Below are 57,671 nucleotides of genomic sequence, written 5' to 3'. Positions count from 1 at the left end.
GGCCAGTCCATCTTGTTGAATAAAAAACATGCCGGCAAAGTCAAGTCTTACAAAGACCTTAACGATCCCAAGTATATCCTGACCTCCCGCCTGGGAACCACCGGCGAGCAGGCCATTAAAAAATACATGCCCAAAGCCACTTATAAATCATTTCAATCCGAAGCCGAAGCCGGTCTTGAAGTGATCAACGGCAAGGCCGACGCCCTCGTGTATGATCTGCCGTTTTGCGGCTTTTTATACGGCAGCCAGGGCAAGGGCAAGACGGTCTTTTTAGATGAACCGTTTACCTATGAGCCGCTGGCCTGGGCCATCAACAAAGGGGACCCGGATTTTCTCAACTGGCTGAATAACTTCTTACGCCAGACCAAAGGCGACGGCTTCTATGACAGGCTCTATCAGAAGTGGATTATCGGATCAGACTGGAAAAAAGAGCTGGAATAAGTCACCTGAATCGAACCGTCTGACTGCTGGTTGAATGCGAAGGCCGGCCGTTTCCTTAGAGGAGCTGGCCGGCCTTTTTACATGTGGGCCCTTAAAATAGAGCGCTTCAGATGCGCTCGGTTTCGATCGGGCAGGTCTTCATCGATAACCCATTAAACCACACATACATACCATGAAACCATCAAATAATCAGCGAAGCGCTGCACGGCCGCAATCCTATTACATCTGGGTGGGCGTCTTCTGTGTTTTTACCGTGGTTGTTATCGGTCTGTTTTACTATGCCACCCAGAAAATCGAATATGTTTGGCGCTGGAACCGCGTTCCCGTTTATTTTGCCTACAAGGATACGATCGACATTACCTCGGAGATCGATGGTGAGGTGGCCTCTATTACCAAAGAAGGCGACACGGCCATCATTACGGTCAAGGGTGTGGGGGAGTCAATATCAGTTGAAGCCCCGGCCGCCGGGGTTAACGTCGATGAAGGTGAGATTATCTCCATCGGCGATACGCTGGCATCCTACACCCAATGGAAGCCCGGTCTTCTGATCGTGGGTCTCTGGATTACGCTCAAGATCAGTGTCCTGGCAACCATTTTCGGGGTCATTATCGGAATCATCGGCGGTCTGACCCGTATTTCCGGCAACCCGGCGCTCAAGTGGACGACAATGGTCTACGTGGAAATCATCCGTGGCTCGCCCTTGCTGGTGCAGATCCTGATCTGGTATTTTATCCTTGGCACCGTCATCAATGAACTGCTGATGGCCTATGGGGTGGGCCATATTCCAGCCTGGTGGTACGGGGTGGCGTCTTTGGCCTGTTTTGCGGGGGCCTATGTCACCGAGATTGTGCGCGCCGGTATCCAATCCATTCATCGCGGTCAGATGGAAGCAGCGCGCTCGGTGGGCATGAGTTATGGCCAGGCCATGCGCTATATCATTATGCCCCAGGCCCTGCGTAGAATTCTACCGCCCCTGGCAGGCCAGTTTATCAGTCTCATTAAGGATTCTTCGCTGCTGGGAATCATTGCGATTCGCGAATTGACCAAGGCCTCCCGTGAGGCCGTGACAGCCAGTCTGCAGCCATTTGAAGTCTTTATGCTTTGCGCTGTATTGTATCTGGTCTTAACATTTACCCTGTCAATGCTTGTTCAGCATCTTGAAAGAAGGATGGCCATCTCGTGATTGAAGTCCAACATGTCAATAAAACCTTTCATGTGCCCCATGAGGTCAAAGCGCTGGTGGATGTGTCGACCAAAATCGAGGCCGGGGAGGTGGTGGTGGTCTGCGGGCCGTCCGGCTCCGGCAAAAGCACGCTTCTCAGATGCCTCAATCGCCTGGAAAAGGCCGACTCCGGCCACATTTTTATCGACGGCATCGACGTGCTGGATCCCAAGACAAACATCAACAAGCTGCGGGCCGAAGTGGGCATGGTATTCCAATCCTTTAACCTTTTCCCGCACAAATCGGTGTTTGACAATATCGCCTTGGCCCAGAAAGTGGTCCGCAAGCGTTCTAAAGCCGAAGCCAAAGAAAAAGCCGATTTTCTGCTCAAAAAGGTCGGGATCCATGACAAGTCCGGCGCTTTTCCGGACAATTTGTCCGGCGGCCAGCAGCAGCGGGTGGCCATTGCGCGTGCGCTGGCCATGGACCCCAAAGTCATGCTGTTTGACGAACCGACCTCGGCCCTGGATCCGGAGATGATCGGTGAAGTGCTGGATGTGATGAAAACCCTGGCCAAAGAGGGCATGACCATGGTGTGTGTGACCCATGAAATGGGATTTGCCCGCGAGGTGGCCGATAGCGTGATCTTTATGGATGAAGGTGCGATTGTCGAAATCGGCACCCCTGAGCACTTTTTCAAAAACCCCACCCACGAGCGCACCAAATTATTTTTAAGCCAGATTTTATAAATGCAAAGGGCAGAGCGCAAAGCGCAAAAAATGTAGAATGAAAACGCTATGCCCTATGCTCCTTGCCCTATGCTGACACACCACATCTTGTACCCAAACCACTAAAATTATACCTTAACTTGTGTTTTTTCTTTACAAGCGTTTTGTATCCTGATATGATTTGGCAGTGAAAATCAAAACCGTCTTTCCATCTTTTTGTAAGCCAAAATTTGCCTGAAAAAAATTGGCCGGCAAATTTGCGGCCTTTTTTTTACCTTTTTTGGGCAATGACAACATCTGCAAAAGGCGCAGCATTTAAATGACAGGCGACCGCCTGTGATCAAATAGACATTACAGCGGAAAACAGTTGCATATTTGGCGAAACGATCTGAGGAGATCTTGGATATATGAAATTAAAAAAGCTTGAAATTACGGGATTCAAATCCTTTTACGATAAAGCGGGAATCTCTTTTCCGCAGGGCGTCTCCGCGGTGGTCGGCCCCAACGGTTGCGGCAAAAGCAACATTATTGACGCGCTCAGATGGGTCATGGGAGAGCAAAGCGTCAAACAGCTGCGGGGCAAAAAAATGGAAGATGTCATCTTTTCGGGGGCCAACGGCAAGCCGCCGTTAAATATGGCTGAAGTCTCCTTGACCCTGGCAAATGACAACGGGGACAGCCCTGAAGAGCTAAAAGATTTTACGGAGATCAACCTGACCCGTCGCATTTATCGCTCCGGGGAGAGTGCTTATTTTCTGAACAAACAACCGTGCCGCCTAAAAGATATTCACAATGTCTTCTGGGGCAGCGGACTGGGATCAAAATCTTATGCGATCATACAGCAGGGCCGAATCGGCGCCATTACCGATGCCAGCCCGGAAGAACTTCGCTATTTCATCGAAGAGGCTGCCGGCGTTACCCGTTACAAAAACCGCAAGAACGAAGCCCTGCGCAAAATCGATGTTACCAAAAACAATCTGTTGCGCGTTACCGATATTATCCTGGAAATAAAACGCCTAATGGCGAGTCTGAAACGTCAGGCCCGCAAAGCCGAGATTTATAACAGTTACCGCATCCAAATTAAGGCTTTTGAAACATTTCTCGCCCTGCACTATTTTGAGGATTATGCCCGCCAGATCCAGGAAACCGACACCTTACTTAATGAACTGCAGGATTTGGACATCAGCCATACCACCGAACTTAAAAAGCTGGATGCCTCGGTTGAAGAAATTAAGCTCAAACGCTGGCAAAAAAATCAGGAGATATCCGAACAAAAATCGAATCAGTACGAAACCCAGCGTCATATCGACCGCACTGAAAATGACCGCGTTCACTTACGCAACGAAGTGAAAAGACTTGCCGAAGAATCCGAGGAGCTGTCAAAAGTGCGCGCCGATCTGGAAGAAAAAAATCAGGAAATGCTGGCTGAAATTGAACAGGTCAAAAAAGAAACAGATCAAGTCAATGAAGAAATCACTGCTAAAAAAAGCCAGATCAATGCCGAAAAATCTGCCAGTGAATCCATCGCAGAAAAGTTGGAAGCGCTCAATCAAGATGAAGAAGCCCAAAAATCCAGCTTAATGGACCTTATTGCCCGAGAAGCCCAATACAAAAACATCTATCAAACCACCATCAATAATAAAGAAAGCTTGCAAAAACGCCTGGCCCGGGTTGATGAAGATGAAACCCAAGCCCGCAAGCAAATCCAAGGGGTTCGCAAGCAGGAAGAAAACGCCCGCGAACGGCTGGCAGATATAAAAGACAAAATCCATGACCTAGAAGCACAAATCGCCTCAACCGGCAAGCAATTGACGCAAAAAAACAGCGCTCTGAGCGAACAGGTCAAAACGACCCAGACGCTTGAACTGGAGCGCAACACCGTCAAGTCAAATTTAAACACCCTCAAGAAAATGGCCGATGATTTTGAGTGGTACCGCGACGGTGTCAAAGCGATCATGAAGCCCCGCGGCGATGATGAACCCGCCGTCGGCTCCAATGTTACCCAAAAGATCGTTGGGCTTATGGCGGATATCATCGAAGCCAAACCGAGCTTTGAAGCCGCTGTGGAAGCGGTCCTGGGTGATGCACTCCAGTACATTATTGTTAAAGACCAGGATGCGGGCCTGGAGGCCATCGATTATTTGCAGACCCGACAAGCCGGCCGCAGCGGATTCATCCCGCTGTCCACCGTGAAAACAGTCAACAGCCTGCAAACGGATGCACCCGTTTCCGGCTCACTGCTGTTGGACCAGATTACTATAAAGCCCGGCTATGAGCCTATTGTCAGGGCTCTGCTGGGCCATGTTGTCTTTACAGATGACATGACTGAAGCCATCCAGATGTACAATCGCAACGGCACCCTGAAGACCATTGTCACCAAAAACGGTGACGTCATCTCGCCGCAGGGTTTTCTGGTAGGCGGCAGCAAAGATAAACTAAACGGCATTCTGGCCAAAAAGCAGGAGCTCAAAACCCTGAGTGGCCAGGCCATCAAACTCGACCAAAAATTGGAGAAAGCCCGCTCAGAGCAAAACCAATTGGAGTCGGAGGCACGGCAGCTTGAAATTCAACTACAACAATTAAGCGAGCAAAAAAATAACGCCGTCAAAACCGAAATCGAGGCCGAAAAAGAACTGGTGCGGGCTTCGGAAGAACTCAAAAATGCCGAGCGTCATCTTGAAATCGTCAGGTTGGAAAAAGAGCAGTTGCAGGGTGAAGCCAACGATATCGATGTTGAAATGACCAAATATAATTCGGCCCTGGCCGACTTGTCCGCTGAGGTACAGGCGGCCCAGCAGACGGTTTCCCAGATTTCATCTTCCATTGACACGGTCTCGTCTGATTTGGAACAGTATCAGCAAAAGGTTGTCGATCTGCAATTGCAGCTGACGGCGTTGAATGCCAAATTAGAGAATGCAAACAACAGCTCACGGCGATTAAACGAGTTTCATAATGACAGCCTGAACAGGCTTGAACAGCTTGCTCAGGAAATTGGTACCAAACAGCAAAAGAAAGAAAACGCCAAACAACAAATCGCCGACTATGATCAAAAGCTCTCTGGAATGTATAAGAACATGGAATCGCTCGATCAGTCGCTGAAGAGCAATGAGGCACATTACCGCGTTATCGATCAAGAGCTTCAAGAAAGTGACACGAAAATATCACAAATCAAAAGTGAACGAGAGCAGGTGCTGGAAAAAGTCAGGCTGTTGGAATTGGAGCAATCCGAGCGCAAAATTAAAAAAGAAAATGTGGCCAGCCGTCTGGAGGAAAAATACCGGGCTGCCTTTGCGACGATTAGAGCTGATTTCAAACAGAATTCAGATGCGCTTGACCTGACCGAGGGAAAAACCATCGAACAAATGGAAACGGAACTGGCAACTGTTCAAAATAAAATAGATAGAATCATCGATGTTAACTTAGGCGCTATTCGGGAATATGAACAGCTGAAAGATCGTTATGATTTTCTTAAAGAACAACGAGATGACCTCGAGCGCGCCATTGAAGATCTGCACAAGGTCATCAAAAAAATTAACCATATCACCCAAAAACGATTCCTGGAGACCTTTGCTCTCATCAATGAGAAATTGAAAGAGATCTTTCCCAAGCTATTTGGCGGCGGTCTGGCCAAACTTATCCTGAAAGAACCCCATTTGCCATTAGAAACCGGGGTCGAGTTGATGATCCATCCACCCGGCAAAAAGCTAACCCGCTTGAGTTTACTTTCCGGCGGTGAAAAGGCTATGGCCGCTATCGCGTTTATATTTTCGATCTTTATGATTAAACCGACGGCCTTCTGTCTCCTGGATGAAATTGATGCCCCGTTGGATGACGCCAATGTCTACCGGTTTAATGATTTGCTCAAGGTTATCGGAGAAAAATCTCAGATTGTTATGATTACGCATAATAAGCACAGTATGGAATTTGCCGATACGTTATTCGGCATCACCATGGAAGAAAAAGGCATATCAAAGATTGTCTCCGTTAATTTTGAGGCCGCGCAATCTGCCAACTAAGCTCAGAGGCTGACATCAGCTTTCTTTGAAATCAAACACAACAAAAATTGAGCCGCTCAAACTTTCAAAACAACATTTAACTTAACCACGAAGATCACGAAGGTTACAAAACAAGTATTCTCTATGATCTTAAGTTCAACTTCGTGCATCTTCGTGTTCTTCGTGCTGAGTGACAAAAGTTGATTACAAGGATCAGGAATGATTTTTGGTAAATCCAAGAAAAATACAACCGATAGCGAAAATGCTCCCCCGCAGCCATCTGAAAGTGGGCCTGAGGACCAAGATCTGCAAACCGAAGACGAGCCTTCGGTTGGTTATTTTCAGCGCTTAAAGCAGCGACTATCGAAGACGCGCAAGACGTTCTCCGGTGGTTTTGATAGAATTTTTTCGCAGAAACAAAAGATCGATGACGATCTATTGGAAGAGCTTGAGGAATTGTTAATTACATCAGATATCGGGGTTCAAACAGCGCTGACGCTCGTGGAAAAGATCGCGGCGTCAAAAATATCCGATACAGCTGAAATTAAAACCTTGCTCAAGACTGAAATTTTTTCAATTCTTGCACCCCAGGCACCCGACAACAAAAAGCCTTCGGCGCAGCCCCAAGTCATCATGGTGGTGGGTGTAAATGGGACCGGGAAAACCACCACAATTGGAAAACTGGCGGCCCACGCGAACCGCGCTGGAAAAAAGGTACTGATTGGCGCAGCGGACACCTTCAGAGCGGCGGCAATCGATCAACTCATCATCTGGGCTGATCGCGCCAAGGCGGATATTGTCAAGCATAAAGAAATGGCTGATCCGGCAGCGGTTGCATTTGATGCTGTCGAGGCGGCAAAGGCCCGTGGTGCCGATCTGGTTCTGATTGACACAGCCGGTCGATTGCATACCAAAGTCAATTTAATGGAAGAATTAAAAAAAATAAAAAGGGCGATATCAAAAACCATCCCGGATGCGCCCCATGAAGTGTTGCTGGTTTTAGATGCCACCACCGGTCAAAATGCGATATCACAGGCCGAATTATTTAATGACGCCCTTGGCGTTACGGGTTTGGCACTGACCAAGCTTGACGGCACGGCCAAGGGTGGCATTGTCATCAGCATATGTAATACCCTGAAAATACCTTTAAAATATATCGGCATCGGTGAGCAGGTGAATGATTTGCAGGAATTTGATGCTGCTAAATTTGTCGATGCCCTGATCTAAAGTTGTTTCATCGGAAGCAAAAAGATCGCCTGGCAAGTGCGGCCAAAAAACCAGAATTTTGAATTTTATTTTCCTGTAAATGCGGTTATGCAGCCGTTCAGCGGGGATTCTTTCAAAAAAAGTATTGTAAAAAGTCGATTTCTGTTGACATCGATTTTATCTTTCTATATGGAAACAGGCAAATAGGCGATCGGTTCGTATTAATCATAACCTAAGATCAACAAAACTAGAAGGGGGTAAAGCATTATGACAAAGGCAGAACTTGTAGAAAAAGCGGCTAAAGATGCAAAAATTTCAAAGGTTGCAGCAGCAGCCGCGCTTAACTCGTTTATGGACGGTGTAACCAAAGCACTGAAGAAGAAGAACGGCAAAGTGACCCTGGTCGGTTTCGGCACTTTTCAGAAAGTCCGCCGTAAAGCCCGTAAGGGACGCAATCCGCAAACCGGCGCGCCGATTAAAATTAAGGCCACCAACGTCGTCAAATTTCGACCCGGCAAAAAACTCAGAGACGCCGTTTAAGCATTTTCATTCTAAAAACAACGGGTGATTTATTGTTGTAATAAATCGCCCGTTCTGTTTCTAAACCCGCTGGCGCTAAAGCCCAGCAGGAGTTATTCGTTATTGGTTATTTGTTATTCGTTTATCGAAAACAACGCTTAAAAAGACTTAAAGCTGTCTTAAAAATAGTAGATTACGTCCAAGGGCAAGGCAAAAAACCGATTCAAAAGTGGAGCATACACGTTAGTATTCGAGCATTTTGAATCGGTTTTTAACACAGCCCTTGGGCGTTAGATGCATTTTTAAGACAGCTTTAATAGGTGATGTCAAAGCGTTTAAACTCTCCGGTATAATCCTGCCACTCTAAGTCTACATTTTCAACCACTGCCAGATTAGGGCCTTCCTGGCACCATTGGAGAACAGCATCCACATCCGGCTGTTGGCCTTCGAACACAGCTTCAACCGTGCCGTCGGGTCTGTTTCGAACCCAACCCAGGGCGCCAAATTGTTCGGCAGCACGCTGGGTTTCGACCCGGAAAAATACGCCCTGCACGCGTCCGGATATAATCACATGCGCACGCACCTGTTTTTCCATGTGAACCTCACAAATGTTTTGCTTGTAAGCTATGATGCCAGGAAGCTGGAAAGCTTAAGGCGATAATCAGATCAGCTTGCCAGCCTCCAAGCCTTTTAGGCATCAGGTTTATCCCAATAAATCTTTAAATTCTGTCTCATCAATTACAGTGACGCCCAGTTCCCTGGCTTTGGTGAGTTTTGACCCTGGGGCATCCCCTCCGACGACATAGTTCGTATTGCCGGATACAGATCCGCTGACTTTGCCGCCGGCGGCCTCGATCAACGCTTTGGCCTGGGAACGCGTAAAATTCTCAAGCTTGCCGGTTAGCACGAATACCTGGCCGTTGAGCTTACCGGTTTTTTGGGGACCTGTTACCTCCAATTTTATCCCGCTGGCCAACATCTGATCGATAATCCGCCGATTATGCTTCTGCTCAAAAAACCTGACGATACTTTCGGCCACAGTTGGACCGATACCGGCGACGGCTTCCAGTTCTTCTCGCGAACACCCCATTAATGCTTCCAGATCGATAAAATGGTCCGCCAATAAGGCTGCCACATGTTCACCGACGTGCCGTATCCCCAGGGCAAAAAGAAAACGGCTAAAGGGAATCGATTTGGCCTTTTCAATGGCATTTTTAAGATTCGCGGCGGATTTAGCCCCCATTCGCTCCAAATCACTCAGCACGGCTTGATCCAGTTTAAATATATCTGCATACGACGACAACAGTTCTTTATCAACGAGCTGTTCAACGAGTTTAGCACCCAGGCCGTCAATATCAAAGGCACCCTTGGCAGCGAAATGTTTGATCCGTTCTTTTACCTGGGCAGAGCAACTTGAGTTAATACAGCGCGTGGCCGCCTCGCCTTCGATGCGAATTACCTTCGAATCGCAGACCGGGCACACCCGGGGCATCTTAAATATGGTCTCGCTCCCATCACGCTTTGATGCCATTACTTTAACAATCTCCGGAATAACATCTCCGGCTCTTTGCACCAGTACATGATCGCCGATGCGCACGTCTTTTTTTTCGACTTCATCTTGATTATGCAGGGTCGCCCGACTGACCCGGACCCCACCGACATTGACCGGCTTTAAATGGGCAACGGGTGTGAGCACACCGGTTCGGCCAACTTGGACATCGATCGCTTCGATGGTTGTTGTCTCCTGAATGGCTTTGAATTTATAAGCAATGGCCCATCGCGGGCTTCGTGAGGTCGTCCCCAATTGTTCCTGGAGGTCAATACGGTCGACTTTGACCACAACGCCATCGATGTCGTACGCAAGCTGATGCCGTTTCTCACTTAGCTCCTGAAAATAATTTAAGACCGCATCAATGGTGAGGCCGGAACGAATAAGCGGATTGATTCTGAATCCCCATTGCTTCAAGGTCTCCAGAAGTGCCTTGTGTGTTTCAAAGACCGTATCTTCAACAACCCCGACCCCATAGAAAAATACCTCCAGCGGACGGGTTGCCGTAATTTTAGAATCCAATTGCCGCAAAGATCCCGCCGCCGCATTTCTGGGATTGGCAAACGGCGGCTGTTCCTGTTGAACGCGTTCCTGGTTTAGCTGTTTAAAGGCATCCAAGCCGATGAATACTTCTCCCCTGATTTCACACCGCGACGGAACGGGAGTTGATGGATGTGTCTGCATCACCAGTGGTACGGTCTGTATCGTTTTGACATTGGCCGTGATCATCTCGCCTGTCTGGCCGTCTCCTCGAGTGGCAGCGGTGACCAGTTTTCCGTTTTCATATATAAGTTCAACGGCAACTCCATCCATTTTCGGTTCCGCCGTATAGATGATGTTATCCGTATCACCCAGGTTTCTGCTAACCCTCTTGTCAAATTCCAGGATATCATCGTCATTGAAACCATTGTCCAGACTCAGCATTGGAATACTGTGAGCCACCGAATCAAATTTATCCAGCGGTGGTGCTCCGACACGCACTGTTGGAGAATCCGGGCGCTTCAACTGGGGGTATTTTTCTTCCAGCCGTATTAATTCCTGCAATAAACGATCATACTCGGCGTCCGAAATCTCGGGATCATCCAGCACATAATACCGATAGTTATGTCGGTGCAGAGCCGCCCTGAGATCCTGAATTTTCGCTATGATTTGAGGGCTTACATCTTCTGACATAAGTTTTTAATCACCTCGCAGACCGTCTGTCGACCGCGTTTGAATTCTTTTGTGTTGAAACCGGGACGCCATTTAAACGAAGCCAATTCATCCGAAACAACTGCTACAGCACCCAGATCAGCACCCCGATAGGCGGCCACAGTGAACAGGGCCGAAATTTCCATCTCAACTACCAGCACATGGCGGCGCTGATACGTTTCCACTTTGCGCCGCGTTTCACGGTAGATCGCATCTGTTGTCCAGATCGGCCCACTGTGGAACCTGATTTGCGCCTTGTTTAAATCAGCAACAAGACGGGCGGTCAGCCATTCAGAAGGAAATGATTGGTCATTCTCATCGGGTTGATAGTGTTTGGATGTACCTTCATCAATAATGGCCGAGGTCGCGACAACAATATCTCCAATGCTCACCTGCTGCGATATTGAACCGCACCAGCCCAAAAAAATGATCTTCTCAACGCCCCATGCGATCAAATTTTCAAGCACCATTACGGCGTAGGGTGCGCCAACCAATGGACCGCATAGGGATATTCCGTCAGCCGATCTGTTTGAAACATATAAACGACTCGTAAATAGTTTTTGGTAGTCGTCGGCAGCAAATCCCAATAATTTGCGCAGCAAGGAAGAATCGGTTTCCGTCCCGGCAACCACTGCCAATGGTCCCAACTCAGGAGAACGTTTTCCCTTTTTGGGAAAAATAATAGCCTCGTTTTGGCTAATTCCAGGCATCGATTGCATCTCGTCTAATAGATGATTCCAAACAACAAAGGATTTTCGGTCAGTTATTTTTTATTTGGTTTTGCCCCGATGGTCAAAGTGCCAAAACGAATAACCACTAGCGGATAACCAAAAACCATTACTGCGGTTTGTGCAAAGCAGTCAGCTCCTCTTTAACCTCATCAATGATATCGTATAGCCACATCAGATCCTCGATTGTCAGTCGTCCGGCTTTTACCGGAGCTCTTTCGCTACCGTCTTTTTTCAATAAAATCCGAGGTCCGATCTGAACTTTTGGCTCGCTATCGCCATATTGATTGATTGACACCACCAAACCGGTTTCATCGCATTTCCATCTTTTTAATGTCACGTCTTTTTCCGGATCGTACGGCATAACCACCTCCACTCAACAGGAACATGTTTAAAGTTTTACTGCAAGATTATAATAGTTGGTTGCTTTATGATGTATTTACCACAAAAACACGAAAGCATAAAAGCAAGAAATTTATGATGTTTTTTCCCGTGATGTTGCCTGCCCGGTTAAACCTTTTTATAGCGTTTAACCGGTGCTCTTTTTTGATTTCCTGGTTACTTTTTTCTTTTTGGGTTCAGTATTGTCCGATTTGAGCGTTTTCAAATCTAATGGGTCAAAAATCGCTTGTCAATCAGTCTTTTGCAAATAAAAATGACTTGACAACTTTAGGCATCCCAGATATCGAACCCGCACGGTTTAGTTCCAGAGGTCAGAAGATAGAGGTCAGATGACAGAGAACAGATAATTCCCGATCCTCTGAACCCTGCTTGCCGCTGCGACTTGTCATGGCGCAGCATATTAATGCGAAGACGGAAGCTTGCGAAAGCGAAACCGGAAATCCTTGAACCCTGAACCTTTAAACCCTTGAACCTTTGTAAAGATGCCAATACCCTCTCCCTTTCATGAACGCACGTTTGAATTGTGCACCAGCTACCGCTGGACCGATTGGGCCGGCTATTACGCTGTATCCTCCTATAGCTGGCCAAACGACAGCGAGTACTACAGTTTGCGGCATGCTGCCGCTGTTATCGATATTAGTCCGCTGTTCAAATACGAGGTTAGCGGACCGGATGCGGCTTTATTTTTGTCCCGCATCATGACCAAGAATATTGAAGACATCCCGATCGGTCGGGCGGTCTATTGCTGCTGGTGCGATGACTTTGGCAAAATCATCGATGATGGCACCGTCTTTCGATTGGACCCAGACCGTTTGCGGGTACACACTGCCGAGCCCATGCTCGCCTGGTTCGAACAGTTCAAACGTGGTCTGAATGTCACTGTCGAAGATATCACCACAAAAATTGCTGCATTGGCTATCCAGGGACCCACATCCCGCGATATTCTCAGCCAGATCAGCGATATGGATCTGGCAGCATTGGCCTATTACCATATCATGGCGACCCGAATCGACAAGCTGCCTGTGCTGATATCCCGTACCGGATATACCGGTGACCTGGGCTATGAGATCTGGCTGGATCATGCCGCCGCCCTGCCCCTCTGGGATGCGCTCATGTCCGCTGGCCAATCTTATTTGCTGCAACCCTTCGGTCTGAATGTTCTGGACATTGCCCGCATTGAAGCTGGCCTTATTTTAAACGGGATCGAATTTCACAATGCTGCCCATTGCCTGGTCGAATCACAAAAATCGACCCCTTTTGAGCTGGGTCTTGGCTGGACGGTAGACCTGGAGCGGGAGGCCTTTTGCGGTCAGGCGGCTTTGAAAGCCGAGTCTGCAGCAGGGCCTCAGCTGTCACTTGTCGGGCTGGAGCTGCACTGGGATGAACAGGAAGCCCTTTACGCCAAACATGGGCTGCCGGTACAGGTCCATCCCGGCGCCTGGCGCAGTGGCGTTCCGGTTTATGATAGTGACGGCAACCGACAAATCGGCAAAGCCACCAGTGGTGCCTGGTCACCAATGATCAAAAAAAACCTGGCGCTGGCATCGGTAGAATCCCAATACGCAAAGATCGGCACGGAGCTCAAAATTGAATATACCGTGGAATACCAGCGCGAAACCGTTACCGCAAAAGTGGCGCCCATGCCGTTTTATAACCCGGAACACAAAAAAGCCTGAATCGGAACGCTTATTTTTTAGGAAATATGGTATGCCTCAAGTCACCCAAATTGCAGTCCCGTTTAAATCTGACATCCCGACTGCCAGTTATGATGCTATTGTGGTCGGTGGCGGACATAACGGGCTCGTATGTGCGGCTTATCTGGCAAAAGCCGGTAAAACAGTACTCGTTCTGGAAAATAGGCATATTCTGGGAGGGGCCGCCGCCAGTGATGAGATCTTTCCGGGATTCACATTTTCAGTTTACTCTTACGTTGTCAGCCTCTTTCGTCCGCATATCGTGCGCGAACTCGACCTCACCCGGCACGGATACCAAGTCATCCCGCTGGAATGCACATTTACGCCCTTTCCCGACGGGGAATCGATGACCCGTTGCGGAGACCCTGAGGCCACCCGGCGCGAAATTGCACGCTTCAGCCGCAAAGATGCGGAAGTCGCACCTCGCTTTTCTTTGGCCATGACACAAATGGCCAGTTTTATAAAGCATTTGATTGACGAACCGGCTGCGGATCTGACCACATTGCGCATCGGTGAACTGACGAAATTGCTCGGGTTGGGACGACGCTTCAAGGCGCTCGGCGATGGTGATAAATATGTGTTTACCAAGCTGATGACCATGAGTGCGGTTGAGTTTTTGAAGCTGTGGTTTGAATCCGACCGCTTGATCGGTCCCATGTCGGTCAGCGGCATTATCGGAACCTTTTTGGGTGTAAGGTCTCCGGGCACCGCCTACGTGCTGCTGCACCATTACATGGGAGAAATTGATGGTGCTTTTCGTTCATGGGGGTTTTCCAAAGGGGGTACCGGTGGGGTCAGCCTGGCCTGTGCAAGGGCCGCCAGATCTTTTGGCGCTGACATTCGAACCGAAGCCGCCGTAGAAAAAATAATCTTACGGGCGGGAAAGGCTGCTGGAGTGGTGGTGCGGGGAGGTCATGAAATCAGGAGCAAGACCGTCATTTCCGCCGCCGATGCCCATCAAACGTTTTTTAAGCTGGTGGGCGAAAAGCACCTGGACGCTGATTTTGTGCAACAGCTTAAACGCTTCAAATACAGAGGCAGTTCGGCTAAAGTTAATTTGGCTGTGGACCGCCTGCCGAATTTCAGCAGCAAACCGGGCGACGGGCCGCATCTGCGGGGTGATATCACGATTGCACCGGGAGTCGATTACCTGGAAAAAGCCTATGATGATGCCAAATACGGCAATTTCTCGCAACGCCCCTTCCTGGACATCGTCATCCCATCGTTGACGGATCCAACCGTAGCGCCAGCGGGCAAACATGTGATCTCCATTTTTGTCCAATATGCACCTTACCATTTGAAAGAAGGCGCCGCACAATGGCCGTCAAAACGGGAAGCACTGGGAGATACAGTGGTTGACACGCTGGCCGCATACTGCCCCAATTTAAAAGACAGTATCCTGCACCGCCAGGTTATTACGCCCTGGGATTTGGAGCAGGAAGTGGGTCTGACCGAGGGCAATATTTTCCAGGGAGAATTGAGCTTGGAGCAACTGGGGCCTTTTCGGCCGGTTTCCGGCTGGTCACGCTACCAGACACCCATCGATCAGCTCTGGATGTGTGGTTCCTGTGTTCACCCGGGTGGCGGGATCATGGGCGCACCCGGGGAGCTGGCCGCCAAAACCTTGCTAAAGTCCTGATGGAATCAGAACTTTAGCAGGCGTTATTCGTTATTGGTTACTCGTGAAATTTCAAAAAAATTTTTCAGGTGTCAGTGTTCAGGTGTCAGCCTTTCTAATCGACCCTGAAACCTGACACCTGACACCTGAAACCTTAAAAATGGATTAGACGAAATAAAAATTGAAAATGGAAACATCGGCAAAGAACGCCTACGACGTCATCGTCATTGGTGCCGGGCACAACGGTTTGACTGCCGCTGCTTACCTGGCCAAACAGGGCCGCAAGGTTCTGGTCCTTGAACGGCGCAGCACCATCGGCGGCTTGGCGGCGGGAGAGGAATTTCATGCCGGATATCACACAGACGGGGTATTGCACGACTCCGGCCAGGTTCGGGCCCAAATGATCAAACGTCTCGATTTAAAAACCCATGGTCTTGAAATCCGTCCGGGAAGACCGTCATTTCTGGCTTTAGACCCTGAGGACCGTGGCATACTTATTGGCCATAAGGAGCGCCAAACGGCCAAAGAAATCGGTTTTTACTCACCGCAAGATGCGGGTCAGTATCGTCTGTACCGCAGATTTATCAGACATGTTGCCGGTGTAATGAATCGCATCTTCGATGAGCTTCCGCCGGATATGAATGCTTCAGATAAACGAGCACTGTGGGCGCTTTTCAAAACCGGTTTTGCCCTGCGCCGGTTGGGCAAAACGACCATGATGGATTTAATGCGCATCGCACCCATGTGCGTCGCAGACTGGCTCAACGAATGGTTTGACAATAACCGCTTAAAGGCCGCTTTAGCGGGAACGGGTTTAAGCAACAGTTTCGCCGGCCCCTGGAGCCCCGGCACTGCCTTTAACCTGCTATTGTGGGAATGTAGCGCCCGATACCGCATAAAAGGCGGACCGCGGTCTCTGATTGACGCTCTTGAGAAAGCCGTCAGCTCTTTCGGGGGTGATATTCGAACCGACACCACAGTCAGCGAAATACGGGTTGTCCAAGGGCAAATTAAAGGGGTGGTGCTCAAAGATGGTGAGCAGATTCCAACCGATATTGTGGCGGCCTCATGCGATCCCCGACATACCTTTTTGGAACTGATAGCCGGCAATCGGGTTACAAACTGGCAAGAGCAGCGGTTGCAGCATGTTCGCGGTACCGGAACAACTGCTAAAGTAAATCTGGCATTAAATACCCAGCTGGCGTTTCAGGGCCGTGCCGGAGAAAGAATCGCCTTTGCCCGGACCGGCCACCACCTGGACCACATTGAAAAGGCCTTTGACGCTTGCAAGTACGGCCATTTGCCCGCCGATCCCATTCTGGACATTCATATCCCCACTGTGTCAAATCCGAATCTGGCCCCAACCGGACACAGCGTGGTTTCGATTTTGGTTTACTGCGTGCCCTATCATCTGCAACCGCAATGGAGCCATGACCAGGCTGAAAAATTAGGGGATAGCGTCGTGACAACCCTGACGCAATACGCTCCGGGGGTGCGCAATGCCATCGTGGGCCGAGAAGTATTGACTCCGGTTGACCTGGAGGAGCGCTACGGTCTGGTTCAAGGGCATCTTCTGCACGGCGAGAACGCCCTTGATCAGATGCTTTTAAGACCCAGCCCCGAATGTGCCCGTTACCAAACACCGATCAAAGGGTTGTATCTATGCGGCAGCGGCAGCCATCCCGGCGGGGGCATTACCGGCGGACCGGGCGTTTTGGCCGCTTCAGTGATCGCACAAGCCTGAAAGCAGCTTCGGCGTGGCGCATGATATCTAGTTCAGTCTAAATTCCTACAGCATAAATTTAAAAATTACAGCAACCGTATCGCCGGAGACCCATGCGCCCGCCATCACACGGATAGCGTCGGCAAACAGCCATCTACAATTCAGCGTATCAGATGTTGACATCTGCCGACACTCAGAAGATAACTATGACATTAAGTCAAAAAAACAGTATACATTTATAGCCAGAGGAGGCTCATATGGCAACCAGTCTATATATCGCCGCCATAGCACCGGGCAGCGGCAAATCGGTTGTGGCCCTCGGTCTGATGGAGTTGCTTTCCAGACGCATTCGCCGAGTCGGCTATTTCCGGCCCGTGGTGCATTCGAGCAAAGAACCGGATAACAATATCCGTTTAATTAAGACACGTTATAATTTAGAGCTCGCTTATGAAGAGATGTTTGCCTATACACACGAAGAGGCGCGAAATCTTGTTGCGGATGGAAAAGACGAAGGCCTTTTAAAGGGCATTTTGAAAAAATTCAAAGAGTTGCAGCGCAAATGCCAATTTATTCTATGCGAGGGCACAGATTTTACCGGTGTGGCGTCGGCGTTTGAGTTCGAATTTAACGCTGAAGTGGCCAATAATCTGGGAGCCCCGATCCTTACCCTTGTCAATGGGCGCGGTAAATCAGCAGATGAAGCTGTAGATACCGTCCAGGTAACCAGGGAATTGTTTGAAGAAAAAGGGTGTACGGTCCTGGCGACGATTGTTAACCGTGTGGATCGCAACGCCATTGCAGCGATCCAGGATCAAATCAAAAAAATAGGGCTGGAAAAGGATCCAATATACATATTGCCCGAAGAGCCCAGCCTTGGCAAACCAACGGTGGGGGAAATCACGCGCAGCCTCGGAGCACATATCCTGCAGGGTGACCCCAAGGGATTAAACCGGGAAGTGCATGATCTTAAAATCGCTGCCATGAATTTACCCAACTTTTTAGACCGCATTGGGGATGGGGATCTGATCATCACACCGGGCGACCGTGCTGATGTTGTCCTGGCTTGCATTGCCTCCAGTGTCTCCGAGACGTCGCCCAATATTGCCGGTTTGATGTTAAGCGGCGGACTGACACCTGAAGACCCCGTCCAGGACCTAATCAAAGGCTTGAAAAATTATTCTCCAATACCGGTGATCAGCGTTAAGACAGACACCTATGACACCGCCATGAATGCCAGCGTCGTGCGCGCGGCCCTGACACCTGAAAATGATCGCAAGATCGCTGCGGCCCTGGGTGTTTTTGAAAGCCATATTGATACCCAACAACTCGAAGACCGGATTGAAGTCGTGCGTTCCAACCGGGTCACGCCGATTATGTTCGAATATGAACTGATTGAACGTGCCAAGGACAACCGGCGTCACATTGTCATGCCGGAAGGTGAAGAGGAACGTATATTACGCGCCGGCGAAATCATTTTGCGGCGCGGGGTCGCCGAACTCACGTTGCTGGGCAATCCGGAGGAAATTACAAACAAAATCGGAACGCTGGGTCTCAACCTGAAAGGGGTTAAGATAATTGACCCCCATACTTCCGACCACCTTAAGGATTTTGCCAAGACCTATTTCGAATTGCGCCGACACAAGGGCGTAACTGAAAAAATGGCTGCCGACTCAGTGACCGGTGTCAATTTTTTCGGTACCTTGATGGTGTACCATAATTTGGCTGATGGTATGGTGTCGGGGTCTATTCACACAACGGCGGAGACCATCCTGCCCGCCCTCCAGATTATCCGCACACAGCCAGGTTTTTCAGTTGTCTCCAGCGTGTTTCTGATGTGCCTGGCCGACCGTGTGCTGGTTTACGGTGATTGTGCGGTCAATCCGGACCCCAATGCTGAACAGCTGGCAGAAATCGCCATCAGCTCGGCTGAAACCGCTGCCATCTATGGAATCGAGCCGCGCGTTGCGATGTGCTCTTACTCCACCGGCGAATCCGGTAAAGGCAAAGATGTCGATAAAGTACGGCAGGCCACCCAGATCGTTAAAGAACGTCTGCCAAATTTGAAGATTGAAGGACCGATTCAGTACGATGCCGCCGTGGACGCGGGAGTTGCCAGGACCAAACTTCCCAAAAGCGAGGTGGCCGGTACAGCCACTGTCTTTATTTTCCCGGATTTAAATACCGGCAATAACTTGTATAAGGCCGTGCAACGATCTGCCAATGCCGTGGCCATTGGCCCCATTCTGCAAGGATTGAACAAACCGGTCAACGATTTGAGCCGAGGCTGCACAATACCCGATATCGTCAATACCGTCGCTATTACCGCTATTCAGGCTCAAAATATCGCGTAAGTAGGTATACAATTTTCTATCATATCGGATCAGTGCTGTTGGTTAAAAATTACATTCAATGGGTTTCAGGTGTCAAGTTTCGGGTGTCAGGTTTTAAGAAAACATATGAAAACAGCTGCCACTTGATGTGCCTACCTGCCCGCTGCACTCTGTCTTTTGACCTCTGGCATTTTTTTTTGCTGACACCTGAACACTGACACCTGAAACCAAATTTTTGACCAAAATGTGACAGTTAAGTTGATAGCCAACACCCTTTACCTGGAAAGAAGGCATTTATGAAGATATTGGTGCTCAATTCCGGCAGTTCTTCGATTAAATACCGGCTTTTTGACATGAACGCCAAAACCGTTTTGGCGTCCGGCCTGATAGAGCAGATCGGTGAACCGCAGAGTCGACTGACGCATAAAACCCGTAACGAACGGGGAAAAATGGATGAAATCGTTAAAACAGAAACCGTTGCCGATCATCTGGCCGGATTTCAATTGATGGACAATACGTTGCGCGAATCGGGCGCATTGCGGAACACCAAAGAACTGGCGGGTATCGGCCATCGCGTGGTTCATGGCGGCGAAGCATTTAAAAAGACCACCCTGATTGACAAAACCGTGATCGACACCATCCACCAGCTGAGTGCTTTGGCGCCGTTACACAATCCGGCCAATTTGATGGGTATCGAAGTCGCCATGCAGAGTGCACCGCATGTTCCGCAGGTGGCTGTGTTTGATACGGCCTTTCATCAGTCGCTTCCCGAACATGCCTATCGTTATGCCATACCTCATGATCTCTACAAAGCCCATCAGGTGCGCCGGTACGGCTTCCACGGCACATCTCACAGCTATGTTGCCAAACAGGCTGCAAAAATGATGAACCGGCCGTTGAATAGGTTGAACCTCATCACGCTGCATCTGGGCAATGGTGCAAGCGCGGCCGCCATCAAAGACGGCAAAAGTATTGATACCTCAATGGGTATGACACCTCTGGAGGGGCTAATCATGGGCACCCGCTGCGGTGATATCGATCCGGCCATTGTCTTCTATCTCAAAAGAAAAACCGGGCTGACCCGAGATGAAGTCGAAACCTTGCTCAACAAAAACAGCGGCTTGAAAGGTATCTGCGATATCATTGATATGCGCGAGATCATACAATCAGCTCAAGCGGGTGATTCCCGGGCACAGCTGGCCATCGATATGGTTTGCTACCGCATTAAAAAATATATCGGTGCATACTATGCCGTCCTGGGCCGTGTGGATGCGCTTATTTTTACAGCCGGAATCGGTGAAAAATCGGCGCTGATCCGCGAGCGCGCCTGCCAGGGGCTGACACATCTGAGTGTCGAAGTCGATCCTTTGAAGAACAGCAGCCCCTCCAAAAATGCTTTTGAAATTCAAACCCAAAATAGTACCACCAAGATCCTCGTTATTCCCACCAATGAAGAACTTGAAATTGCCCAAGAGACCGTAGTATGTATCCAAAGCTAAGTAGATGATAGCGTTTTATACCAGGAATAAACAGGTTTCTCCGAAAAGCGAAAAATGAGGAATTCAAATTTTGCCAAGCGCTCCAGAACGAATTTATCAATAAGCAAATCGAAAAGAAAATGCCAATGAAAATCGTTGCAGCGCCAAATGCGTTTAAAGGGTCGCTGACTGCCATTGAGGCCGCGCGTGCCATGGCCAAGGGCATCGCTCAGGTGCTTCCCGAAGCCGAGGTGGTTCAGGTCCCGGTGGCAGACGGCGGAGACGGGCTGGTGGATGTGGCGCTGGAGGCTTTACACGGCGAAAAACGCGTTCTTAAAGTGACCGGTCCGCGCGGCAGTGAAGTAGAAGCGGAATACTGTTATGTGAAAACCATGAATCTGGTGACTGTGGAGATGGCCTTGGCCAGCGGTCTGGCCCTGCTGCCCAATGAGTTGCAGGATCCAACCCTGACGACCACGTTCGGCACCGGTGAATTAATCAGAGCCGGCCTGGACCTGGGCGCAAAACGCATCGATGTGGGGATCGGGGGCAGCGCCACCAATGATGGCGGTATCGGCATGGCCCAGGCGTTAGGCGTTCGTTTTCTGGATAAACAGGGTGCGGAATTACCAGGTATAGGATCCTCTCTGGCAGCCATCCGTGAAATTGATATGTCAGGACTGGACCCCCGTGTTAAAACCACCCTCTTTGATGCGGTTTGCGATGTCGACAATCCGCTCTGCGGACCAAAAGGTGCCGCAGCGGTCTATGGGCCCCAAAAAGGGGCCAGTCCTGCACAGGTCAAAGAGCTCGACCACGGACTGAAAAATCTGGCCCAACTGATTAAAAAACAGCTGGGTGTAGACGTGATCGATATGCCGGGTGCCGGTGCAGCCGGCGGGCTGGGTGCCGGCTTGCATGCCTTTCTTGGCGCTAAGCTCTGCAAAGGGATCGATCTCATCTTTGAACTCGTCGATCTGGATAAAAAACTGAAAGGCGCCGATCTGGTGCTCACCGGGGAAGGACAGATCGACTTTCAAACCGTCTTTGGCAAAGCCCCAGGCGGAGTGGGGGCTGCTGCCAAAGCACGGGGAATACCCTGTTTTGCCATTGCCGGCGCCGTTGGATCGAAGTTAGGAGCGCTGCATGAAAGCGGCATCGATGCCGTGTTTAGTTTGTGTGTCGGCCCGATGACCCTCAAGGATTCAATGGAAAATTCCAAACATCATCTAACACGGGTGACCGAACAGGCGGTCCGCGCATTTTTGGCCGGTCAAAATTAGATGAGGGATTGGGGTGTTTTGGCGGTTGAGCCGCTCGATGGATGAGTATTAGGTGAAATTCGCGCAAAAGCGTGCAGATAGATTCAAGCAGTGCGCGCTATTGGCAAGCGATCATTCATTGGGTGCACTGCTACGCTTAGAGCAATAACGCCCTGTTGTTCAATCATTGCAGCGGATGAATTGAATTCGGTTGCGGACCAAAACAGACATCTCAAGAGCGCTGTCGCAAAAAAAAGGGATGGATGCCGATGCATCCATCCCTTTGGGTTTGATGGAGGTTATACCGATTTACGGTACGGGTCGCAGTTCAACTCTGCGATTTTCCGCCCGACCGGCAGCAGTGGCATTAGAGGCAGCCGGTCGATCAAAACCATAGCCTCTGGCCGACAGACGATTAGACGCAATGCCTCTGGCGATCAAATAGTCCATTACTGCCTTGGCACGGTTTTCGGATAGTCGCTGGTTGTAATCGACGGCCCCGCGGTTGTCGGTGTGTCCTTCGATCTCCAATTTCAGATCCGGGTTTTTCTGCAGAATGTTTACCACACTGTTCAAAATGGGATAGTAGCGAGATTTAATTTCCCATTTGGAAGTGTCGAAGGTAACACCTGACAGCACCCAGCAACCGCGCTTATCAACGGTGGCACCTTTGGGGGTATCCGGACACTGATCCGCATTATCATAGACGCCATCCCCGTCACTGTCCATGGGGGCGGGAGCTGGCGCGGCCTTTTTCGGTGACCTGGTCAGAAAAACGCTCTCCACCCAGTTGGCCATGGCCTGCGGTGAATCCAGGTTGGCGGCGTTTTGAAACGAACCGCATTGGCTGACAGCAGCAATCGCTTTCATGGTCGCCACATCCTCGGGTCCGGCACTACCAGTCAGTACGGTGTGAATGCACGCATTGCTGCCAAATTGCCCCGCCAGGCGTTTGGCAGCGCCTTCGGCGTCGACACCGCGGTACTGCCCGTCACCGACCAGGATCACTGCTGTTCGACCCTGCATGCTATTCAGATCATTGGTGCTAAGATCAAACGCCTGATCCACGGGACTGCGTCCTTTGCCCTGGGGGACGCCATCCAGAGCACCTTGAAAAGATTCCGCCTGCCAGCGCGTAGGGCCATAATGCAGGGTGGTCTCTCCACCGTCTTGCCAGTGACCGAACGATCTCAATGAAGAATTTAGATTCATTTTGGGAATGGTTCGATTCATGCGGTATAGAAACGCTTTGGAAGCTTCAAAGCTGGTCATGCCGCTCTGCATGTCCCGGGTTGAGGGCGACGCATCCAAAAGAACAGCAAAGTTATTGACTTTGGGTTTATAAGCACCGGATTTCAATTGAGCATTGAGATCCACCGGTTGAAACTGGGGATGGACCACTGGTGCATGATGGGCCTGACAACTGATGAATACGACACCCATCACGAATATTAGAATCAGCAATACAACATTTTTTCTCATAGTCCTGCCTCCTTTCTATTGGCTTGAGGAAAGATGATCTCGTTGCACAAGCAACTTGAATAATGCGGTACGGAACTTGGTGAAGAAACGGTCACATTGCTTACCTTCAGATAGTGAAGCCGAACGACCCTCTGTACGACATTGCCTTTTCTTCCCCTTTATGTCGTTCAGAAGAAGTCAATTACCATGCCAATTGGCCGTTTCTTACTGATTTAATGTATAACTATATAAAATCTTTTGAGAAAAATAAGGCAGTGATTTTTTCTGTAAAGTGCTTGACTGCATGCGGCTGGGGCATATCTCGTTGCGGGTGGGGCAAATCCCATGTTTAATGATTCTCTGAAGGATCACTGGATAAAAGTTCAAAAAATAAATTAAAATAAAAAATGAGGTTAGCAATTAATAACTAACTGATATTTCTGTAAATTTAAGGTTGACATGCGTTTTAATTAACCATAACAATTTTTCTACCCATTTGTTTTAAATGTTGAACACCAAAATCTGTGCTGACGCCATGAAACCCAAAGATATCCAAAGCCGAGGAAGCCAAAAAACCCCTATGATTCGAATATCAGCTGATTTAAAGTGTAAACTCGAAGATCAAAAAAAACAAACCGGGGAAACCCTTAGCAATATGGTCGAAAGAGCCATTGCAAATTTGCTCGACACTAACCAAAATTCGCCATGCCTTGCCGCCGAACAAGAGCGCATCGCCCGACAATTAAACGAAATCGCCATCGATCTTAGAAAAATTATAAACAAAATCAACAAAATTACCCCAAAAAAAATCGCAGGTAAACAGCAGGACTCAAGGGTGGTGGTTATCGGATCAAGACATCCCTGGCGTCAACATCCGCAGAAAGAAAAAATTTTTCAAGTGGTCAGGGATATGCATCGGGTTGGCGCAAATTTAACAATGATCGCTTCTGCTTTGCGCCTGGAGGGGCTGCACACGCTAAACGGAGATAATGAATGGACGTCCGCGGATGTCGGAAAGATAGTCGCTGATATTAAAAAAGAACGTGACTATTTACCCCCGCTATACTCACTGCCGGAATAAAGTGCCGTTTAAGCAATTCGCACCACATCCTATTTATAAAACGATCAGGTCGACAGTTTTGAGAAGTCCGCCATTTGACTGAAAAGCGCTGCGATATGTTCAAGCAGAGCCATGCGATTACGGCGAATGCTTTTATCTTCTGCCAGGACCATAACACCGTCAAAAAAAGCATCAATCGGACCGCGCAATGTCGCAATATCGAGTAGCCCTTTCTCAAACAGACCTTTTTGTTTAGCATCCGACACGCTTTTTGCGACTTTTTGGTAGGCATTAAAAAGATCAGCTTCGCTCTTGTGTTCAAATAGGTCACTGTTGATCTTGCCGGTTCCTGCGCCCTTGCCCGATTTCTTTAAAATATTGACCACCCTTTTAAACGCCACCGCCAGCGGCTCAAAATCCGGTTTGGCTTTGAGTGATTCAAGCGCTTCCAAACGACTCCATAAATCAGGCACACGATCAATGGATACATCCACAACCGCCGCAACGGCATCCTTGGCATATCCCTGATCGGCAAGCAATTGATAGATTCGGTTTCGCAGAAACGTATATACTTTTTCAACACTTGCGCTTAAATCCGCACTGTTTTTGATGTCAAAATTTGCCAGGCTTTTTTTGATCAGCTTTCTGAGCGAAAATGAAAACCCCCGCTCATTCATAATTTGAATAATGCCAATCCCCTGGCGTCTGAGGGCATATGGATCGGAGGCACCGGTAGGAATCAGCTCGGCACTAAAACAACCGCAAATCGTATCGATCTTGTCCGCAATACTTAAAATACTGCCGGTAATCGTATCTGGCAAAGGGCCGCCAGAGTAAGTGGGACGATAGTGCTCTTCGATGGCCACTGAGACGCTGGGCAGTTCACCGGCAATGGCAGCATAAACTCTACCCATGACACCCTGCAGTTTTGGGAATTCCCCAACAACCTGGCTGACCAGATCCGCTTTACATAATTTGGCCGCCCGCGTCACTTGCGCTTTGAGTTCATTGTCCTGTTGCTCACCATCCAGATCGATATCCATCGTTTTGACGATAAATTTACCAATGCGGGCAACCCGTTTCATTTTGTCATGCATGGTGCCCAGCTTAGCCTGAAATAAGACCCCTTTGAGCCTTTCCGCCCTTATGTCATTGGAGACTTCCAAGTCCCCCTGATAGAAAAATTTGGCATCGGACAAACGCGCCCTCAGCACGCGTTCATGGCCTGTGGTCACCAGTTTCATGTCCTTGGCGATAGTATTGTTGACCGCCACAAAAAACGGCAGCAGCTTTTTGGATTTGTTGACCACAGCAAAATATTTTTGGTGTTCCCGCATAGCAGTGATGAGCACCTCGTCGGGAAGATCCAAAAATTCTTTGTCGAATTCACCGGCCACAGCCACCGGATATTCCACCAGGTTGTTGACAATGTCCACCAACTCAGGGTCGGGTAAAATACGGCCTCCGACTTTTTTAGCCGCTTTGTTGATCTCTTTTTCAACCGCTTTGCGGCGCTCAGCCAAATCAACAATCACCTGGGCAGCTTTCAAGCGTTTAAAATAGTCGCCGGCTGAATCTATTTTAATCTTTCCTGGCTGCATAAAGTAATGCCCGTGAGTGTAACGATTAGCCTTTACATTTCCCAATTTAAAGGCAATGGTCTTAGACCCCAGCAGCGCCAGGCAGGAATGAATCGGTCTAGCAAAGGCGATATCGAGATCCGCCCACCGCATGGTTTTCGGAAATGGGGTCGCCAGGATGATGTCGGGCAGGATCGCTTTAAGCAGGGTTCGCGTTGCCTGGCCGCGTTGCCTAATGACCGCACACAAATAGGACCCTTTCTTCGTCTCTTTGACGCTCAGCTGATTAATCTTGACTCCGGCTTTTTCAGCAAATTTTTTGGCGGCCATAGTCGGTTTGCCGGAATCATCAAGCCCGACCTTAACCGGTGGCCCGGTCATCTCTGTTTTCAACGGCAATTGCTTAGCGGCAACCTTTTCAATTCGGACCGCCAGTCGTCGCGGAGATCCGAATATTTTTACATCACCGTAGGAGATGCGCGCTTCTGTTAATTTTTTCTGCAACGCACCCGCCAAGGCCTTCAAGGCCGGCTTAATGTATCCGGCAGGAATTTCTTCAGTTCCAATCTCAAGCAATAGTGTTTCCATATTTTCCTCAATTTCGGGTTCAACGTTCAAAGGTTCAGAGGTTGCTGGTTGCTGGTTATTGGCTGCTTGCTGGCCATCTGCCAGGAGTGAGAAGCCAGTGGTCAAAAACGCCGAACCCAGAACCCTGAACCCTGAACCTCTGAACCTTATTTTTTGAGCAACGGATAACCCATTTCTTTGCGTTGTTTCAAATACCCTTCTGCACACGCGCGGGCTAAGTTTCTAATGCGGCCGATAAAACCGGTCCTTTCGGTCACACTTATCGCACCGCGGGCATCCAGCAGATTAAATGTATGGGAGCATTTCAGGCAGTATTCGTAAGCCGGCAAAACCAGCCCGTTTTCAATCTGACGTCCGGCTTCCTTTTCGTATTTGGTAAATAGATCAAACAAGACTGGCACATCGGCTTTTTCAAAATTATAGGTGGATTGTTCGACCTCCTGCTGGTGATGGACATCACCATATTTAATATCTGCATTCCACTGCAGATCATAGACATTATCCACCCCCTGCAGATACATGGCAATTCTCTCCAAGCCATAGGTGAGTTCGACTGAAATCGGATGCAACTCAACGCTGCCGGCCATCTGAAAATAGGTAAACTGGGTAATCTCCATGCCATCCAGCCAGACTTCCCAGCCCAGACCGGAAGCGCCTAAAGTGGGTGATTCCCAATCATCTTCCACAAAACGGATATCATGATCCAGCGGATCGATGCCCAGTGCCTTCATGCTCTGAAGGTATTGCTTCTGGACATCAAAGGGCGACGGCTTCAAAAGTACCTGATACTGATAGTAATGCTGCAGCCGGTTGGGATTATCGCCGTAACGACCGTCGGTCGGACGCCGAGATGGCTGGACATAGGCGACATTCCAGGGCTCAGGACCCAGCGCTTTTAAGGTCGTGGCATGATGAAATGTTCCGGCGCCGACTTCCAGATCATACGGTTGCACCATCACACAGCCCTTGCGGGCCCAGAAATTGTTTAGTCCTGCAATGACATCCTGAAAGTACATTTTTTCCTCTTCCTCAAGGTGTCAGTGTTTCCGCCGAAGGCGGATCAGGTGTCAGCCCTTCTAATCAACCCTGACACCTGAAACCCGATACCTGAAACCTGATGATTATTTCTGACGCCTGATGATTGGCATCTATTGGTTAATTGACGATCAGCCCCTGGGAGTCAATTTTGACATTTAGCAGCCGGGCCTCATTTTCAGATGAAAGTATCTCTTCCCACAATGATCTTAATCTGTCAATATTTTCAATTTCGCCCATGGCCCAGATACATCCCCCGCCTCCGGCACCTGTAAATCGGGCCCCACATTTGTGAGTTCGAGCGGATCTGGCCAATTGTTTACCAATCTTATCAAGCACATCAGGCGTCATCTGCTGACGCAATGCAGTTTCCCTGTTCAGCAATTCGCCGGCCAGAGTATACTGTCGATCCGCTACTGCTGAAACAAATTGCCGAGTACATGCAATGATGTCGGCCCAACGACCCCGAAATTGGCCTTTTAGAAATTGCCGGACCCAACGGCCGTTAATATCCTTGGACGCATGCGGTTTTCCGCAGTAGGCCACCAGCAGGTGCTTTTCAAAATGTTTATGCTGCCTTTTGGGCACGATCACTTTTTTGCGGAATTGCGGGCTGCTGATGTGCTGCGGCCATTCCCAGACATTGACACCACCATATATGGCTGCCAGCTGATCCTGAAAGCCACAAGGTACTCCGGCAACCGTTTCCTCAAGTCCCTGCGCCAGGATCGCCATTTCGGGACGCGTCAGTAATTGTGTTGAAGCCGCCTGGTGGCATAACTTCGAAAGCGCCGCAATCAGTGCCGCCAATGCTGCCGATGAGCCGCCCAGCGCACTTCGCGGGGGTGATTCGGATTCGATCCGAACATGAATATTTTTGGCATTAAAATATACTCCGGCGGCAAACATGAGACCCAGAGGATGCGTAAAAGGTACCTGATCGATGGTAAATTCCGCGCTTTTAAAGCCTTTGGAAGAAATTTTGATGCGGTCTTTATGATACGGCATCAGTTGCACCCGGGTTCTGAGTCCCATGGCAATGTTGAAGGTGCAGGGTGACAAATGTCGCAGGGGATAATAAAAAGTGCGGATGTCCAAAGTGCCCCCCATATCAACTCGGCAGGGTGCCGATGCTTCAATGGGTTGATTTTCAAGAATGCGTTTAAAATTTTTTGTCATAATATTTCCGAATCGTACTCGTCGTCGTCCTCGTACTCGTCCTCGATACCTTTCAATCACTCATTTTCAATTTACATTTTCGAGGGCGAGGACGAAAATTATCGGTCCTTACATGACATAGCAATTATTTTCTAATTTCTTTCAAAAACTTAAGACTGCGCGGTTGTATCCCCAGAATATACGGCACAAATGCCTCAAGCATCTGGATGCTTTCCTTGAGCGCCTGAGCACCGAAACGAATCCTGGAGGCTTTATTAAGGTCTCCATTTTCAAACCACATCAATTGTTTAATCGTTCCTTTGGAAAGCTGGATGCGACCACCAGATCCGGAAGCACAATCACCACACAGAATAGTACCTTTGGTAATATCGAAGACGACATGCTGGGAGCCAATCGATTCAAGGTGTTTGCGGCAACGGACACAATGACCCAAATTAGGGCGATGCCCAGAAATATAGAGCAGACGCATTTGAAATAGGACACTTAGCTCCGCAGCGCTGGCAGTGTTGCTGTCAAGCAGACTGAGGACATGTTTCAATAAATAGTAAAGCTGATCCTGTTCCTGGTTTTCTTCGAGCCAGCTGTGGATCAACTCACACCAGTAGCTGGCAAACGCGGTCTTGGTCATATCGCTTCGAATGGTGCTAAAGGGAGACTTAAGGGTTGCTTCTTGCAGGACAGGTAGACCCCGCCGTTTGCCTGTGCTGGCGACGACTTCAACGAGCGAAAAAAGCTCCAGAACGCCTGCAAAGCGTTTAGTGCTTTTCTTGGCAGCCTTCGCAATCAGAGATATTTTTCCCCGCTGCAATGACAAAAAAGTCAGGATCAGATCATAATCCCCGTAATCGAGTCTACGAAGCAAGATGGCAGGCGTGGAGAAGACAGACATGAAACTACAGACCCAAGAGCGCAGTGGCAATCATAAAATAAAACGAAACGCTAATGATATCAATGGCTGTCGTGACAAAAGGTCCGGTGGCGACAGCCGGGTCGATATGGATTCGTGCAAAGGCCATCGGGACCAACGAGCCAACCAGGGCGGCTATCGACATTGAGCTGATAACTGCCAAACCAACTGCAAGGGCCAAGGCGACTGTGCTGTAACGCGCCTGAGCGACGCTGCCGATGAGTATGCCATAGATAACACCTAAAATAACCCCGATCGCCAATTCCTTGAGCAGGACCGACCAAAAATCGCGAATATCGATTCGACCCGTTGCGATACCGCGAACGACGATGGTGGAGGACTGGGTACCGATGTTCCCACCCATGCCCATTATGACGGGAATAAATGCCGCCAGGGTGGTAATTTTGGACAAAGAGCCTTCAAATTTGCCGATGATAAAAAATGCAATGATGCCCCCTACACAGCTGGCGAAGAGCCAGGGCAAGCGGATACGCGTACTTTTTAAAACCGACTTGGTTTCGACAAATTCCTCTCCGACACCGGCCATCTTTAAAATGTCCTCAGTCGCCTCTTGACGAAAAATGTCGATAACGTCATCCACCGTAACGATTCCGACCAGCCGGTTGGTATCATCTACCACCGGCACGGCTAAAATGTCATAGCGGGCGACGATTTTGGCGACCTCCTCCTGATCCATATCGGTTTGAACAGAAAACACATCTGTGGTCATAAAGGCTTTGAGGGGTGTTTCTGGCCTCACCAGTACCAGCTGGCGCAAAGAGCTAACACCGACCAGCTTGGCGTAATCATCGACGACATAGAGATAGAAAGGCATCTCCACGTCAGAATATTCCTTTTGTAGAGCCTCAATGGCTTCTTGTGCGGTCGTATCTTCTGCCAGGGCAATAAAATCTGTCACCATAATGCCGCCGGCAGTATCCTTTTCATACTGCAGCAGATCTTCGACCTCTGCCGACTCATCTTTTTTCATCTTCTCGAGGATGGCGTCGGCCTTTTCTTCCGGCAAGCGCTCCAACAAATCAGCCACATCGTCGTTGGGCATATGCTCAAAAACTTCAACGATATCGTCTATCTTGATTTCTTCAATAAGATCTAAAAATGAATCGGCATCCAGCTCGCTGAACAATATACCTTTTTGTTCGACATCCGTGATCAGGTTAAATAATCGGAGCTGTTGGGAAATCGACAGTGATCGGAAAACAACCGACAGGTCCGCCGCATGCGTTTTGGCGACAATATTGCTTAGATGTGACATCGCCCCGCGCCTTAACAGTCGTTTTATGCTGTCGACTAATATTTTGATGCGGTCGGTTTGCATTTTGTATAACAGAAATCTTCAGATGAACATTTTAAGGAATTTGAATATTAACGACCTCGCCGGCTTTGCCGGAAATGTTGACAGGTTTGCCATCTAATTTCAGTTCCAGCCCGATAGCATTTCCGATCAGCAGGTTATAACCCACAGTCGCTTCTTCTTCCAATTGATCTCCGGAGCGCAGATTGTACTCCTTGGGTTCCTGATTGTCTACGATGATTTTCACCCAAGTGTCCTCAAGTGCTCGTATGTGCAACACCTTTTTCGTGAGGGTCGCAGATGGTATTTTGTTTTTTGCTGCTGATGTATTTGGGTCCGTGGCATGCGCTTCTGGCGCAAGTTCGCCGGGACCAGCAGTTTCAGTTTTGTCAGAATGCGTTGTGCGGTGCTGAAAATAGGAAACCCCATACAACGACATAGCAATCAAACCGACGACTGCGACAATGGACAATATTAGATTGCGCCAGGGAGAAAGCTTAAATTTGGGTGAAATACGAGTGGTATCGTCAAAACGGTTTTTCATATCCAGCTTGGCCTCGTATAGCCTGACAGCTTCTTCCCCGTTAGCTCCTATAGCCTGTGCGTAAGAGCGCAGAAACCCCTTCACAAAAACCGGATTTGGTAGCGACTCAACATCTTCTTTTTCAATCAGAATTAAATTACTGATTGCGATGCGGGTCTCTTCGGCAACTGTTTCCAAAGTGATATTCTTTTCAAGCCTTATCGACTGAAGATAGTAGCCAAATGAAAAAGATTCTTTCTCAGGTTTCATCATCGCGCTTGGGGTTGCGGGTTATCATTTGTATATTGGCGCAAATTACTTTATGATCTTGATATGTGACCGCTTGCGCAAGTCAGTCAGCCAGGTCTCGTAGCGATTGTCAACCGCCTCATTGTACAAAATCTCCTGAATTTCAGCTTTCGCATCAGACATCGCTTTAGGATCAGTCAAAAGGATTTCTTCAACATAGATGATCTGATGCCCACCGCTGGAGCTTAAAATCGGACTGAATTCTTCCGCTTTCATATTTTTGACGGTATTTTGCAGGTCAGAAGACATTTCATTTAGTTCGTATAGACCCAAATCCGAGCCTTCCAGCATCCCTGGTCGGTTCGGGATTTCATTTACAATTTCTTGAAAGGAGCGACCTTGTTCAAGCTGCCTTAAGACAGCCTCCATTTTTTCAAGGGCGCTTTGTATTTCAGCAGAATCAGCATACGCCGAAAAGCGAATGGCGATATTCCAGATATGGTATTTTGTTTGACCGGCATACTTATCACGATGGGCATTGTAATATTCTTCAATTTCTTGTGTGGTCACAACGATTTTTGATTTGACTTCGCGATTTACCAGGTTGCTTCTTAGCAATTGCTGCTTTAGATTTTCCCGGTACTCCTCCATGGTCAAACCCTGCTGGGCCAATCCCGCTCTTAAGTCTTCATCGGTATAAGAGCGCGTCTCTTTTAAGCGCTCTATGGTCATGTCGATTTCTTTGGTACTGATCTTGATATTGTTCTTTTTGATTTGTTGATCTGCTAGCTTTTGGTCGATAAGCTTGTTGAGCAGGTCGGTGCGAAGCTTAAAAAGCGTCTCACGTTTTTTCTCAGGTGCATAACCAAGGGCTTCGATATTTTCTTCATAGGGTTGCAACATTTTATTAAGCTCATAGAGTGTTATGATCTCATCGTTGACAACCGCGACAATGCGATCGACGACAGTGGTTGTATCAGCCCGGACAGGGGTCGAAAAATAAAGCCCGTTAAATGCCAGCAGGCAATATGCAAACAAAATAAAATGAAATTTTATGTTTCTATTTAAACAAAGCATCGTTGAATTGACCGCTATCCGTTTTTTTGCATCTCGTACAATGCGGCAAGAGGATATTGATTATTCAAACAACATTACTCAGGTTTTTGAGTTAAATCCAAGTCTTTTAAATTCTGATCCTGGATGTATTTAGAGCCACTGATGTTTTCCCACTGGACACTGTCGATATCAATGGGGTATTTTTTTTTAAGATTATTAATCCATCTTTGATAAGCCTGCTCTGTTTTCTCGCGCCGTAAAAACTTTATGATCATTTCATTCATTTCTTCCTTTGAAGCGGTTGTTTCAGCTTCCGGCGCGCGCGTCTTTATGTTACGTTCGTAGTAGTCAGCAATATCTTCAGGCGTGATGACAATTTGATCCTTCAGCTCGTGGTCAATCACCTTTTGCATCAGCATTCTGTTTTTTAAACGGGCCTTCCATGATTCATATGAGACAGCCGTTTTTAGCAACGTTTTCTCAAAGGTATCTTCAGGATAATCGCTTTTGATATCATTTACGGCTTTATTCATCTCGTCATCTGAAACCGAAAGTTCCAATTCTTCAGCCCTCTCAAGAATAATCATCTCGATCGCCAGCTGGTTTAAAAGGCGTAATTGCGCATTCCTTAGGTCATCGGGCTCATCCTTTATGTTCTGTGGATAGGCCGATCGGACAATTTCAAAAGCCTCATTAAACTCAAGAACAGTCATCACTCGGTCACCAACCTGGATTAAGGGTTCATTGCCGGAATTTGGCCCTGAATTCATACAACTTGTCAGCAATCCCAAAATCAATAACACTGACAGCAATCTAATTTTCTGTGATATCTTTTTGGTCTTCAATAAATTATTCATAAGGGAAAAACAACCGGATATTCAGCCACCAGCTAACTTTATCGGTTCTTAAAGGTGTACGCTATCCCCAAAATATTCGATATTCTGATTGAGCTTGCCTGTCGCGCCGGCTAAACCAGCTGAGCCCGTTAGAATATTAAAAAACAGCCGCTAACCGGTAAACGGGTTAACGGGCAACGGGCTCAACCAGTAACTGTTAGATGCATTTTAATAATAGGTTATTTAAACTTTAATTTTTAACACGCTCTATAATATCTTTCAATATATTTCTAGCTTGCCTTAAATGCCTTCTGTCATGGCTATTTGCCAATTTTACTTTCAGCACTTGCCCAGGCGTCAACTCATAACGCTGGGGGGTCGATTGAATTAAGTCCACCAGCGCGTCGGTATTTTTCAGGTGTGCAGCAGAAAATTGAAGGTGCATCTGGCGTTCGGATAGATCCAACTTGGAAATCCCAGCCTTTTTGGATAAAATTTTTAATCCGATCTTAAATAACAAATTATCGGCCTCCTGCGGCGGTTTCCCATAGCGATCAATGAGCTCATTTTTAAATTCAGTCACGTCCGGCAGCTCTGTCATACGGGCCAGTCGACGGTAGGCGGCCATTCGCTGGTCAATATCCGGGATATAGGACTCAGATAGAAAGGCCGAAAGGTGAACATTGACTTCAGGGTCCAGCGGTTCGATGGTTATCTGACCTTTTAATTCGGCAATCGCATTTTCCATTAGCTTTAAAAACATATCGTAGCCCACAGCCGCGATATGACCGGACTGAGACGCACCAAGAATTGTGCCGCCGCCACGGATTTTTAAATCGTTCATCGCAATTTGAAAACCGGATCCCAGATCACTGTGCTCCATTAAGACTTTGAGCCGCTTGCGAGCATCTGTTGTTAACACGCTTTCCTGTGGAACAATTAAATAGGCATAGGCCTGCTCATCTGAGCGGCCGACACGACCTCGCAACTGATAAATCTGCGCCAGGCCAAAACGATCTGCCCGGTTGACGATAATGGTATTGGCCGAAGAAACATCCAACCCCGACTCAATAATCGTTGTACAGACGAGCAGGTCAAATTCCTTATTGAAAAAACGATACATGACTTGCTCAAGATCATTTTCGTTCATCTGGCCATGAGCAACTTCTAATTTGACTTCCGGCACCAGTTGCTGCAGTTTGCGCGCCATTTTGCTGATGCTTTGAATATTGTTATGCACAAAGAAAATCTGACCATTGCGCTGTAGTTCTTTTCGAATCGCCTCAATGATCATTTCCTCATTGAATTCCGAGACGGTGGTGATAATCGATTGTCGAAATTCAGGAGGTGTCGAAATGATGCTGATATCCCGGATACCCACCAGCGACATATGCAGTGTTCGCGGAATCGGCGTAGCAGTGAGCGCCAGCACATCTACATTGTGTTTTAATTTTTTCAGTTTTTCTTTATGGCGAACACCAAAACGCTGCTCTTCATCCAAAACGAGTAATCCCAAATCTTTAAATGCGATATCTTTTTGCAGCAAGCGATGCGTACCGATAACAATATCCAGTTTGCCCGCTTTCAGGTCCGCTATGATCTGCTTTTGCTCGCGCACCGGTCGAAAACGGCTCAAACAGGCGATGTTAATCGGATAGCGCTCATAACGCATGCTAAAGGTGGCAAAGTGCTGCTCTGCCAGGATCGTCGTTGGGACTAGAACCGCAACCTGTTTACCATTGTGGGTGGCCAAAAAGGATGCACGCAGAGCCACCTCTGTTTTGCCATAACCGACATCCCCACAAATGAGCCGATCCATCGGTGTAGAACGATACATATCTTCGAGTACCACCTCAATGGCATTTACTTGATCGGTCGTCTCTTCATATTCAAAGCCAGCCTCGAAATCACGAAAATAGTCGTCAACCGCACTGAAGGCAAATCCGTACTCGTATTTTCGAGTTGCATACAATCTCAGGAGCTCACCGGCAATTTTCTCGGCAGAGCGTTTCACCCGCGCCTTAATGCGCTTCCAGGAATTACCGCCCATTTTATCAATGACCGGTTCAACGCCTTCCACTCCCATGTACTGCTGGACTCGGTTCATGCGATCAACTGGTAAATAAAGCTTGTCGTCATCCTTATAAACCAGCTTAAGAAAATCATTGGCAAGTCCATCAATTTGCAGCTTCACCAGGCCCTCATAGCGCCCGATACCATGCTCGACATGCACGACCAGGTCGCCCTTTTTTAAATCCTGCAGATCCAGCAGTTCAGATGGCCGCCGAGGGCGCAATGCTTTTTTGCGGCGCGACCTGAGACCAAAAATTTCGGCCTCTGTGATGATCGCCAGAGACTCTGTTGGCCAAACAAACCCGGCAGAAATATGCCCGATGCACAACCATAGTGTGTTGGGCTCAAATTTTACATCGGCATATGCATTGACTATTTTAAATTGGAACCCGTAAGGCTGCAGTAAAGATTTTAAGCGTTGGGCCTGAGTCTCTGTTCGACACACCAGAACGGGGGTCAATCCATTACGCCTGTTCGTATCGAGCCAATCCGCCAGTGGTTTAAGAAGGTTTTCTTTCTCTTGATAATTATTTAACTGCAAACGGATGTCGCTATTGTCCTCAATCACAGACTTAAACTGCAGACGCCTTGAAAAACGTTGTGTCGATCCTGCTTGAATGTCCAACATCTTAAAAATCAGCGGATTGCGTTGTGTGATCAGCGCTTGAAGTTGGCTGCCGCTCATATACAGGCTTGACGGTTCGACACACAGGTGTTTGGCGAGATAAGCAGCTTTATAATTTTTAGCGATGTGATTCTCTTGCATTTTGACCGCTTCAGCCAGATCTTCGTCTGATATCGATACCACCAGAGCATTGTCGGGCAGAAAATCAAAAACGGTGTCGAGCTGGGGATAAATCAGAGAGATGAGATTTTCCACTCCCGGAAATCCCTGTCCGTTTTTAATTGAGTCGATAATTTTTCGGGTCTCGCTCAACGGTGTTTCGACATCAGATGCCCGGGATCGGATGCGGCTGATAATCTGCGGCAAGAGGGCTTTTTCAATGATCATCTCACGGGCTGGTAAAATGATAGCTTCAGTTATGTTTGATATCGTTCGCTGACTGGAAGCGGAGAAAAAGCGAATGGACTCTGCCACATCGCCAAAAAACTCAATTCGCAGCGGATCTGAATAGAGCGGGCAGTAAATATCGAGAATTCCGCCGCGTACGCAAAAGTCGCCCGGCTCCTCTACGATGGCTGCGTGTGTATACCCGCCTGCAATCAATTTTTCGATCAGACGCTCCCGATCAACTTCCTCGCCAGCCAGTATCAATTCGGCATAACGAATGATCTCTTGCTTCGGAACAATTTTTTGCAAAAGCGTTTCAGCAGCCGTCACCACTATTGGTGGTGTTGACGATTCCAGCATGTGATAGAGGGTACGAATACGGCGCGCAGCTGTTTCATTGTGATATGCCATTGATTTAAAAGGTAATATATTATACGAGGGAAATAAATACAGGGGCACATCATGGGATGGCTTAAAGAATCGCAGATCCGTTAAAATCGAATCCGCTTGATTTAGCGAAGATGCCACCACAAAAATTGGGACTCGAAAATGCTGGTATAGTCTGATAATCAGCAGCGCTCTGTCGGCGGCATTCAGACCATAACATTCAATTTGACCCGCTCTTTGTGGCGTCTGAGCAATGAGGTCAGGGAGCGAATTTATTACTTGATTTTGAATCATAAAAACAGTAAGGAGTCATCGAATTCCCGCATGACGCGAGGTTTGAAATCAGTATAGCGGCTGAAATGCCGCAAACATTCAGTGTTTCACATCTAGCGATTTGCAGAACCATTAACCGCACATGTGCCACCGTAGCTCAGCTGGTAGAGCAGGGCATTCGTAATGCTCAGGTCTGCGGTTCAACTCCGCACGGTGGCTCCATGAGATTGATTCGGGTTCCCGGCAGGTTTAAGGGGAACCCTTTTATTATCTTAAAGACCATCTTGCTTATTTCTGCGGCTCTAAAGGCCAAAACATTTACTGATTTTAAACATCACGAGCTAATTTATGCTAAAAAAGGGTTGTCGATCATAGGCTTGGATGGGGGCATCAACCGACTACCACTATAAAGTCAACTATATTGATTATCTAGCGCGTATCTGAACTGCAAAAATGATTACCAAAAAATTGAATTTGATTCATAATTTGCAGGAAAAACGCCCTTGGATTAGTTTTTGAATCATCATTATTTAATTAATTCGAATCTTGACATATGATTTCGGTACGTATAAGCTATTAGCTTATCACACAAATGCAATTCATTTGATGGCGCGTTAAAAGTACTATGATAGCTGAAAAAATGAAAATCACCAAATAAAAACAGCGTGCCATTGAATAAAATCTTATTCAAGCCGATCGGCGGAGATTTCGCAATGAACGATATAGATGATGCTCAGATTAAAGCTGAAATTGATGGAATTATGAAAGGCGTCAAAGACATCATGAAAAAAATTGATGCTGTAACACCCAAGGAAGAACCAGAACCGTCTGGAGATCAAGACCAAAACCCTGATTCACCGGGCACTAGCCCTACTCACAATGAATGAAACCGGGAACTTGCGCACCAGTAGCATAACAGACCGTGCTCTTTAAAGTTATCACAACCGACACTGGCGCCGAACCCGTCAAATGAACGCACAGCTTTCATATAAGGAAAAGGAACAGGTTATCATGAGGAGGCCCATATGGCATTAACCAAAAGTGATATCATTGCTGCAGTTCATGAACTTGGCTTTACCAAGAAAAAATCTGTCGACATCATTGAAACCTTGCTTGAGATCATTAAAGGCTCACTCGAAAAAAATGAGGATGTATTGATCTCCGGTTTTGGAAAATTTTGTGTAAAAGACAAAAACAAACGTCGCGGTCGCAATCCGGCAACCGGCGAAGATCTGATTCTTAGGGAACGAAGGGTTGTCACCTTTAAATGCTCAGGAAAACTTAGAAAAAAAATAAACGGATTATTATAACGCCCTAAATGTCAGGTTACATCTGGAACCTGTGAATAAAGGGCAAGATCCAGCCAGCTCACCCTTTTCACAAAGGCCAACCAGCCGAACCCGCTTCTATAACAGAAGCGGGTTAATTTTTGACTCCTGAACCATCTTCTTGTATTTGCGCTTAGATCATTATCATCGGTTTATTTTTTTTGCTACGTGTGCTAATCATGTCAAAATCGATCATCTGTCCCCTCCCTGTCTCGAGCTCGATGGCAGTTCGCAGCAGATACTGCACAAACGCTGATAGAGGTGGACGTCAGTTAAAGGAGGATCTGAATGCGTGCAATCATCTCCGGAGTCGGACATTATGTGCCGGATAAAATACTATCCAATCGTGACCTGGAAGAAATGGTCGACACCAATGATGAATGGATTACCAGCCGCACTGGAATAAAAGAACGTCGCATACTGGACAAAGAAATCGGCACCTCTTACATGGCAACTAAAGCAGCCCAGGTTGTTCTTGAAGAAACACACACTGCCCCTGAGGATTTAGATTTAATCCTGTTTGCTACGGTGACACCGGATATGCCGGTTCCCTCAGCGGCTTCATTTGTTCAAAGAGATCTGGGCGCCAGCAATAGCTGGGGCTATGATATCAACGGTGGTTGTACCGGCTTTATGTGTGCCTTGACCACCGGGGCATCATTTATAGAAAGCGGTCGTCACAAAAAAGTGCTGGTTATCGGTGCCGATAAAATGAGCGCGATCACCAATTATGAGGACCGATCCACCTGTGTGCTCTTTGGAGATGGAGCCGGTGCAGTTCTGTTGGAAGCATACGATAATGACGATTTGGGGATCGAGGATTTTATCCTGCACTTGGACGGCTCCGGAGCCGAATCCCTCAGTATTGAGGCAGGTGGCAGTATCTATCCGGCATCGCACGAAACAGTTGATAAAAAAATGCACTATATCTATCAGGACGGCAGGACGGTATTCAAGCATGCGGTGGTTGGAATGGCGGACGTATCGGCAAAAATCGTCGAACGAAATAACTTAAGCGACAACGATATTCGTTTCCTCATACCCCATCAAGCCAATTACCGCATCATTGATGCAACTGCAAAAAAAATAGGGCTGGATCCCGAACGGGTGGTGATCAATATCAGTAAATATGGCAATACAACAGCCGCCACCATTCCGCTTGCCTTATCAGAGACATACCGGGCGAATAAATTGCAGAAAGGCGATTGGATCGTTTTGGCGGCCTTTGGTGCCGGCTTCACCTGGGGCAGCGTGTTGCTGCGCTGGGCGATCGATTAAATCGGTTGGGCCGGTTAGCCAGTTGGGCCAGTTGAGCCCGTTAAAAATGGAAAAGCTCTGGTTATATTTTTTAACCGGAAACGGGCTAACGGGCTCAACGGGTTAACCATCAAAGGTCGATATTGTAGGCTTTGATCTTAGTAAGCAGCGACGGATGACTGATCTCCAGCAACCGGGCTGCTTGAGTGCGATTGCCGCCGGTCTCTGTAAGCGCCTTGGTGATCAGTTTTTCTTCCATCAATTTTTGTGCAGCTTTCAAAGAGAAACCATCAAATGGCAAATCGGTGGCATCCCCTCCCACCTGCTGGCCGAGCTCGGAAGGAAAATGCTCGGGAAGCAGCACATCCCCTTCAACCAGCACAAGCGCTCGTTCGATGGCATTTTCCAGCTCTCTCACATTTCCAGGCCAGGGGTATTCCAGCAAACGCGACATGGCAGCGGGCGAAATGTCAGTTATGTGTTTTTTGAGGCTGCGGGAATAGCGCTCTAAAAAATGATCACATAACAAAGGGATGTCCTCTGCCCGTTCCCGCAAGGGGGGAATCTTTATAGACAGCACATTCAGGCGGTAATAAAGATCCTCTCGAAAGGCCCCCATTTTCACGTCTTCTTCAAGGTTTCTGGATGTGGCCGCAATGACCCGTACGTCAATTTGAGTCGACTTTGAGTCACCGATCATGCGGACTTCATTTTCCTGCAAAACCCTTAACAGTTTAACCTGAAGTGCCAATGGCAGCTCACCGATTTCATCCAAAAAAATCGTCCCCCTGTGGGCTTCCTGAAATAACCCCTTTTTGTTTTTGTCGGCACCGGTAAAAGCGCCTTTTTTATAACCGAACAATTCACTTTCAAGCAATGTTTCGGGAATACCGCCGCAATTTACCGGAACCAGTGGCATATCTGACCGATCGCCTTCACTATGAATGGCCCGGGCAATTAACTCTTTGCCCGTGCCACTATCGCCTAAGATCAATACGGTGGTCTTGTATTGGGCGGCCTTAGCGGCTATACGCAGGGTTTTCTGCATGGCGTCGCTTTTGGCCACCAAATTGCCAAAATTGAGATTGCCTTCAATTTTTTTGATATGCTCTTTGAGCAGACGGTTTTCCTGTCTGAGACTTTCGCGTTCTTCTGCTTTTTTTAGCGTCAGGTAAACTTCATCGGTTTTAAATGGTTTTGAGATATAATCATAGGCCCCCAGCTTCATGGCCTCAATAGCCGTGTCAATCGTCCCGTAGGCCGACATCATGATCACGGTGGTGGAGCTGATTTTATCACGCGCGGCTTTTAAAAAATCCATACCGCTCATATTGGGCATCTTTATATCACAGAGAATAAAATCAAAATCGTTGCCGGTTGTCATTTTCAAACCTTCATGACCGTTCGAAGCCGTCTCTATGGCATAACCGGCTTTGCTGAGCACCTTTGACAGCATGTGCCGCATGTTTTCTTCGTCATCTATGATGAGGAGCTGTTTTCCCGGCATTTTAGATGTCATTGAGTTAACATTCCTTTTTGTAGTTGGGCCGAGGGATCTTGCTGCGCATTAATGTCGCCTTCGTTTGCAACCAGCGGCAGCAAAATTGTCATGCTGGTGCCCTCTTCCTTTTTGCTGTTTACCGTCATTTTACCGCCAAATCCCTGAACGATCATAAAACTAACCGAAAGCCCCAACCCAGTGCCCTTACCGGGTTCTTTGGTCGTGTAAAAGGGATCAAAAATATTGCCGATGTTATCTTCGGAAATGCCGGGGCCATTATCTATAAAAGTGATTTTTAAAAGCGGTGGTTCTTGAGCAGATTGATCTTGTTTTTCTGTGACCTGCGCGCTTTCGATAACGAGCTTTCCGTTAGCGGGCCTGTCGGCGGATGAGATAGCATCGGCGGCATTGATCATCAAGTTCAAAAATACCTGCCGCAGTTGATTGGCATCGGCAACTACCTTGTCGTTGTAGGCTTCCAATTTGCATTCAAGTTTAATGTTGGACATCAACGGTTGCACGTTGAGGACCTGGGAAATATCATCAATTAAATCATGAACCGCCACAACCTTTAAGCCGGCTTTTGACGGTCGCGAGATTTCCAAAAGTTGACGAATGATGGTGTTGATCCGCTCAATTTCATCCTCTGTGCGTTGAATATACTCTTCTTTCTCACTGGCCGGCGTGTCTTTTTGCTTGAGCAATTCGAGATATCCCATGACAATCCCAATGGGGTTGCCGATTTCATGAGCGATCCCGGCTGACAACCGCCCCACCGAAGCCAATTTTTCAGCACGAATGATTTCTTCCTGGGCTTTTTTCAATTCCAGGTTGGCGATCTCAAGCGAATTGACGGTTGACCGTAGCTTTTCTTTATCCGCGGATATGCGCCGCAACATGCTGTTTAAGGAGCCCGACAGCTTGTTTAGCTCATTATCCTCTTTGCGCACCGAAAACAGCATGTCATCATCTTCCTGATATTCTTCTGCCCGGCGCGCCAGCCTGGCCAATGGCAAAAAATATACTTTTGAAAGCCGATAAATGCCAATGAAGGTTAAAATGACGGTATTGAGAAATAAATAGATAAACAGCATCTTCTGGGAGCGTCGCAGGGCTTGGTAAATTCCCTCCAGCGGCAAGACGATGCTGGCAGCGGCGACAACCCGGCTGTTTTCCAGCAACGGGGCCGAAATGATGAGATCGCTGTGCTGCTGCCAAAAAACACCCCAGGTGTTTCCGAAAAAGTGGGTCGTTCGCTTCTTGGATTGCATCACGGTGCGGCAGTACTTTAACATCGTATCCTGCAAGACCTCAGAACTTTTGCCGAAAGTGACGCGCTCATTGTTTTTGCCCACAACCAGGGCTCCGGAGACACCACCTTCAGCCAATAAACCAAATACCTGTGCCTTCGAAAGCCGGGGTGTTGAGGCCATACCCAAGTTCAGCATGGCCTGCAGATCAGCAGTTAAGGTGGATAACAGAAAATGACCCCGCGAGGCTTCTTTGCGGATGATGACCCGCTTGGCTGTCATCATGGCAACAATATTAATCAACAGCATGGCCACTAAAAAGAGAATGGCAATGTTGAGCGCAATTTTTGTTCTCAGACCGCGAATAAACAAAGGCGTCCTTATCGATCTATTGTTAACCCGATGAGACAGATCGGTGGCTGTTCAAATCTGCCGGACAAGGTATCAAACGGGCAGGCTTGAAACTTGACGTAGGTTATCGATTTTGTTTGTGATGTTGCCTATAAAAAGTTTATCACAGTCTATTTTTGAATGCAAATAAAGTAAATATTTTTACATAATATCAATATATTATAAAATTCTACGCGCTGACCGCTCGGTAGGCGATTTTTTAAGTGGGTGCGCATTAAAATGGTTGCCTAAACAAATTTGCAAAAGTGGCATATAGCGAGGGTGATCATATTTTAATGCTGAAGTATAAAATGAATATCACAAGAATATTGGGGGCGCTAAATTACATATAGGTTGGCGGTATCTTCAATATTGAGTGATTGCTTTTTTGGCAGAAACATAAAGTATTCAAAAATCATTATTTAGTTGTCAGTGCTGCGATGAAGTAGTCCTTAACATATAAATATTGTTGCCCTGAGCCGGGCTCTGAATCGGGATTGCGATATATTTCTCCACAGTTGTCTAAGCCTTTTAATCTGGGTAAATCTTTCTCAGCCCCTTTTACATGATATTCAGCTGTTTCGCCTTCCAATCTGTAGCAGAAACTGTCACCCGCAATCCACCATTGTCCTTCTCTCAATCTAGATAAATCATTCAACCTACCGTTTTCGTCATAATCAACCCAGGTTGTTTTGCCAAATTCGTATATTGTAATTTCCTGACCCGAGACTAAGCTTCGGATCTCTTCACCCGTCAATTTATTTTCCTGATAAATTTTGTAATATTCCGTGGGTTTTCCCGGCCAACCCGCTTTAACCAGTCCATCAGCGTAACGATCGGCAACTTTTCGGTCTTTAATACAAAAAGAGCTCATAACGGTTGTCACGGTTGCTGGAAATCTCCCTGTAGTCCAATCCTTCAGGCATTTATTGTAGGCAGCCTCAGCATCCTGGTTTCGGCCCAAGAGTGCATAGATTACTGAAAGCCTCTCATAGTGATCAGCGATTGTCGGATTGTGATTTATCGCTCTTTCGGTCATCGTTGCAGCCTTTTGCAGGTCACCCATTATAAAATAGGCCATTCCTGAAGCGGATAAGGGAGCGGCGATGTTACGAGGGTCGAGCTGCATTGCTTTGTTCACAAAGTCAAGACCTTCCTCGGGCTTTCCAGTGGCCATTAAAATCCAGGCCATGTTTAAATTAGCGTCCGGGTCGTTGGCATCAAAGGTAAGTGCGAGCTGGGCATGGGAAAGAGAGTCTTCGTATTGACGCCGAAACATCGCCATTTTGCTTGCCACCAGGTGAGAAGTGGAATTCGGATTGCGCATGGCTAAATTTAAATATTTCCGTGCAGTGACCCTGTAATGATTGTGCCATTCGAAAAGGTCCCGCCATTTAAACCGAAGTGAAGTACTTAGATACGCCCACGCTAAAGCGGCGTGCGCCCGACTGTACGCAGGGTCTAACTCGATGGCTTCCGTAAATGAAGCGATAGCCTGGATTAAATCATCATGCGTCTGTCGATGTAAATGCTCCCACCCTTTAACAAAAGCATCGTAAGCTTTAATGTTTGTTGTTTCTTTTTTGGCCAGTCGATTCTGCTCTTTAACTGTCAATTTAACCTCCAGGATTGCTGCAATTTCCTTCGTGATCCTATCCTGCAGATCAAAGATGTTTTCCATGACAGCATCGTAGCTTTCCGCCCAAAGATGGTGATCTGTGGCGCCATCAATGAGCTGAGCTCTGATTCGCACACGGTCACCGGCCCTTTGGATGCTGCCTTCGAGCACGTATTTTACATTTAGCTCCTCGGCAACTTGCTGCACCTTCGCCGGTTTTCCTTTATAAGTAAAGGATGAATTACGGGAGATGACCCTTAGGCCCGATATTTTAGAAAGATCCGTTATTAGCTCATCGGTCATACCGTCAGCAAAATACTCCTGCTTGGGGTCATCGCTCAAATTGCTAAAGGGCAGCACAGCAATGGAAGGATTATCAGCTACTTCAGAGGCCATCTCTTTTACCTCGGCAGGCTCGGTTGCCGGGCGACGCAAATAAAACTGCCATATTCCCACAGCAACTGCCAATAAAAGCACCGCCACCGCTCCAACCAGAATCGGCGTTCGCCGTGTTGGTGAAGATTTTTCAACTACGGGCTTTCCTGAAACCGTCACTCTGGGATCCATCAGAACCCGATAGGCACCTACTGGTTTAGTAATATTTTTTACCATCTGATCGCCAATAAAATCATATCCATAAGGTAATTTACTTTCGATGTGATCAAAAGCGGTCTTGGAGATGCAGATGCCTCCCGGCTCAGACAAACCTTCCAGTCTTGCAGCGATGTTAACACCATCACCATATATTCGCTCTTCTTCCTGAATGACATCACCCAGATTGATACCGATTCTGAACCGCATCTTTCTGTTTTCCGGCAGTTGATCGTTACGGGCTTTTATCTCTTTTTGAACGGCCACCGCACACTGCACCGCATCGACCACGCTGACAAACTCAGCCAGCAAGTTGTCACCCGGAGAATCCAACACCTGGCCATTGTGTTGCTGGATAAGGGCATTGAGAACTTCTCGGTAGGCTGTCAGGGTACGGACAGTGGCTTCTTCATCATCGCCCATAAGACGACTATAGCCTTCAACATCGGCACTGAGGATAGCGGTGAGTTTACGTTTAAAACCTTCATCTGCCATAATGGCACCTCCCCCATATAGGTTTCAAACAAATGAACTCATAATGTGGAATTTCGTAGGAACGTAAAATCCAGGTCAGAAAGAGGCTTCGATTCTGAAAATGGCGTACCGATTCAGGTCATGTGGAATAGGAACATCGGAAATCGTTATCGATTTTATAACCAAATAGTTAAATTTTAGTCAATAAAATATAGATTATTACAGGTGGTGATATATTGAAAATACCACAACCTGAGCCATTTTACAGGTATGAAAAAAATATCAAAAAGACAGATCTAATTCATAAGGTGCCTTATTGCCCCCAAATTAATATTTAGAGCAAATTTTTAAGTACATTAAATTTTTATATGTTTGAGCACGATTGTTAAAACCTGTCTGCCCCTCAATCGGTTAATTCTGACAACATGTAACAGTAATTACCCAAGAATCCCGCCAAGCGGTGATCACATAAGATCACATATCAGTATAAAACATCGATTTGATAGCAGACAAAAGTTAAAAGATGCTTATTGTACAATTTCTATTCTTTATTTTATCAACTATTGGATAACAGGAGATCGTCATGACGAACCACAAGCTGTTTGAACCATTGCAGTTGGGAGACCTAAAGCTTAAAAACAGAATCGTAATGGCACCCATGACCAGGGGACGTGCAGGTGCGGAGCGCATTGCGAATGCGCTGATGGCCGAATACTATTTCCAACGGGCTTCAGCCGGCTTGTTGATTACCGAAGCAACCGTCATTTCCGCCCAGGGCAACGGTTGGGTGGGCTCACCGGGCATTTATACCGATAAGATGGTGGAGGGCTGGCAAATCGTCACCCAGAAGCTAAAGCCCACCGGCACGCCCATCTTTTTGCAACTATGGCATTGCGGCCGGGCATCCCACAGCGACTTTCACGATGGCGCACTGCCGGTTTCAGCCTCAGCGGTAAAACTTAACGGTGATCAGATTCACACGCCGCTTGGGAAAAAAGATTACGAAACCCCACGGGCCATGACAATTGATGACATCAAGGCCACTGTGAAAGATTATCGAAAGGCTGCCCAAAATGCCAAACAAGCCGGTTTCAGCGGTGTCGAAGTTCATAGCGCCAATGGCTATCTGCTCAATCAATTTCTGGACTCAAAAACGAATTTAAGGACCGACGATTACGGCGGCAATTTAGAGAACAAGTATCGTTTTTTAAGAGAAGTGATGGCGGCTGTTCTGGCGGTATGGCCGTCAAACCGGGTGGGTATCCGTCTTTCTCCCAATGGCGTGTTCAACGATATGGGCAGTCCTGATTTTCGAGATACATTTCTCTACACCATAAAAGAGCTCAATAAATTGAATCTGGCATATGTTCACATCATGGATGGGCTTGCTTTTGGTTTTCATGAACAGGGAGAGCCGATGGCGCTGGCTGAATTTCGGGCTGAATATGACGGCATTATCATGGGCAATTGCGGTTACACCAAGGAAACAGCAGAAGAGAGGCTCTCAGCTGGCCACGCGGATCTGGCGGCCTTCGGCCGCCCTTTCATCACCAATCCGGACCTGCCTGAGCGTTTGAAGAGCAACTGGCCCCTGACGGCCTTTGACGATATGTCATTATGGTATACTCCGGGAGCTAAAGGGTATACGGATTACAAACCTTATCTGCAATAATCTGTACTTGGTTTGACAGATTTGGAATGTGAGTCAAGATTTCGATTGACAATATAGAATCACAACTAATCAGCTGCTTCTTAAATATCAAATCCTTTTACCATAACAATGCTTTTCAACGGGCGATTTTTCAGATACATGAGTTCGTGAATCCTTCACATAATTAAGAAATGGCTGTATGAATCGGTATTTTGAAACGCTTTGAATTAATTGCGATATACGATCCATATCCCCTATTCCCTCTCCAGTATGCGGTACCATTATATAATGTGGTGGCTCGCTAAAAATATAATTTATAAACCGTGTACATATTGATATGCATTCTCTACATTTTCATCATTTTAGGAGAAGGCACGAAACCTAAAATAAATCGAGACTAAAAAAAATGTGTATAAGCCCTAGCTAATTTATAGTCAGCATTAGCTACATTGTTGGTGTATGGAGTTGATTTTATAATATCCAACTTAAATTTGAGAAAATGAGCACAACCTCTTGACTTTGAAAAACGGATTCCTTAGGATCCTCAGAATATTAGCAATAATTCACTTCTTGTCCGAAATCTACAATCTAAAACTTGATCAATTCAATAGGATAACCCACGAAAGATCAAGGAAGTCAAAAACCCCACAAAGCAGATATTGGAATATCTCGCCGGACTTTTTTAAAAAGGGCTGGGGGCGTTGTGGTCTTGATCGGCGTTGCTGGTTGTGACTCCGGTGAGAGGTTGGAGTCCCTTGTAATGTTGGAGGATGGAAAGTCCGGGATCCCCGTATCCGAGGGATATCTGCTGGTCGACACAAAAAAATGTCAAGGCTGTATGTCTTGCATGCTTGCTTGTTCTCTGGTCCATGATGGAGAAGAGAATTTGTCACTGGCCAGGATACAGATAATCCAGAACCCGTTTGGAAAATTTCCGGATGATTTGACTTTAGAGCAGTGCAGACAATGCGTTGATCCCGCCTGCTTGGAAGCCTGCCTCGAGGAAGCGCTGACGGTCGATGTCGAGCATGGGAACGTCAGAAGAATCTACGCTGAAAAATAAATCGGCTGCATGCAATGCGTGGAGGCCTGCCCCTACGAGCCCAGCCGGGCTGTCTGGAATTTTCAGGAGGCCCGCGCTCAAAAATGCGACCTTTGCGCTGATACCCCGCACTGGAACCGAGAAGGGGGACCGGCCGGTTTGCAAGCCTGTGTCGAAATATGTCCACTGGGCGCCATTAAGTTCACGAAAAAGATACCCGTTCAGGAAGGGGACGAGGGATACCACGTCAATCTCAGAGGAGATGGCTGGGAGAATCTCGGATACTCGAGACGTTGAAACGTCCAGCGTTGACCATAATCTATAACTGGGAGCCACATCGCCCGTGCCTTGCTCCTCGCAAGGACGGAAGAACTCAAGACTTTCGAGTTACTATGAGACCAATATTATGAATGGATATACAGGTAAAATACTGAGGCTGAATCTTACCGCCGGAAAGATTTCTATTATCAATACCGAAAAATATCAACAATGGGGCGGGGGGCATGGAATGGGTTCGGCCATTTTTTGGGATCTGGTAAAGAACAAGGCCATCAGTGGATTCGAGCCCGCAAACATCGTAACGATTATGACGTCTCCCTTATCCGGAACCCTGGTCCCTGGTGCCTCCGCACGAACGGAGGTGCAAGGAATCGGAGTGCAGTCTTTCCCCGTTGAATGGTTTACCCGGAGCAATTTCGGGGGCAGATTTGCTCCCATGCTAAAATACGCGGGCTGGGACGGCATCGTTGTCGAGGGAAAAGCGGACAAACCGGTCTGGATCGATATCAGAAACGACAAGGTCCGGATTAAAGACGCCGGGCATCTGTGGGGTTTGGATACCTGGCAGACCCAGGAGAAGATATGGGCTGAAGTGATGGAAGGCCAGGCCTTTGGCGACTGGATGAAAGTCGGCGGAAAGGATTCCGAGGCCAGAACGACCCAAAAACCGGCCGTTCTCACCATCGGACCGGCAGGAGAGAACCTGGGACGGATCGCCTGTCTTATTCACGACGTAGCCAACGCTTCGGGCCAAGGGGGATTCGGTGGTGTGTGGGGATCGAAAAACCTCAAAGCTATCAGCGTTATCGGAACGGGCAGCGTCAAGGTCTCGGATCCGAACGCCTTGATGGAATCCCGTATCTGGGCGAACAAGGAATACGCTTTCAATGTCGATCATCAACGCGGCAAGGAAAGGCCGCTTATTTATCTCTGGAAAGGCGACAAAAACGCCCGCATTCACGCATGTGTGGGCTGCCATGCCGGTTGCCAGGAAAGGAATTCATCCGGGATGGGGACCGATTCGACCTGCGCCGAAACGGTTTTCTACACCTGGGCCGACAAAAGGAAACACTGGAGGCAGACGAATGCGTCTTACATCGCAACGGATTTGCTACAGAAACAGGGTGTCAATGCCTATGAAGCTTTGCGCGGTCTGCCTTATATTTTAGCGCTGGCTAAAAAGGGCGTGCTGGGCCCTGGTAGGAAAATCGACAGCGACCTTGATTTTAGCAGGTTGGGTACAGTTGAATTTGCCGAGAAGTTCGTAGGAATGATCAGCAATCGAGAAGGCATCGGCGACGACATGGCCGAGGGATTTTACCGTGCAGCTCAAAGATGGGGGCGGTTGGAGCAGGATCTGAAAACCGGTTTGCTTTTGTACCCGTACTGGGGACTACCCGAACATGGTTACGATCCCAGAAGTCAGGTCTGCTGGGGATACAGCACGATCCTGGGCGATCGGGACTGCAACGAACACGAATTTACGTTACTATTTTGGTACGCCAAGTCTTTCAAAGATCACGGAAAAAAGGTTCCGGTACCCGCCGAATCATTTGTGAACGCCTTTAGCAGCAAGCTGTTTCCTTTCCAAGGAGACCCGTTGATGCTCGATTACAGTGATGAGAACATCTACTCGGATCATATGATCAAACTGGTAGCCTGGCAGAGACGCTATACCCGATTCTGGAAACAATCCGTGCTATATTGTGATCACAAATGGCCGCAATTTGTTTGTGGTCGAACAAAGGATTATCTGGGGTGCACAGGCGAAGGAGAACAACGATTCTTCAACGATGTGACGGGTAACAATTATAGCTTTGTCGACGGTATGGAAATGGGAAGAAAAATATGGAATCTCGACAACGCCATCTGGACTCTGCAGGGTCGTCACCGGGACATGGTGCATTTTTCCGACTATATTTACAACGTTAAAGAACCAAGTCCTTTTAATCATCGTTCCTATTATCTGCCCGGCCGAAAAAACGGGAAATGGGATTGGCTTTTGGTCAGCTACCGGTGTCACGATCGCGATAAATTCGACGATTTCAAAACCCGGTATTATAATTTCGAGGGTTGGGATCCCAACACGGGATGGCCGAAGCGGAACACCCTCCAATCGCTTGAATTGTCATACGTAGCCGATGAACTGGAAGCCCACGGCAGGCTGGGAAGCTAACCGAATTCAATCCACAATCTTAAAATTCTTGTGATATCCATTTCATATATGAAAAATTGCCAAAGTTCATGTATCAATATATCACCAATTGACTTTTCTATAATACCCACACCATAAATTACCACTCTGTAGTATAATACTCCAGTATTATTGACAATAATTACAACTTCTATTATTCAATATAGATTCTAATTTTAAAAGACCGAAAATAACAGAACATACTTTATTCACCGGCAATCATTTTTTCGGATTGCCCAAACATATCCGAAAAATGCTATGAGCCATTTCTATTCTCAAGGCCGTTAGAGGATTTTTGATGACCATAAAGCCAACGTATGAAGAACTTGAAGAATTGCTGGAAAAACGAACAAATGAAGCAGCAAAAACAAACGAACTATTCTTACAAAGAGAAAATGAATACAAACAGTCAAAAAAGCTGATGGAATATCAGCGGAATCTATCCGTTTCGATCGCTTCAACTAGTGATTTAACAAAGGGATTACACATAAGTCTTCAGATCAGCATACAAATGTCTGGTATGGATTGTGGTGGAATTTATCTTTTTGATAAACGAAACGAAGATTTAAATCTAATAGTCCACCAAGGATTATCTGAGGAATTTGTCCAAGCCGTTTCTCACTATGACAAAAACTCAGATAATTCATTATATGTAAAGAAGGGTAAACCAGCCTATATCTCACACAAAGATTTGGAGGTTTCGTTGACTCCGGAGGAACAACGTGAGGGAATCCGAGCCTTCATGACTTTGCCGTTGTTAGACGAAGGAAAAGTAGTAGGGTGTATGAACCTTGCTTCCCACAGTGTGGAGGACATACCTTTACCAGTTCGAATTGCTATCGAGGCGGTAGTTGCTCAAATTGGAGGTGCCATTGGCCGGTTAAAAACAAGGGATGCACTTCAAGAGAGTGTAGAGCATCTCGAATCGCTAATGGAGAGTGCAACAAATTTTGCCATCTACCGGTTAGTTAGTGATGGAAAAAGTCCCCATAAGCTCAGGATTAAATTTATAAGTCCTTCAGCTAAAACGATATTGGGTATTCCAGAGCCGATGAAATTTGAGACATGGTTTGAAAATGCGCACCCCGATGACGTGAAAAGATTATCTGAAGCTAACCAACGAGCATTCAAAACCAACCGTTTCAATGAGGAATATAGAACGTATCACAAAGATAGAGGTGAATGGCGCTGGATTCATGGAATTTCAACCGGAGGTAAGAACGAAAAAGGTTGGAACAGATACGTTAACGGAATATTAATTGATATTACCAAACGTAAACGATCTGAAGAGGCTTTAAAATTAAAAGACAAAGAGCTGGAATCCAAAGCACGTGATCTGGAAGAGCTTAATGCCGCCCTCAAGGTCTTGTTAAAAAAAATAGAGGAAGAAAAAAATGAACTTGAAGACAATATACTTTCAAACGTAAAATCCTTAATTAAACCTTATCTTGAAAAACTTCAAAATGGTGGCCTTAGTGAAAGACAAAAAGCCTATCTGGAAATAATTCAAACGAATTTAAATAATATCGTCTCCCCCTTCGCCCGGAATTTTTCGTCAAGTTATTACCGTTTAACCCCTCAGGAAATTAAAATCGCAAACCAAATCAAACAGGGCAATACAAGCAAAGAAATTGCCACAATAATGAATCTTTCTCCGAAAACGATCGAGTTCCACAGAAGAAACATTCGTAAAAAACTGGGATTAAATAGAACCAAGGAAAATCTCAGAACCCGCCTTTCATTTCTTAAGTAACCCTGGTTTTTACCTAGTGTTTTATACTTGATCTACTATGGTTTACAATAATTCTGTTATATGTAAAATTAGAAACTAGGTTTGCACCTCAATGCAACCTTCCAATCATTGCCCCTGAAGTAAGGTTTGGTTGCCTTTTCTGCTTCAGGGGCATCCCCATGCCAAAAGGCAATATGGTCGTTTAAATCAAATGACGATAACATTCTGATGGTGGGGACAGGATGTAAATCGTCTTGATAAAGATACGACATAAAACCCTTGATCGCTATTTCAATATCCCCCCAAAGTTACTTGGCTAAGCCAATGGCCGATAGCTTATTCTACTCGTCTAAAAGGTATCTGGTTTCCAGAGCTCAAGTTGTCTGAAAACGACAGCGATCCCTGATTCTTCTAATTGAAATTGCATCCGGCCCTAATAGCAAGGTCATGTTAGTGGATTAAATCTCAATCAAATCCAATAACAGAAAAGGAGGATTAAAATGGGAGGAAAAATTTTTATCATTACAGCGTTGTTAATGGTGGCCATTTTAATGGGAGCGGTCTCGGCAACCGCACAGGGAACGGGTAACGAACAATTAAGGAAATACTATAACGAATTTATTTCTAAATGTATCTCCAAAAACCACTCTAAAGCAGGCCTGCAAAGCTCAAAATCTGCGAACTTGCGAAGTTGTGGAACCCTTTCCAAACAAAAGGTTGTTTTTTTAACGAATAACCAGAACATGCTTGTCAATGAAATGATTAAAAATCAGATTGGCACAAAACCCTACAAAATAGAATACTATTTGAATAAAAGATTCCATCAAATATATCATTGATGAAGGTTGTTGCCTAAAGCATCAGATGGCTGCTTGAAGCATTCTAATAATTGTTCACCAATTTGTTTTGGGAGCCCTTGAGACCCATTCATTTGCCAAGGGTTGGTTTATTCCTCCTTTTCGCAAGGGCTCCCTTCCTTTGATACCTACAACAACTATGTAAGTATCATCCCCCTAAAAACCTTGATATTCGATATGTATCTGTAAAATCGCTAAAGTGCATGTATTCTCAATATACTGTAATTAGTTGGTGTATGGTTTTCTGACAAATTTTAATATAAATCTATTGATTTTTCATTATTTTTTCTTTTATATTCAACAACAAACATCTGAGGGTTAAATAACAAGGCTTAAGCATCTGTTGGGGGGAGACAGTATGCAATGTGTCTTAATTAAATAGCCAAGTAGCCTATTAGGGGACTTGGCTATTTTTTGTTTGTCGAGCAACGGATAACCATTTGGAGGCTGTCTTGGGCTGAAATCAAGACCCCATTTCTCAGATTGAGAGGTGTTTTTTGGAACTGAAAATGAACAAAAACAAATGCTACGCGTATACAAGGGAAAAAATTCGTTGTGAAAATTATGCAACGAATGATTCGGATTTTTGCGATTACCATAAAAAGTTATTTAAGGATTTTCCTCCTGTTAAAATCTTTGCATTGATGTGTCCTTATTGCGATAAGCCTGTAGAAAGAAATGCTGAATTTTGCAGCTTATGCAAAAACTTTTTTTTAATATGCCCATATTGCGATACACCTTTAAGAAAAGATGATAAATTTTGTAGATTCTGCAAAGAAGCCCTCACTACTGCCATAAATAAACCCGATAATCAAATTTATTTTGATAAGCTTGTTAACATTTTTAATGATACGTTTGTTGACATTCGTAATAGATATTCTGCAAAACGTATAAACATTGGTCATGGATTCCTTTTGCTACTAATCTTCTCATTCATGGCAAGCATATTTATTTTTTATATAATAGATATTTATTTAAATTCTACTCAATAGCCTATAGAGAGAAAACAGGCAGGGCCTAAGCGACTCTGACCTTCAAACTGTCAGTACGTCTTGTTGTGTCATATTAGCATATCTGCAATTTTAGCAAAATACAGATTATCTCAATGAATCTGCAATAGGCCAGTATTTCATTTTAAAAAGTTATACGAATCTATTTGATTAGCTTTTTGTAAGATTCGTTATGGTTGTCTCAATGGAAGGACAATTGAATCTGTTTTTTCTTGCCTTGAAAAGCTAGCGGCATTTTTCGATGCATTTTTTAGGGAGGCATATTCGCCGATTCGAACAGTATGCCATAATCGGCCTTTTGAATCATTGAGCATTACGATTCTAGCTAGATACCCTTTCTTTTTTAACATGCGTGTAGTGTTAATGGCATTTTCTTTAATGCGAAATGCACCTACTTGAACAAAATAACCTGCTTTAGCCGACTTAAGCTCGTTAACTCGAGGTTTCAATTCCAATTCATTTTGTCTATCAAAGTTATACAATTGTTGATCATTGCTAAGTTGCTTCATTGCGAGAGTATTCAATTGTTCCGATGGTTGGATGTTTCTCTTATCATAAAGAATTTCCTTATCCATATCGGGTGAGTAGTATTCTTTTTGAAAATCGGCAGACTTAGGGGCATCCGGCTTAAGTGGTAAAATCCCCTGATACCAAAGAGCAAATGTTAGTGCTAAAGCAACTAAACCTACTGATAATACACTATTCCACAAAAAAGAATCAAAGAGCCTTGAAATAAAAATATTGGTGCTCCAATAATTGCGCTGTTTTAGGTAGAAGCTTTTTGTCGTGCTGTGAATAAATAAATAGAACTTCGCCCCTGCTTTCCTAAAACTACCGAAAACCCTTTGCTTATTTATATCGGGAAAGGTTCTTTGTTGGTCAAACAACTTCCAAGTTGAAAATCGGCTGAAGAAATTATCAAACAGACCCATTGTCTGTTCAGCTTTCCGAGGAATCTTTCCATAATTAATTTTTTGTTCCCTCATTAGAAGATTTAGCTCTTTACAACAGTTCTCTATGACTACCGGATCAACAGTCCTCAATTTCAGTTCATTTGCAAAATTTAATGCGCAATCACAAATCTTATTTATTTCTCGGGGAATTCCTTGGGAGTGCAAAAAAATATTCTGAATGGTTTCCTGGGGAAAAATACTATTTTTTATACCGGCGGTCCCAAGCATATAGTCAATATAGCTGTTGGTCTCACTTTTGTTTAATGGCTCAAGACGGCATATAATTATGGAACTGTTTGTCGGTTTAAATTGTTCATTTGGGCTAAATGGTATTCTTTCACATGAAATAAGAATCTTTATAATTTTCTGATGCTGAATCGTTATGTTTGATAAAAATGACAATTCTTTAATAAGGTTGTCGTTTATTTCAGTAAGACCATTTAATATGAGTAAGATTTTTTTATTTTCAGCATGAACGCTGTGTAAATATTGATTGAAGCGAATGAAGAATGCACCTTTATTCTTAAAATTTTCGTTTATGCCTGCGCTGGCGGCTATCAACATGAACAAGTCTTTTTCATCCTGAAACTCATCACTTATCTCAACGCTTATAAATTCAGGTAAAAGCTCCATTTCAAGATATTTAATCAGGGTCGTTTTTCCAACTCCAGAATCCCCAGTGAGCACTATAAAATTCGCGTCACCCCAGACCGCTTTCTTTAATGCGTTAAGAGTTTTCGACTGCGATTCACCGAACCAAAAATTCTTCATTCCAACTGATTTGGAAAACGGATTGAATTTTGGATCATATGATTTTGATGACGCTTTTATTTGAGAAGTGTTATATGAGGTCTTATTTTTACGGTGGATACCTAACGCGCCGGCAACGCCTATAGTCAGTAGGATTAGGAAAGTACCCGTCGAAATTGGAACAGAATTCTGTCTATCTTGTTCCAATTTTTCTTGATGATGGGCATGTCGCAAGTTCAGCAGCTTACTGTGTATTCCGAAGAATCCGATACCGAAAAACAACAAACTGATACTTGCCACAATCGGTATGATCTTGATCTTCATTTTATTAGGAATAGAAATAGGTTATAATACTAAAGTAACACGAAAATTAATATTTTCAATGATTATATTTAATTATCTTTATATTACAGAGGTTAAATTTTTTTCAAAATAGGGGTTCATTAATAGAAGAAATACTTGGTTAATAGGATTCGAAAAGATAGCGTATTCCGAATTCATACATGATTTGGTTACTGAGGTTATACGTATTTACAGGGTTGTGACACCTTTGGTATCTCCAACAAATCAAAGGTTTTTAGGGTCATAAAATTGTTGTGATATTTGAAATATCAGAGATGATATCACATGTATGCCGTTTTGACCGGGAGTGCTGTCTTGGTGTCATCAGTCTGAAGCCCAATACCAATCAACCCATACCTCAGTGAAAAAAATTGCCATTCCCCCTTGCGTTTCTAAAACATTGCATTAATCTGTTTCGTGCCTTCTGGAATGTTTGTGCAATTTTTCTGCCTTTCTGTTAAGCCATTTAGGCTGGCAACAGCAGAAAAATTATCAACAGCATTTTGGAAGCATCAACCATTAGGGGGTGGTTCAATTTGAACCGCCCCTTTTTGTTAATATTGACATTGTATTGGTCCATCGGGTGCGTAATCGATAGGGCCGGCAGGGCAAACAATGTAACCACATCATAATATTCTGGCTCTCTACAGATGAACGGGGAATAAAATTGCCCTATTCATCTGTTCTCCTCCTTAACGTGGTAGCCCATCAATGCAGTGGGCCGCCTCGTTTCAACTCTATCAAACTTCTCAGGAGGTCAACCATGCAACAGCCTCTTCGTATCATTCCCGAAAGACGTACCGGCAAAGATAGACGTAAAATCTTTAGTCTGCACCGGTTTTTTCACAAAGGGCCTGAAAGAAGAAAGGCTTTACACGATCGAAGGTTGTTG

General features: G+C 46.5%; 41 protein-coding genes and 1 tRNA gene (1 of these 42 running past the window's edge). 24 read left to right on the top strand and 18 right to left on the bottom strand.

The annotated features are described in order from the left end of the window. The 6 genes from QNJ26_05500 to QNJ26_05475 form a co-directional block, all read left to right on the top strand. Nucleotides 1-441, top strand: partial view of a transporter substrate-binding domain-containing protein gene (locus tag QNJ26_05500; GenBank protein ID MDJ0984980.1) — the 3' portion only. Its footprint begins 387 nt before the window's first position; only the last 441 of its 828 coding nucleotides appear in the window; the start codon falls outside the window, past its left edge; it ends in the stop codon at nt 439-441. 172 nt (nt 442-613) lie between these two features. Then, on the top strand, nt 614-1,624 hold the full coding sequence (locus QNJ26_05495) for an amino acid ABC transporter permease (protein MDJ0984979.1): 1,011 nt from the start codon (nt 614-616) through the stop codon (nt 1,622-1,624). Next, complete coding sequence (locus tag QNJ26_05490) at nt 1,621-2,352, top strand: amino acid ABC transporter ATP-binding protein (protein MDJ0984978.1); 732 nt, start codon at nt 1,621-1,623, stop codon at nt 2,350-2,352. Before QNJ26_05495 ends, QNJ26_05490 begins: the two co-directional genes overlap by 4 nt. A gap of 386 nt (nt 2,353-2,738) precedes the next feature. Further along, nucleotides 2,739-6,347 carry a chromosome segregation protein SMC gene (gene smc / locus QNJ26_05485; GenBank protein ID MDJ0984977.1) on the top strand — a complete coding sequence of 1,203 codons (3,609 nt, stop codon included), beginning with the start codon at nt 2,739-2,741 and terminating at the stop codon, nt 6,345-6,347. A gap of 198 nt (nt 6,348-6,545) precedes the next feature. Beyond that, nucleotides 6,546-7,553, top strand: a complete 1,008-nt coding sequence (gene ftsY / locus QNJ26_05480) for a signal recognition particle-docking protein FtsY (protein ID MDJ0984976.1) — start codon at nt 6,546-6,548, stop codon at nt 7,551-7,553. 246 nt (nt 7,554-7,799) lie between these two features. Beyond that, nucleotides 7,800-8,072: an HU family DNA-binding protein gene (locus QNJ26_05475; GenBank protein ID MDJ0984975.1), complete on the top strand. Its 273-nt coding sequence runs from the start codon at nt 7,800-7,802 to the stop codon at nt 8,070-8,072. A 292-nt stretch (nt 8,073-8,364) separates the two neighbouring features. Here the strand turns inward: QNJ26_05475 and QNJ26_05470 are convergent, their stop codons facing one another. The 4 genes from QNJ26_05470 to QNJ26_05455 form a co-directional block, all read right to left on the bottom strand. Continuing rightward, complete coding sequence (locus tag QNJ26_05470; protein ID MDJ0984974.1) at nt 8,365-8,646, bottom strand: acylphosphatase; 282 nt, start codon at nt 8,644-8,646, stop codon at nt 8,365-8,367. Nucleotides 8,647-8,754: 108 nt separating this feature from the next. Beyond that, a complete protein-coding gene (gene ligA / locus QNJ26_05465) occupies nt 8,755-10,773 on the bottom strand; it encodes an NAD-dependent DNA ligase LigA (GenBank protein MDJ0984973.1) in 2,019 nt (672 codons plus the stop codon). After that, entirely contained in the window at nt 10,758-11,501 is a 744-nt protein-coding gene (locus QNJ26_05460) for a nucleoside phosphorylase (protein ID MDJ0984972.1), read from the bottom strand. The genes ligA and QNJ26_05460 overlap by 16 nt, the downstream gene beginning before the upstream one ends. 127 nt (nt 11,502-11,628) lie before the next feature. Continuing rightward, nucleotides 11,629-11,883: a hypothetical protein gene (locus QNJ26_05455; GenBank protein ID MDJ0984971.1), complete on the bottom strand. Its 255-nt coding sequence runs from the start codon at nt 11,881-11,883 to the stop codon at nt 11,629-11,631. A gap of 520 nt (nt 11,884-12,403) precedes the next feature. Here QNJ26_05455 and QNJ26_05450 point away from each other — a divergent pair. The 6 genes from QNJ26_05450 to QNJ26_05425 all read left to right on the top strand — a co-directional run bounded on the left by QNJ26_05450 (nt 12,404) and on the right by QNJ26_05425 (nt 22,047). Further along, entirely contained in the window at nt 12,404-13,597 is a 1,194-nt protein-coding gene (locus QNJ26_05450) for an aminomethyltransferase family protein (GenBank protein MDJ0984970.1), read from the top strand. 31 nt (nt 13,598-13,628) lie between these two features. Further along, nucleotides 13,629-15,254: an NAD(P)/FAD-dependent oxidoreductase gene (locus tag QNJ26_05445; GenBank protein ID MDJ0984969.1), complete on the top strand. Its 1,626-nt coding sequence runs from the start codon at nt 13,629-13,631 to the stop codon at nt 15,252-15,254. A gap of 166 nt (nt 15,255-15,420) precedes the next feature. Further along, nucleotides 15,421-16,977, top strand: coding sequence for an NAD(P)/FAD-dependent oxidoreductase (locus QNJ26_05440; GenBank protein ID MDJ0984968.1), 1,557 nt, complete (start codon nt 15,421-15,423; stop codon nt 16,975-16,977). Nucleotides 16,978-17,213: 236 nt separating this feature from the next. Further along, nucleotides 17,214-19,307, top strand: a complete 2,094-nt coding sequence (pta, locus tag QNJ26_05435; protein MDJ0984967.1) for a phosphate acetyltransferase — start codon at nt 17,214-17,216, stop codon at nt 19,305-19,307. A gap of 275 nt (nt 19,308-19,582) precedes the next feature. Continuing rightward, nucleotides 19,583-20,785 carry an acetate kinase gene (locus QNJ26_05430; protein MDJ0984966.1) on the top strand — a complete coding sequence of 401 codons (1,203 nt, stop codon included), beginning with the start codon at nt 19,583-19,585 and terminating at the stop codon, nt 20,783-20,785. Between the two features lie 125 nt (nt 20,786-20,910). Beyond that, on the top strand, nt 20,911-22,047 hold the full coding sequence (locus tag QNJ26_05425; GenBank protein ID MDJ0984965.1) for a glycerate kinase: 1,137 nt from the start codon (nt 20,911-20,913) through the stop codon (nt 22,045-22,047). 288 nt (nt 22,048-22,335) lie between these two features. Here QNJ26_05425 and QNJ26_05420 read toward each other — a convergent pair whose 3' ends face one another. Beyond that, complete coding sequence (locus QNJ26_05420; GenBank protein ID MDJ0984964.1) at nt 22,336-23,508, bottom strand: OmpA family protein; 1,173 nt, start codon at nt 23,506-23,508, stop codon at nt 22,336-22,338. A 559-nt stretch (nt 23,509-24,067) separates the two neighbouring features. Between QNJ26_05420 and QNJ26_05415 the strand changes: the two genes are divergently transcribed. Further along, nucleotides 24,068-24,568, top strand: a complete 501-nt coding sequence (locus QNJ26_05415) for a hypothetical protein (protein MDJ0984963.1) — start codon at nt 24,068-24,070, stop codon at nt 24,566-24,568. A gap of 44 nt (nt 24,569-24,612) precedes the next feature. On the opposite strand, the gene glyS is transcribed toward QNJ26_05415, so the two are convergent. The 9 genes from glyS to mfd all read right to left on the bottom strand — a co-directional run bounded on the left by glyS (nt 24,613) and on the right by mfd (nt 37,311). Next, nucleotides 24,613-26,715, bottom strand: a complete 2,103-nt coding sequence (gene glyS / locus QNJ26_05410) for a glycine--tRNA ligase subunit beta (protein MDJ0984962.1) — start codon at nt 26,713-26,715, stop codon at nt 24,613-24,615. Nucleotides 26,716-26,861: 146 nt separating this feature from the next. Continuing rightward, nucleotides 26,862-27,731 carry a glycine--tRNA ligase subunit alpha gene (gene glyQ / locus QNJ26_05405; GenBank protein MDJ0984961.1) on the bottom strand — a complete coding sequence of 290 codons (870 nt, stop codon included), beginning with the start codon at nt 27,729-27,731 and terminating at the stop codon, nt 26,862-26,864. A 139-nt stretch (nt 27,732-27,870) separates the two neighbouring features. Continuing rightward, nucleotides 27,871-28,929 carry a galactokinase gene (locus tag QNJ26_05400; GenBank protein ID MDJ0984960.1) on the bottom strand — a complete coding sequence of 353 codons (1,059 nt, stop codon included), beginning with the start codon at nt 28,927-28,929 and terminating at the stop codon, nt 27,871-27,873. A gap of 124 nt (nt 28,930-29,053) precedes the next feature. Beyond that, complete coding sequence (gene recO / locus QNJ26_05395) at nt 29,054-29,818, bottom strand: DNA repair protein RecO (protein MDJ0984959.1); 765 nt, start codon at nt 29,816-29,818, stop codon at nt 29,054-29,056. A gap of 4 nt (nt 29,819-29,822) precedes the next feature. After that, nucleotides 29,823-31,175: a magnesium transporter gene (gene mgtE, locus QNJ26_05390; protein MDJ0984958.1), complete on the bottom strand. Its 1,353-nt coding sequence runs from the start codon at nt 31,173-31,175 to the stop codon at nt 29,823-29,825. Between the two features lie 31 nt (nt 31,176-31,206). Beyond that, entirely contained in the window at nt 31,207-31,947 is a 741-nt protein-coding gene (locus tag QNJ26_05385; protein ID MDJ0984957.1) for a DUF4115 domain-containing protein, read from the bottom strand. A gap of 42 nt (nt 31,948-31,989) precedes the next feature. After that, nucleotides 31,990-33,000: a SurA N-terminal domain-containing protein gene (locus tag QNJ26_05380; GenBank protein MDJ0984956.1), complete on the bottom strand. Its 1,011-nt coding sequence runs from the start codon at nt 32,998-33,000 to the stop codon at nt 31,990-31,992. Nucleotides 33,001-33,074: 74 nt separating this feature from the next. Beyond that, a complete protein-coding gene (locus QNJ26_05375; GenBank protein ID MDJ0984955.1) occupies nt 33,075-33,836 on the bottom strand; it encodes a SurA N-terminal domain-containing protein in 762 nt (253 codons plus the stop codon). Between the two features lie 229 nt (nt 33,837-34,065). Then, nucleotides 34,066-37,311, bottom strand: a complete 3,246-nt coding sequence (mfd, locus tag QNJ26_05370; protein MDJ0984954.1) for a transcription-repair coupling factor — start codon at nt 37,309-37,311, stop codon at nt 34,066-34,068. Between the two features lie 395 nt (nt 37,312-37,706). On the opposite strand from mfd, the gene QNJ26_05365 reads away from it, so the two are divergent. From QNJ26_05365 to QNJ26_05350, 4 genes are all read left to right on the top strand, one after another. Then, nucleotides 37,707-37,782: transfer RNA gene (locus QNJ26_05365), tRNA-Thr, on the top strand. Between the two features lie 491 nt (nt 37,783-38,273). Further along, nucleotides 38,274-38,447, top strand: a complete 174-nt coding sequence (locus QNJ26_05360; GenBank protein MDJ0984953.1) for a hypothetical protein — start codon at nt 38,274-38,276, stop codon at nt 38,445-38,447. 138 nt (nt 38,448-38,585) lie between these two features. After that, a complete protein-coding gene (locus tag QNJ26_05355; protein MDJ0984952.1) occupies nt 38,586-38,870 on the top strand; it encodes an integration host factor subunit alpha in 285 nt (94 codons plus the stop codon). Nucleotides 38,871-39,176: 306 nt separating this feature from the next. Then, nucleotides 39,177-40,166 (top strand): beta-ketoacyl-ACP synthase III, encoded by a 990-nt coding sequence (locus tag QNJ26_05350; protein MDJ0984951.1) that lies wholly within the window; start codon nt 39,177-39,179, stop codon nt 40,164-40,166. Between the two features lie 109 nt (nt 40,167-40,275). On the opposite strand, the gene QNJ26_05345 is transcribed toward QNJ26_05350, so the two are convergent. The 3 genes from QNJ26_05345 to QNJ26_05335 form a co-directional block, all read right to left on the bottom strand. Further along, nucleotides 40,276-41,664 carry a sigma-54 dependent transcriptional regulator gene (locus tag QNJ26_05345; protein ID MDJ0984950.1) on the bottom strand — a complete coding sequence of 463 codons (1,389 nt, stop codon included), beginning with the start codon at nt 41,662-41,664 and terminating at the stop codon, nt 40,276-40,278. After that, nucleotides 41,661-43,268, bottom strand: coding sequence for an ATP-binding protein (locus QNJ26_05340; GenBank protein MDJ0984949.1), 1,608 nt, complete (start codon nt 43,266-43,268; stop codon nt 41,661-41,663). Before QNJ26_05340 ends, QNJ26_05345 begins: the two co-directional genes overlap by 4 nt. Before the next feature lie 436 nt (nt 43,269-43,704). Continuing rightward, nucleotides 43,705-45,990, bottom strand: a complete 2,286-nt coding sequence (locus tag QNJ26_05335; GenBank protein ID MDJ0984948.1) for a tetratricopeptide repeat protein — start codon at nt 45,988-45,990, stop codon at nt 43,705-43,707. Between the two features lie 562 nt (nt 45,991-46,552). Here QNJ26_05335 and QNJ26_05330 point away from each other — a divergent pair. The 7 genes from QNJ26_05330 to QNJ26_05300 all read left to right on the top strand — a co-directional run bounded on the left by QNJ26_05330 (nt 46,553) and on the right by QNJ26_05300 (nt 54,716). Beyond that, nucleotides 46,553-47,641, top strand: a complete 1,089-nt coding sequence (locus QNJ26_05330) for an alkene reductase (protein MDJ0984947.1) — start codon at nt 46,553-46,555, stop codon at nt 47,639-47,641. 739 nt (nt 47,642-48,380) lie between these two features. Continuing rightward, entirely contained in the window at nt 48,381-48,683 is a 303-nt protein-coding gene (locus tag QNJ26_05325) for a hypothetical protein (GenBank protein MDJ0984946.1), read from the top strand. 9 nt (nt 48,684-48,692) lie between these two features. Further along, the gene (locus tag QNJ26_05320) at nt 48,693-48,959 is read left to right on the top strand and encodes a hypothetical protein (GenBank protein MDJ0984945.1); all 267 of its coding nucleotides are present in this window, start codon (nt 48,693-48,695) and stop codon (nt 48,957-48,959) included. A gap of 109 nt (nt 48,960-49,068) precedes the next feature. Further along, nucleotides 49,069-51,117: an aldehyde ferredoxin oxidoreductase N-terminal domain-containing protein gene (locus QNJ26_05315; GenBank protein MDJ0984944.1), complete on the top strand. Its 2,049-nt coding sequence runs from the start codon at nt 49,069-49,071 to the stop codon at nt 51,115-51,117. Between the two features lie 316 nt (nt 51,118-51,433). Next, on the top strand, nt 51,434-52,888 hold the full coding sequence (locus QNJ26_05310; protein MDJ0984943.1) for a LuxR C-terminal-related transcriptional regulator: 1,455 nt from the start codon (nt 51,434-51,436) through the stop codon (nt 52,886-52,888). Nucleotides 52,889-53,367: 479 nt separating this feature from the next. Beyond that, entirely contained in the window at nt 53,368-53,706 is a 339-nt protein-coding gene (locus QNJ26_05305; protein ID MDJ0984942.1) for a hypothetical protein, read from the top strand. A 527-nt stretch (nt 53,707-54,233) separates the two neighbouring features. Continuing rightward, the gene (locus tag QNJ26_05300) at nt 54,234-54,716 is read left to right on the top strand and encodes a zinc ribbon domain-containing protein (protein ID MDJ0984941.1); all 483 of its coding nucleotides are present in this window, start codon (nt 54,234-54,236) and stop codon (nt 54,714-54,716) included. Nucleotides 54,717-54,904: 188 nt separating this feature from the next. Here the strand turns inward: QNJ26_05300 and QNJ26_05295 are convergent, their stop codons facing one another. Further along, nucleotides 54,905-56,737 (bottom strand): SPOR domain-containing protein, encoded by a 1,833-nt coding sequence (locus QNJ26_05295; protein ID MDJ0984940.1) that lies wholly within the window; start codon nt 56,735-56,737, stop codon nt 54,905-54,907. Nucleotides 56,738-57,671: the final 934 nt, after the last annotated feature.

It is taken from the genome of Desulfobacterales bacterium (genome assembly GCA_030066985.1).
Classification (GTDB): Bacteria; Desulfobacterota; Desulfobacteria; order Desulfobacterales; family JAHEIW01; genus JAHEIW01.
The sequence above is the reverse complement of the archived record's forward strand: the minus strand, read 5'-3'. Positions and strand labels throughout refer to the sequence as shown.

Excerpts from the sequence above, each read along its gene's own strand:
- QNJ26_05495 (MDJ0984979.1), top strand. The coding sequence starts at position 614 with ATGAAACCATCAAATAATCAGCGAAGCGCTGCACGGCCGCAATCCTAT.
- smc (MDJ0984977.1), top strand. The coding sequence starts at position 2,739 with ATGAAATTAAAAAAGCTTGAAATTACGGGATTCAAATCCTTTTACGAT.
- ftsY (MDJ0984976.1), top strand. The coding sequence starts at position 6,546 with ATGATTTTTGGTAAATCCAAGAAAAATACAACCGATAGCGAAAATGCT.
- QNJ26_05475 (MDJ0984975.1), top strand. The coding sequence starts at position 7,800 with ATGACAAAGGCAGAACTTGTAGAAAAAGCGGCTAAAGATGCAAAAATT.
- QNJ26_05470 (MDJ0984974.1), bottom strand. The coding sequence starts at position 8,646 with ATGGAAAAACAGGTGCGTGCGCATGTGATTATATCCGGACGCGTGCAG.
- ligA (MDJ0984973.1), bottom strand. The coding sequence starts at position 10,773 with ATGTCAGAAGATGTAAGCCCTCAAATCATAGCGAAAATTCAGGATCTC.
- QNJ26_05460 (MDJ0984972.1), bottom strand. The coding sequence starts at position 11,501 with ATGCCTGGAATTAGCCAAAACGAGGCTATTATTTTTCCCAAAAAGGGA.
- QNJ26_05455 (MDJ0984971.1), bottom strand. The coding sequence starts at position 11,883 with ATGCCGTACGATCCGGAAAAAGACGTGACATTAAAAAGATGGAAATGC.
- QNJ26_05450 (MDJ0984970.1), top strand. The coding sequence starts at position 12,404 with ATGCCAATACCCTCTCCCTTTCATGAACGCACGTTTGAATTGTGCACC.
- QNJ26_05445 (MDJ0984969.1), top strand. The coding sequence starts at position 13,629 with ATGCCTCAAGTCACCCAAATTGCAGTCCCGTTTAAATCTGACATCCCG.
- QNJ26_05440 (MDJ0984968.1), top strand. The coding sequence starts at position 15,421 with ATGGAAACATCGGCAAAGAACGCCTACGACGTCATCGTCATTGGTGCC.
- pta (MDJ0984967.1), top strand. The coding sequence starts at position 17,214 with ATGGCAACCAGTCTATATATCGCCGCCATAGCACCGGGCAGCGGCAAA.
- QNJ26_05430 (MDJ0984966.1), top strand. The coding sequence starts at position 19,583 with ATGAAGATATTGGTGCTCAATTCCGGCAGTTCTTCGATTAAATACCGG.
- QNJ26_05425 (MDJ0984965.1), top strand. The coding sequence starts at position 20,911 with ATGAAAATCGTTGCAGCGCCAAATGCGTTTAAAGGGTCGCTGACTGCC.
- QNJ26_05420 (MDJ0984964.1), bottom strand. The coding sequence starts at position 23,508 with ATGAGAAAAAATGTTGTATTGCTGATTCTAATATTCGTGATGGGTGTC.
- QNJ26_05415 (MDJ0984963.1), top strand. The coding sequence starts at position 24,068 with ATGATTCGAATATCAGCTGATTTAAAGTGTAAACTCGAAGATCAAAAA.
- glyS (MDJ0984962.1), bottom strand. The coding sequence starts at position 26,715 with ATGGAAACACTATTGCTTGAGATTGGAACTGAAGAAATTCCTGCCGGA.
- glyQ (MDJ0984961.1), bottom strand. The coding sequence starts at position 27,731 with ATGTACTTTCAGGATGTCATTGCAGGACTAAACAATTTCTGGGCCCGC.
- QNJ26_05400 (MDJ0984960.1), bottom strand. The coding sequence starts at position 28,929 with ATGACAAAAAATTTTAAACGCATTCTTGAAAATCAACCCATTGAAGCA.
- recO (MDJ0984959.1), bottom strand. The coding sequence starts at position 29,818 with ATGTCTGTCTTCTCCACGCCTGCCATCTTGCTTCGTAGACTCGATTAC.
- mgtE (MDJ0984958.1), bottom strand. The coding sequence starts at position 31,175 with ATGCAAACCGACCGCATCAAAATATTAGTCGACAGCATAAAACGACTG.
- QNJ26_05385 (MDJ0984957.1), bottom strand. The coding sequence starts at position 31,947 with ATGATGAAACCTGAGAAAGAATCTTTTTCATTTGGCTACTATCTTCAG.
- QNJ26_05380 (MDJ0984956.1), bottom strand. The coding sequence starts at position 33,000 with ATGCTTTGTTTAAATAGAAACATAAAATTTCATTTTATTTTGTTTGCA.
- QNJ26_05375 (MDJ0984955.1), bottom strand. The coding sequence starts at position 33,836 with ATGAATAATTTATTGAAGACCAAAAAGATATCACAGAAAATTAGATTG.
- mfd (MDJ0984954.1), bottom strand. The coding sequence starts at position 37,311 with ATGGCATATCACAATGAAACAGCTGCGCGCCGTATTCGTACCCTCTAT.
- QNJ26_05360 (MDJ0984953.1), top strand. The coding sequence starts at position 38,274 with ATGAACGATATAGATGATGCTCAGATTAAAGCTGAAATTGATGGAATT.
- QNJ26_05355 (MDJ0984952.1), top strand. The coding sequence starts at position 38,586 with ATGGCATTAACCAAAAGTGATATCATTGCTGCAGTTCATGAACTTGGC.
- QNJ26_05350 (MDJ0984951.1), top strand. The coding sequence starts at position 39,177 with ATGCGTGCAATCATCTCCGGAGTCGGACATTATGTGCCGGATAAAATA.
- QNJ26_05345 (MDJ0984950.1), bottom strand. The coding sequence starts at position 41,664 with ATGACATCTAAAATGCCGGGAAAACAGCTCCTCATCATAGATGACGAA.
- QNJ26_05335 (MDJ0984948.1), bottom strand. The coding sequence starts at position 45,990 with ATGGCAGATGAAGGTTTTAAACGTAAACTCACCGCTATCCTCAGTGCC.
- QNJ26_05330 (MDJ0984947.1), top strand. The coding sequence starts at position 46,553 with ATGACGAACCACAAGCTGTTTGAACCATTGCAGTTGGGAGACCTAAAG.
- QNJ26_05325 (MDJ0984946.1), top strand. The coding sequence starts at position 48,381 with ATGTTGGAGGATGGAAAGTCCGGGATCCCCGTATCCGAGGGATATCTG.
- QNJ26_05320 (MDJ0984945.1), top strand. The coding sequence starts at position 48,693 with ATGCAATGCGTGGAGGCCTGCCCCTACGAGCCCAGCCGGGCTGTCTGG.
- QNJ26_05315 (MDJ0984944.1), top strand. The coding sequence starts at position 49,069 with ATGAATGGATATACAGGTAAAATACTGAGGCTGAATCTTACCGCCGGA.
- QNJ26_05310 (MDJ0984943.1), top strand. The coding sequence starts at position 51,434 with ATGACCATAAAGCCAACGTATGAAGAACTTGAAGAATTGCTGGAAAAA.
- QNJ26_05305 (MDJ0984942.1), top strand. The coding sequence starts at position 53,368 with ATGGGAGGAAAAATTTTTATCATTACAGCGTTGTTAATGGTGGCCATT.
- QNJ26_05300 (MDJ0984941.1), top strand. The coding sequence starts at position 54,234 with ATGAACAAAAACAAATGCTACGCGTATACAAGGGAAAAAATTCGTTGT.